This window comes from Bradyrhizobium stylosanthis, from assembly GCF_001641335.1.
GTDB classification, from domain to species: Bacteria; Pseudomonadota; Alphaproteobacteria; order Rhizobiales; family Xanthobacteraceae; genus Bradyrhizobium; species Bradyrhizobium stylosanthis.
Map to the genome: position 1 here is coordinate 400,306 of NZ_LVEM01000003.1, position 55,095 is coordinate 455,400.

59 protein-coding genes (2 of these 59 cut by a window edge) are annotated in these 55,095 nt (G+C 64.9%); 41 read left to right on the forward strand and 18 right to left on the reverse strand.

Going from position 1 to position 55,095, the window contains the following annotated elements:
* The 5 genes from A7X65_RS21640 to A7X65_RS21660 all read left to right on the forward strand — a co-directional run.
* Positions 1–184: the end of a YVTN family beta-propeller repeat protein gene (locus tag A7X65_RS21640; protein WP_063688455.1), read on the forward strand. Its footprint begins 785 nt before the window's first position; the window shows 184 of its 969 coding nt (coding positions 786–969); its start codon lies beyond the left edge, outside the window; it ends in the stop codon at positions 182–184.
* The gene (locus tag A7X65_RS21645) at positions 181–987 is read left to right on the forward strand and encodes an ABC transporter ATP-binding protein (RefSeq protein ID WP_063688458.1); all 807 of its coding nucleotides are present in this window, start codon (positions 181–183) and stop codon (positions 985–987) included. Before A7X65_RS21640 ends, A7X65_RS21645 begins: the two co-directional genes overlap by 4 nt.
* A complete protein-coding gene (locus A7X65_RS21650; protein WP_063688460.1) occupies positions 984–1,832 on the forward strand; it encodes an ABC transporter permease in 849 nt (282 codons plus the stop codon). Before A7X65_RS21645 ends, A7X65_RS21650 begins: the two co-directional genes overlap by 4 nt.
* A complete protein-coding gene (locus A7X65_RS21655) occupies positions 1,829–2,443 on the forward strand; it encodes a hypothetical protein (RefSeq protein ID WP_063688463.1) in 615 nt (204 codons plus the stop codon). Before A7X65_RS21650 ends, A7X65_RS21655 begins: the two co-directional genes overlap by 4 nt.
* A 137-nt stretch (positions 2,444–2,580) precedes the next feature.
* On the forward strand, positions 2,581–2,880 hold the full coding sequence (locus tag A7X65_RS21660) for a copper-binding protein (protein WP_063688466.1): 300 nt from the start codon (positions 2,581–2,583) through the stop codon (positions 2,878–2,880).
* A 120-nt stretch (positions 2,881–3,000) separates the two neighbouring features.
* On the opposite strand, the gene A7X65_RS21665 is transcribed toward A7X65_RS21660, so the two are convergent.
* Positions 3,001–3,558, reverse strand: coding sequence for a PQQ-dependent catabolism-associated CXXCW motif protein (locus A7X65_RS21665; RefSeq protein WP_063688469.1), 558 nt, complete (start codon positions 3,556–3,558; stop codon positions 3,001–3,003).
* Positions 3,555–4,436 (reverse strand): substrate-binding domain-containing protein, encoded by an 882-nt coding sequence (locus A7X65_RS21670; RefSeq protein ID WP_063688471.1) that lies wholly within the window; start codon positions 4,434–4,436, stop codon positions 3,555–3,557. The genes A7X65_RS21665 and A7X65_RS21670 overlap by 4 nt, the downstream gene beginning before the upstream one ends.
* A 124-nt stretch (positions 4,437–4,560) precedes the next feature.
* Here A7X65_RS21670 and A7X65_RS21675 point away from each other — a divergent pair, with 124 nt between their 5' ends.
* Both A7X65_RS21675 and A7X65_RS21680 read left to right on the forward strand, forming a co-directional pair.
* Entirely contained in the window at positions 4,561–5,484 is a 924-nt protein-coding gene (locus A7X65_RS21675; protein ID WP_063688474.1) for a quinoprotein relay system zinc metallohydrolase 2, read from the forward strand.
* Between the two features lie 50 nt (positions 5,485–5,534).
* Positions 5,535–6,353, forward strand: coding sequence for a quinoprotein dehydrogenase-associated SoxYZ-like carrier (locus A7X65_RS21680; RefSeq protein ID WP_063688477.1), 819 nt, complete (start codon positions 5,535–5,537; stop codon positions 6,351–6,353).
* A gap of 189 nt (positions 6,354–6,542) precedes the next feature.
* Here the strand turns inward: A7X65_RS21680 and A7X65_RS21685 are convergent, their stop codons facing one another.
* Positions 6,543–6,902 carry a hypothetical protein gene (locus A7X65_RS21685; protein WP_027562375.1) on the reverse strand — a complete coding sequence of 120 codons (360 nt, stop codon included), beginning with the start codon at positions 6,900–6,902 and terminating at the stop codon, positions 6,543–6,545.
* A gap of 87 nt (positions 6,903–6,989) precedes the next feature.
* Between A7X65_RS21685 and A7X65_RS21690 the strand changes: the two genes are divergently transcribed.
* The 5 genes from A7X65_RS21690 to A7X65_RS21710 are packed head-to-tail and all read left to right on the forward strand — an operon-like array spanning position 6,990 to position 10,610.
* Entirely contained in the window at positions 6,990–7,970 is a 981-nt protein-coding gene (locus A7X65_RS21690; protein WP_063688480.1) for an ABC transporter substrate-binding protein, read from the forward strand.
* 1 nt (position 7,971) lies between these two features.
* Positions 7,972–8,709 (forward strand): ABC transporter permease, encoded by a 738-nt coding sequence (locus A7X65_RS21695; protein ID WP_063688483.1) that lies wholly within the window; start codon positions 7,972–7,974, stop codon positions 8,707–8,709.
* Entirely contained in the window at positions 8,699–9,400 is a 702-nt protein-coding gene (locus tag A7X65_RS21700) for an ABC transporter ATP-binding protein (RefSeq protein WP_063688486.1), read from the forward strand. Before A7X65_RS21695 ends, A7X65_RS21700 begins: the two co-directional genes overlap by 11 nt.
* Before the next feature lie 46 nt (positions 9,401–9,446).
* Positions 9,447–10,241 carry a pentapeptide repeat-containing protein gene (locus A7X65_RS21705; RefSeq protein WP_063688489.1) on the forward strand — a complete coding sequence of 265 codons (795 nt, stop codon included), beginning with the start codon at positions 9,447–9,449 and terminating at the stop codon, positions 10,239–10,241.
* 21 nt (positions 10,242–10,262) lie between these two features.
* On the forward strand, positions 10,263–10,610 hold the full coding sequence (locus A7X65_RS21710) for a hypothetical protein (protein ID WP_063688491.1): 348 nt from the start codon (positions 10,263–10,265) through the stop codon (positions 10,608–10,610).
* 141 nt (positions 10,611–10,751) lie between these two features.
* On the opposite strand, the gene A7X65_RS21715 is transcribed toward A7X65_RS21710, so the two are convergent.
* On the reverse strand, positions 10,752–10,961 hold the full coding sequence (locus A7X65_RS21715; RefSeq protein WP_063688494.1) for a hypothetical protein: 210 nt from the start codon (positions 10,959–10,961) through the stop codon (positions 10,752–10,754).
* 212 nt (positions 10,962–11,173) lie between these two features.
* Here A7X65_RS21715 and A7X65_RS21720 point away from each other — a divergent pair, with 212 nt between their 5' ends.
* Both A7X65_RS21720 and A7X65_RS21725 read left to right on the forward strand, forming a co-directional pair.
* On the forward strand, positions 11,174–12,238 hold the full coding sequence (locus A7X65_RS21720) for an efflux RND transporter periplasmic adaptor subunit (RefSeq protein ID WP_063688497.1): 1,065 nt from the start codon (positions 11,174–11,176) through the stop codon (positions 12,236–12,238).
* Positions 12,228–15,410 carry an efflux RND transporter permease subunit gene (locus A7X65_RS21725; RefSeq protein WP_063688499.1) on the forward strand — a complete coding sequence of 1,061 codons (3,183 nt, stop codon included), beginning with the start codon at positions 12,228–12,230 and terminating at the stop codon, positions 15,408–15,410. The genes A7X65_RS21720 and A7X65_RS21725 overlap by 11 nt, the downstream gene beginning before the upstream one ends.
* Positions 15,411–15,596: 186 nt before the next feature.
* Here the strand turns inward: A7X65_RS21725 and pqqA are convergent, their stop codons facing one another.
* Both pqqA and lanM read right to left on the reverse strand, forming a co-directional pair.
* Complete coding sequence (gene pqqA, locus A7X65_RS21730) at positions 15,597–15,677, reverse strand: pyrroloquinoline quinone precursor peptide PqqA (RefSeq protein WP_012029362.1); 81 nt, start codon at positions 15,675–15,677, stop codon at positions 15,597–15,599.
* A gap of 173 nt (positions 15,678–15,850) precedes the next feature.
* Positions 15,851–16,237 carry a lanmodulin LanM gene (gene lanM / locus A7X65_RS21735; protein ID WP_063690681.1) on the reverse strand — a complete coding sequence of 129 codons (387 nt, stop codon included), beginning with the start codon at positions 16,235–16,237 and terminating at the stop codon, positions 15,851–15,853.
* 342 nt (positions 16,238–16,579) lie between these two features.
* On the opposite strand from lanM, the gene A7X65_RS21740 reads away from it, so the two are divergent.
* The 7 genes from A7X65_RS21740 (at position 16,580) to A7X65_RS21770 (ending at position 22,931) form a co-directional block, all read left to right on the forward strand.
* Entirely contained in the window at positions 16,580–18,244 is a 1,665-nt protein-coding gene (locus A7X65_RS21740; RefSeq protein ID WP_063688502.1) for a methanol/ethanol family PQQ-dependent dehydrogenase, read from the forward strand.
* 10 nt (positions 18,245–18,254) lie between these two features.
* Positions 18,255–18,611 (forward strand): c-type cytochrome, encoded by a 357-nt coding sequence (locus A7X65_RS21745; RefSeq protein WP_063688504.1) that lies wholly within the window; start codon positions 18,255–18,257, stop codon positions 18,609–18,611.
* Entirely contained in the window at positions 18,608–19,531 is a 924-nt protein-coding gene (locus tag A7X65_RS21750) for a substrate-binding periplasmic protein (protein WP_063688507.1), read from the forward strand. The genes A7X65_RS21745 and A7X65_RS21750 overlap by 4 nt, the downstream gene beginning before the upstream one ends.
* A gap of 256 nt (positions 19,532–19,787) precedes the next feature.
* Positions 19,788–20,807 (forward strand): FUSC family protein, encoded by a 1,020-nt coding sequence (locus A7X65_RS21755; protein WP_245323746.1) that lies wholly within the window; start codon positions 19,788–19,790, stop codon positions 20,805–20,807.
* Positions 20,808–20,915: 108 nt separating this feature from the next.
* Complete coding sequence (locus A7X65_RS21760) at positions 20,916–21,905, forward strand: Bug family tripartite tricarboxylate transporter substrate binding protein (RefSeq protein ID WP_063688512.1); 990 nt, start codon at positions 20,916–20,918, stop codon at positions 21,903–21,905.
* A 145-nt stretch (positions 21,906–22,050) separates the two neighbouring features.
* Positions 22,051–22,476 (forward strand): hypothetical protein, encoded by a 426-nt coding sequence (locus A7X65_RS21765; RefSeq protein ID WP_063688513.1) that lies wholly within the window; start codon positions 22,051–22,053, stop codon positions 22,474–22,476.
* Positions 22,477–22,658: 182 nt separating this feature from the next.
* A complete protein-coding gene (locus A7X65_RS21770; protein WP_063688515.1) occupies positions 22,659–22,931 on the forward strand; it encodes a hypothetical protein in 273 nt (90 codons plus the stop codon).
* A 118-nt stretch (positions 22,932–23,049) separates the two neighbouring features.
* Here the strand turns inward: A7X65_RS21770 and A7X65_RS21775 are convergent, their stop codons facing one another.
* Positions 23,050–24,018 carry a helix-turn-helix domain-containing protein gene (locus tag A7X65_RS21775; protein ID WP_025037738.1) on the reverse strand — a complete coding sequence of 323 codons (969 nt, stop codon included), beginning with the start codon at positions 24,016–24,018 and terminating at the stop codon, positions 23,050–23,052.
* Between the two features lie 515 nt (positions 24,019–24,533).
* Here A7X65_RS21775 and xoxF5 point away from each other — a divergent pair.
* The 7 genes from xoxF5 to A7X65_RS21810 all read left to right on the forward strand — a co-directional run bounded on the left by xoxF5 (position 24,534) and on the right by A7X65_RS21810 (position 32,431).
* Positions 24,534–26,342 carry a lanthanide-dependent methanol dehydrogenase XoxF5 gene (gene xoxF5, locus A7X65_RS21780; protein ID WP_063688520.1) on the forward strand — a complete coding sequence of 603 codons (1,809 nt, stop codon included), beginning with the start codon at positions 24,534–24,536 and terminating at the stop codon, positions 26,340–26,342.
* 80 nt (positions 26,343–26,422) lie between these two features.
* The gene (locus tag A7X65_RS21785) at positions 26,423–26,944 is read left to right on the forward strand and encodes a c-type cytochrome, methanol metabolism-related (protein ID WP_082885019.1); all 522 of its coding nucleotides are present in this window, start codon (positions 26,423–26,425) and stop codon (positions 26,942–26,944) included.
* A gap of 60 nt (positions 26,945–27,004) precedes the next feature.
* Complete coding sequence (locus tag A7X65_RS21790) at positions 27,005–28,114, forward strand: S-(hydroxymethyl)glutathione dehydrogenase/class III alcohol dehydrogenase (RefSeq protein WP_063688523.1); 1,110 nt, start codon at positions 27,005–27,007, stop codon at positions 28,112–28,114.
* 32 nt (positions 28,115–28,146) lie between these two features.
* The gene (gene gfa / locus A7X65_RS21795) at positions 28,147–28,710 is read left to right on the forward strand and encodes an S-(hydroxymethyl)glutathione synthase (protein ID WP_063688526.1); all 564 of its coding nucleotides are present in this window, start codon (positions 28,147–28,149) and stop codon (positions 28,708–28,710) included.
* Positions 28,711–29,346: 636 nt separating this feature from the next.
* Entirely contained in the window at positions 29,347–29,799 is a 453-nt protein-coding gene (locus A7X65_RS21800; RefSeq protein WP_063688529.1) for a (2Fe-2S)-binding protein, read from the forward strand.
* Between the two features lies 1 nt (position 29,800).
* Entirely contained in the window at positions 29,801–32,113 is a 2,313-nt protein-coding gene (locus A7X65_RS21805) for a xanthine dehydrogenase family protein molybdopterin-binding subunit (RefSeq protein ID WP_063688530.1), read from the forward strand.
* Between the two features lie 57 nt (positions 32,114–32,170).
* Complete coding sequence (locus tag A7X65_RS21810) at positions 32,171–32,431, forward strand: hypothetical protein (protein ID WP_063688533.1); 261 nt, start codon at positions 32,171–32,173, stop codon at positions 32,429–32,431.
* A gap of 226 nt (positions 32,432–32,657) precedes the next feature.
* On the opposite strand, the gene A7X65_RS21815 is transcribed toward A7X65_RS21810, so the two are convergent.
* From A7X65_RS21815 to A7X65_RS21835, 5 genes are all read right to left on the reverse strand, one after another.
* Positions 32,658–34,385, reverse strand: a complete 1,728-nt coding sequence (locus tag A7X65_RS21815) for a methanol/ethanol family PQQ-dependent dehydrogenase (protein WP_156528087.1) — start codon at positions 34,383–34,385, stop codon at positions 32,658–32,660.
* A gap of 130 nt (positions 34,386–34,515) precedes the next feature.
* Positions 34,516–35,169 carry a QcrA and Rieske domain-containing protein gene (locus A7X65_RS21820; RefSeq protein ID WP_063690684.1) on the reverse strand — a complete coding sequence of 218 codons (654 nt, stop codon included), beginning with the start codon at positions 35,167–35,169 and terminating at the stop codon, positions 34,516–34,518.
* 243 nt (positions 35,170–35,412) lie between these two features.
* Positions 35,413–35,877 (reverse strand): group III truncated hemoglobin, encoded by a 465-nt coding sequence (locus A7X65_RS21825; RefSeq protein WP_063688538.1) that lies wholly within the window; start codon positions 35,875–35,877, stop codon positions 35,413–35,415.
* Between the two features lie 262 nt (positions 35,878–36,139).
* The gene (locus tag A7X65_RS21830) at positions 36,140–36,991 is read right to left on the reverse strand and encodes a 3-hydroxybutyryl-CoA dehydrogenase (RefSeq protein ID WP_063688541.1); all 852 of its coding nucleotides are present in this window, start codon (positions 36,989–36,991) and stop codon (positions 36,140–36,142) included.
* A 262-nt stretch (positions 36,992–37,253) separates the two neighbouring features.
* Entirely contained in the window at positions 37,254–38,732 is a 1,479-nt protein-coding gene (locus tag A7X65_RS21835; protein WP_063688544.1) for an FAD-binding oxidoreductase, read from the reverse strand.
* Between the two features lie 232 nt (positions 38,733–38,964).
* On the opposite strand from A7X65_RS21835, the gene hisC reads away from it, so the two are divergent.
* The 8 genes from hisC (at position 38,965) to A7X65_RS21870 (ending at position 44,139) form a co-directional block, all read left to right on the forward strand.
* The gene (gene hisC / locus A7X65_RS21840; RefSeq protein WP_063690686.1) at positions 38,965–40,017 is read left to right on the forward strand and encodes a histidinol-phosphate transaminase; all 1,053 of its coding nucleotides are present in this window, start codon (positions 38,965–38,967) and stop codon (positions 40,015–40,017) included.
* Between the two features lie 145 nt (positions 40,018–40,162).
* Positions 40,163–40,387, forward strand: coding sequence for a DUF3551 domain-containing protein (locus tag A7X65_RS21845; protein WP_063688546.1), 225 nt, complete (start codon positions 40,163–40,165; stop codon positions 40,385–40,387).
* Positions 40,388–40,470: 83 nt separating this feature from the next.
* Positions 40,471–41,523, forward strand: coding sequence for a phosphate ABC transporter substrate-binding protein PstS (pstS, locus tag A7X65_RS21850; RefSeq protein ID WP_063688549.1), 1,053 nt, complete (start codon positions 40,471–40,473; stop codon positions 41,521–41,523).
* A 90-nt stretch (positions 41,524–41,613) separates the two neighbouring features.
* Positions 41,614–41,958 carry an ArsR/SmtB family transcription factor gene (locus A7X65_RS21855; protein WP_063688552.1) on the forward strand — a complete coding sequence of 115 codons (345 nt, stop codon included), beginning with the start codon at positions 41,614–41,616 and terminating at the stop codon, positions 41,956–41,958.
* Positions 41,959–41,969: 11 nt separating this feature from the next.
* A complete protein-coding gene (locus A7X65_RS40745) occupies positions 41,970–42,119 on the forward strand; it encodes a hypothetical protein (RefSeq protein ID WP_245323750.1) in 150 nt (49 codons plus the stop codon).
* 10 nt (positions 42,120–42,129) lie between these two features.
* Positions 42,130–42,540 (forward strand): arsenate reductase (glutaredoxin), encoded by a 411-nt coding sequence (gene arsC, locus A7X65_RS21860; protein ID WP_063688555.1) that lies wholly within the window; start codon positions 42,130–42,132, stop codon positions 42,538–42,540.
* Positions 42,540–43,232 (forward strand): aquaporin, encoded by a 693-nt coding sequence (locus A7X65_RS21865; RefSeq protein ID WP_063688558.1) that lies wholly within the window; start codon positions 42,540–42,542, stop codon positions 43,230–43,232. The genes arsC and A7X65_RS21865 overlap by 1 nt, the downstream gene beginning before the upstream one ends.
* Positions 43,233–43,440: 208 nt before the next feature.
* A complete protein-coding gene (locus A7X65_RS21870) occupies positions 43,441–44,139 on the forward strand; it encodes an ABC transporter permease (RefSeq protein WP_063688563.1) in 699 nt (232 codons plus the stop codon).
* Here the strand turns inward: A7X65_RS21870 and A7X65_RS21875 are convergent.
* Positions 44,113–44,922: an ABC transporter substrate-binding protein gene (locus A7X65_RS21875; protein ID WP_063688566.1), complete on the reverse strand. Its 810-nt coding sequence runs from the start codon at positions 44,920–44,922 to the stop codon at positions 44,113–44,115. The two genes, A7X65_RS21870 and A7X65_RS21875, sit on opposite strands and share 27 nt — an antisense overlap.
* Positions 44,923–45,098: 176 nt before the next feature.
* Between A7X65_RS21875 and A7X65_RS21880 the strand changes: the two genes are divergently transcribed.
* The 3 genes from A7X65_RS21880 to A7X65_RS21890 all read left to right on the forward strand — a co-directional run bounded on the left by A7X65_RS21880 (position 45,099) and on the right by A7X65_RS21890 (position 47,346).
* Positions 45,099–45,371, forward strand: coding sequence for a hypothetical protein (locus A7X65_RS21880; protein WP_063688570.1), 273 nt, complete (start codon positions 45,099–45,101; stop codon positions 45,369–45,371).
* A gap of 160 nt (positions 45,372–45,531) precedes the next feature.
* Positions 45,532–47,001: a hypothetical protein gene (locus A7X65_RS21885; RefSeq protein ID WP_245323753.1), complete on the forward strand. Its 1,470-nt coding sequence runs from the start codon at positions 45,532–45,534 to the stop codon at positions 46,999–47,001.
* 60 nt (positions 47,002–47,061) lie between these two features.
* Positions 47,062–47,346 (forward strand): TonB-dependent receptor plug domain-containing protein, encoded by a 285-nt coding sequence (locus tag A7X65_RS21890; RefSeq protein ID WP_208608623.1) that lies wholly within the window; start codon positions 47,062–47,064, stop codon positions 47,344–47,346.
* A 13-nt stretch (positions 47,347–47,359) separates the two neighbouring features.
* Here A7X65_RS21890 and A7X65_RS21895 read toward each other — a convergent pair whose 3' ends face one another.
* Entirely contained in the window at positions 47,360–48,673 is a 1,314-nt protein-coding gene (locus tag A7X65_RS21895) for an alpha/beta hydrolase (RefSeq protein WP_063688579.1), read from the reverse strand.
* Positions 48,674–48,940: 267 nt separating this feature from the next.
* Between A7X65_RS21895 and blaBJP the strand changes: the two genes are divergently transcribed.
* Together blaBJP and A7X65_RS21905 are read left to right on the forward strand one after the other, a co-directional pair.
* Positions 48,941–49,828, forward strand: coding sequence for a BJP family subclass B3 metallo-beta-lactamase (gene blaBJP, locus A7X65_RS21900; RefSeq protein ID WP_063688582.1), 888 nt, complete (start codon positions 48,941–48,943; stop codon positions 49,826–49,828).
* Between the two features lie 296 nt (positions 49,829–50,124).
* On the forward strand, positions 50,125–52,134 hold the full coding sequence (locus A7X65_RS21905; protein ID WP_063688586.1) for a putative bifunctional diguanylate cyclase/phosphodiesterase: 2,010 nt from the start codon (positions 50,125–50,127) through the stop codon (positions 52,132–52,134).
* A 7-nt stretch (positions 52,135–52,141) separates the two neighbouring features.
* Here the strand turns inward: A7X65_RS21905 and A7X65_RS21910 are convergent, their stop codons facing one another.
* The 4 genes in view from A7X65_RS21910 to A7X65_RS21925 are tightly spaced (each overlapping or abutting the next) and all read right to left on the reverse strand, a layout consistent with a single transcriptional unit that may run on beyond the window.
* Positions 52,142–52,861, reverse strand: coding sequence for an ABC transporter ATP-binding protein (locus A7X65_RS21910; RefSeq protein ID WP_063688590.1), 720 nt, complete (start codon positions 52,859–52,861; stop codon positions 52,142–52,144).
* On the reverse strand, positions 52,854–53,609 hold the full coding sequence (locus tag A7X65_RS21915) for an ABC transporter ATP-binding protein (RefSeq protein ID WP_063688593.1): 756 nt from the start codon (positions 53,607–53,609) through the stop codon (positions 52,854–52,856). The genes A7X65_RS21910 and A7X65_RS21915 overlap by 8 nt, the downstream gene beginning before the upstream one ends.
* A complete protein-coding gene (locus A7X65_RS21920; RefSeq protein ID WP_063688596.1) occupies positions 53,606–54,604 on the reverse strand; it encodes a branched-chain amino acid ABC transporter permease in 999 nt (332 codons plus the stop codon). Before A7X65_RS21920 ends, A7X65_RS21915 begins: the two co-directional genes overlap by 4 nt.
* A protein-coding gene (locus tag A7X65_RS21925) for a branched-chain amino acid ABC transporter permease (RefSeq protein ID WP_063688599.1) crosses the window boundary here: on the reverse strand, positions 54,601–55,095 show its 3' portion. The gene runs 381 nt beyond the window's last position; only the last 495 of its 876 coding nucleotides appear in the window; its start codon lies beyond the right edge, outside the window — the gene reads right to left on this strand; its stop codon occupies positions 54,601–54,603. The genes A7X65_RS21920 and A7X65_RS21925 overlap by 4 nt, the downstream gene beginning before the upstream one ends.

Consider the following 55,095-nt stretch of genomic DNA (forward strand, 5'->3'; position numbering starts at 1 on the left):
GGTCACGAAATACCTGCTGGTGGGACAGCGGGTCTGGCACATGGCCTTCACGCCGGATGAAAAATACCTGCTCACCACCAACGGCGTGTCGAACGACGTGTCCGTCATCGACGTCGCCGCGCAGAAGGTGATCAAGACCATTCAGGTGGGCGAGCTGCCCTGGGGCATCACGATCGCGCCATGACCAGCCCTGCCCCCGTCACCGAAGCACTGGAGACGCCACGGCCCGATCCGGCCGCGGTGCCGGCGCTGTCGATCGACGGCGTCAGCCATGCCTATGGGCCGCGCCGCGCGTTGATGGACGTGTCGTTCAAGGTGCAGGCTGCGAGCTTCACCGCGCTGCTGGGGCTCAACGGCGCCGGCAAGAGCACGCTGTTCTCACTCGTCACACGCCTGTTCGGCATCCAGTCGGGCCGCGTCTCTATCTTCGGCCATGACATCGGCAAAAGCTCCGGCGAGGCGCTGCGGCTGCTCGGCGTCGTGTTCCAGCCGCGTACGGTCGATCTCGATCTGTCCCTGACGCAGAACCTGCTCTATCACGCCGCCCTCCACGGCATCGGTCGCCGCGAGGCCACCGCGCGTAGCGTTGAGCTGCTCGGCCGCATCGGCCTTTCCGATCGTGCCGGGAGCAAGGTGCGCGACCTCTCGGGTGGACAGATGCGGCGGCTGGAGATAGCCCGCGCCCTGCTGCACCGGCCGCGCCTCCTGCTGCTCGACGAGCCGACCGTCGGCCTCGACGTCAAGGCGCGCGCCGACATCATCAGCCATGTGCGCCAGCTCGTGACCGAGCAAGGCATCGGCGTGCTCTGGGCCACGCACCTGTTCGACGAGATCATGCCCGGCGACGATCTCGTGGTGCTGCACCAGGGCAAGGTGCTGGCGCAGGGGCCGATGAGCCGCGTCGTCACAGAAGCCGGCGCGCAGGACGTCAACACCGCCTTCATGCGCCTGACCGGCGCGCAGACCATGCCGGGAGGCGGCGCATGAGCAGCATCACCACGCGCGAGGCGCCGCGCGGCTTCTCGGCCGCGGAGTACATGACCTGCCTCACCGGCATCGTCTGGCGCGAGGGGCTGCGCTTCCTGCATCAGCGCGAGCGCTTCGTCTCGGCGCTGGTGCGTCCCCTGGTGTGGCTGTTCATCTTCGCCGCCGGCTTCCGCCAGGTGCTCGGCATCTCCATCATCCCGCCCTACGAGACCTACATCCTCTACGAGGTCTATATCGCGCCCGGGCTGATGGCGATGATCCAGCTCTTCAACGGCATGCAGTCCTCGCTGTCGATGGTCTATGACCGCGAGATGGGCAACATGCGTACGCTGCTGGTGAGCCCGCTGCCGCGCGGCTTCCTGCTGTTCTGCAAGCTGCTCGCGGGCACGGCCGTATCGCTGCTCCAGGTCTACGCGTTCCTTTTGATCGCCTGGTTCTGGGACATCACCCCGCCGCCGTCGGGCTATCTCACGGTGCTGCCGGCGCTGATCCTGTCCGGGCTGATGCTGGGCTCGCTCGGCATGCTGATCTCGTCGGGCATCAAGCAGCTCGAGAATTTTGCCGGCGTCATGAACTTCGTGATCTTCCCGATGTTCTTCGCCTCCTCCGCGCTCTACCCGCTCTGGCGGGTGCAGGAGGGCAGCCCCTATCTCTACTATCTGTGCGAGGCCAATCCGTTCACCCACGCGGTCGAGCTGATACGTTTTGCACTCTACGGGCAAATCAACTGGATCTCGCTGGCGGTGGTCGCAGCCTGCACAATCGTCTTCATGATCGGTGCGATTTGGGCCTATGATCCCTCGCGCGGGCTGGCACGGCGGGGGCCCGCAGGAGGCGAAGGATGACGGTTCGGATTCTGGCGACGGCTGTTCTGGCGCTCGCTGTTGCGGGATCGGCCGCGCGCGCGGCCGATCCGCGCTATCCGGACTGGCCGTGCACGCAGGCAAAAGTCCCGGAGATCTCGCTCGCCGCCGTCTGGGCCGGTCCCGCGCTCGGTGATGCCGAGACCAAGTGGAAGGACGACGCCAAGGTCAGCGCGCTGGTCTCGAAATTGGCGGCGCGCAAGACGCCGCTCGACGAAGCCGAGAAGTCGGTGAAGGAGTTTCTGGCCGGCTCGGCCAGCGACAAGGCGGCGAATGCAAAGCTCCTGTTCGCCGGGCTGTTCGAGACCCTCAACGCCCAGCGCGCCCAGGTCATGATCGGGCTCGAGCGCGTCAGCCGCAAGCAGCGCGACGCCGCCGACAAGATCCGCGACGAGACGCTGGCGCTCCAGGCCGTGCAAGGGGCGACACCGCGCGACGAGGCCAAGGTCGAGGCGCTCAGCAACGAGCTGATCTGGAAAACCCGTATTTTCGAGGACCGCCACAAGGTGGTGCGCTTCGTCTGCGAGGTTCCAACCTCGATCGACCAGCGCCTGTTCGCGCTCGGACGCGTGATACAGCAGGAAATGGAATAGCGTCAGCCACGCTGACGGCTCACGAAAAGTTCCCGCGATCGCCCCGGGAACGTTAAGCTTTTGCCGCGCTATCTGCCGGAACCAAATCGATTTATGTTGGCTTGTCGAAGTGAACTCCAAGACGTCGGGAGGCCTCGATGGGAACCACAAAAATCATCCTCGCAGGCGCTGCGGTCATCACCATGCTCGCATCCAGCGCTTTTGCTGACGATCTGACCGGAATGGTCACGCGGATCGACCGGCTCAACGGCACCATTTCGATCCAGCAGATCCAGAAGGGCACGGTCGGCGGCAGCGCCGGTGGTGCCGGCGCGATGCAGGAATACAAGACCAAGGATGCCGCCATGCTGGACGCGGTTCATGCCGGCGACAGGGTGACGTATTCGGCCACCGACACCAACGGCACGGGCACGCTGACGAAGCTGCAGAAGCAATAGGCTTTGCTTCGCCTCTTCGTGCCTGCAACACGGCGTCATGGCCGGGCTTGTCCCGGCCATCCACGTTTACCACAAGCCAAGAACGTGGATGCCCGGGACAAGCCCGGGCATGACGATCCATTATTGCTCGGGCCGCGGCTCCGGCTGCGCATCTTCCGTGGGGAGCTTCGCGTGCTCCCAGCCGTCGGTGCCTTCGGGGTACCAGGCGATGTTGGAGTAGCCGTAGGCCTGCGCGCGCTTGGCGGCATTCCACGACATCCAGCAATCGGCGAGGCAATAGATCACCAGCAGCGCGGCCTTGTCGCCGCGTGAGGCACGCGCGAGGCCGCGCTGGAGATAATCGTCCATCGCCGGCGACAGACTGCCGTAGCCGGTATCGGGCAGCCAGATGCTGCCCGGAATGTTTTTGCGCGGCATGTCGCGCCAGACCGTGCCTTCGGGCAGGTTCTTCGGCTTCGGCGGACGCGGGAGCACGTCAACGAATGCACCGCTCTTCGCGCGCCAGATCGCTTCGGCCTCCTCTGTGGTCAGCACACGCGCGTTCGCCAGCGTCGCCGGCACCGGCGCGCGGTAATTGTCGGTGCGATACCCCTCGGGCTCGAACGGCTCCTGCTGCTGCGCGAATGCCGGCGCCGTCAGCATGACGGCGACGAGCGCAGCGGCAGAAGCCCGTCTCATGGCGTCTTCTTGGCCGTCTCCGCACCGAGCGGCCGGTCGCTCTCGTCCAGCAACGGCACACCGAAGTCGAGCAGGATCTTGTTGATCTCGCCCTGGTTCTCCTGGATCAGCCGGTTGAGCTGCCGCTTCCAGTTCTGGTCGGCGGGCCGTACGCCCATGCCGATGCGATAGACCAATTTCGGCCCCGTCGTTTCTTTCACCAGCGGCGTGACATGGAGCGAGCCGGCCTTCTTGGCGTAATAGCCGGCCATCGGTCCCCACAGCACGCCGGCGTCGATCTTGCCGGCGGCGAGATCGTCGATCATGGCCTGCGCCGAATTGTCGAAGCGCGTGTCGATCATCAAGGGATAAGGCTTTGCATCGCCCATCAAGCCTGCAAGGGCCATGTTGGTCGCCGGCGGAGTACCGGCGACGATGCCGACATGCTTGCCTTTCAGGCGCGCATCCTCGAGCGTATCGACCTCCTCGAGCCCGCTGCCCGTCTTGGCAACCAGCGCATAGGTCGTGCGGTAATAGGGATTGGTGCCCTGCACGAGGTCGTCGCCTTGCGGGAAGCCCATGATGACATCGCAGCGATGCGCGCCCAGCGTCATCCGCACGAAACCGGTGGCCTGCGGAAAGAACACGTAGTCGAGCTTCTTCTGCAGCTTGTCCGCCAGGAATTCGGCGAGCTTGTTCTCAAAGCCCTCGCCCTTCTCGTTGGAGAACGGCAGATTGCGCGGGTCGGCGCAGACGCGCAGAACCTTCGGATCGACCAGCTCGAACGAGAGGTCTCCGGTCTCGCTTGTCTGCGCCAGGGCGACGTCGCCCAGAGCGCAGGTTGCAGCCAGGCCCCACAGCAGGGCCAACCAGCGACGATGTCGTCCGGCCTCCGTCATCGCGCTTCCTCCTCATTTTGTTTGAATGTTATCAACGCATGACGCGCCATGTTTTGCCAAGCCTTGTGCCGGCTTCGCTTTGCTGCAGTGCAACGCGACAAACCCTTCGAACTGAGGCGGAAAAGTGTTTCGCATTGCTTTCGTGATTGCAGTCTTGTCCCTGGGAACGGCGACGCTAGCACGCGCCGGAGCAGCCGAATTGCCTGTGAGCGAAGTCGCGCCGGGAATCTTCCTACACTCCGGGACCATCGCCCTGATGAGCCGCGAGAACGAGGGCGGCATCGCCAATGTCGGCTTCATCGTGGGCGATGACGCGGTGGCCGTGATCGACACCGGCGGCAGTTTTCGCGAGGGCGAGGCGCTACTGGCGGCGGTGAAGGCACGCACCAAGAAGCCGATCCGCTACGTCATCAACACCCACGGCCATCCCGACCATGTCTTCGGCAACGCCGCCTTCGTTGCTGAGGGAACCAGCTTCGTCGGCCACAGCAAGCTGCCGCAGGCGCTGGCGAGCCGCGGCCCGTTTTATCTCGACAATTTCAGACGCATCATGGGCAGTGAGTTGATCGATCCTGTGAAGATCGTGCCGCCGACGATGCTCGTCACGGACACACTGACGCTCGATCTTGGCGCCCGCCGCCTGACCTTGCGCGCATGGCCGGCCGGGCACAGCGACAATGATCTGACCGTTTACGACGAAACCACCAAGACCCTGTTTGCCGGCGATCTTGTCTTTCTCCGCCACATTCCGGTGATGGACGGCAGCATTCGCGGCTGGCTCGCCACGCTCGGGGATCTGGAGACCATCCCGGCCGTGCGCGTCATTCCCGGTCACGGCCCTGTGAGCGCGTGGCCTGCGGCGCTGGCGGATGAACGGCGTTACCTGTCAAAGCTGTTGTCCGACGTCCGCACGCTGAACAAGAAAGGCGAGCCGATCCGGGCCGCCGCGGACAAGGCGGCCACTGAAGAGCGGTCGCACTGGCAGCTGTTCGAGGACTACAATGCCCGCAACGCAACCGCAGCATTTTCGGAAATTGAATGGGAGTAGCGGGCGCGCTACGCTAGGCCAGACACTGCTTCGCCTGCGGGATCACGACCATGATGGGATGCACTCGCCGCCTGCCCCTGATCGCCGCCTTGCTCGGCATCGCCCTCGCGATGCCGGCGCAGGCCGAGGATGCCTATGATCCCTGGCCGGGCCTGGTGCAGGACATCTTCAATAGCCGTCCGATGAATGACGGTGCTGATATCATCGGCATCGAGATGCCCTATCGCGCCGAGGACGCCGCCATCGTGCCGGTGACCCTGCGCAGCAAGCTGTCGCCGGCCGACAGCCGCCGCATCCGCTCGATCACGCTGGTGATCGACCGCAACCCCGCGCCGATGGCGGCGAAGTTCGAGCTTGGCGCGGATGCCAATGTCACCGAGATCTCCACCCGCGTGCGCGTCAACAACTATACCGACGTCCACGCCGTCGCAGAGCTGAGCGACGGTCAGCTCTACGTTTCCAAGGTCTATGTGAAGGCCTCAGGCGGCTGCTCGGCGCCGGCGGGAAAGAACGTCGAGGAAGCCAGGAACCGGCTCGGCCAGATGCGCTACCGCCAATTCGCGCGCGAGGAAGCACCGGCGAGCCGCGTCCGCGAAGCCCAGATCATGATCGGCCATCCCAACAATTCCGGCCTGCAGATGGACCAGGTCACGCAGCTCTATATTCCCGCTTTCTTCGTCAACCAGCTCAAGCTGACGCAGGACGACAGCCCCGTGCTCTCGATGGAAGGCGGCATCTCGATCTCCGAGGATCCCAATTTGCGCTTCACCTACGTCTCCAATGGCGCGAAGCGCTTCCGCGCCGAGGCAAAGGACACGGATGGGCACGTGTTCCGCAACGAGTGGGATGTGGAGAAGCCGGGGACGTGAGGCGACCTGCCTTCCCCTCTTCCCTTGTGGGAGAGGGTGGATCGCCGCGGAGCGGCGAGACGGGTGAGGGGTTGCCTCCGCGCGCACCTCTCTCACGCTAGAATACGCCGATAGAACCCCTCATCCGGCGCTTCGCGCCACCTTCTCCCACAAGGGGAGAAGGAGGAAAGCTCCGTCTGCGCCGCTATACTAGAAACACCTCACCTCAGCCTCGGCCTGCGCGCGGCGCAAATCGTTCACCGCCGAGTTCGCCTGCTCGGACGTGCGGAACTGGACGCCGAGATTGCCGCGCACCTGCGACATGCTGAGCGCGGTCTCTGCGGTGACGTAGCGTGCATAAGGCACGATCGAGGCGACCACGTCGATCGAGCAGGAACATTGCTCGATCGACTGACGGCTCTCGCCATTGGCCTTCATGCAGCCATAGACATATTCCGCGCGCGCGGAGGTCGGATAGTCGTTGGCCTCCTCGGCCCGGGCCACGCACGCGGTCGCCGCCAATACCGCCAATGCGGCGACAATCGGTCGTAGCTGTCCGGCCAGTTTCATGCGCGTCCTCCCGCTGGTTGCGAGCAAAGCTATGCTATGCGTATTGTCCTGAAAAGCACTCTGTCAGAGGAAACGGCTCACAAGGCGATGAGAGTTTTGGGACGAACATTGGCGCTCGCGGCGACGCTGGCTCTGACGCTGGCAGCTCCAGCCGACGCTGCTGATACCATCCGTCTCGCGGTGCAGAAGACCGGGACATTTTCCTGGGAGCTGGCCGCGATCCGCAGCGCCGGCCTCGACAAGGAGGCTGATCTGTCGCTGGAGGTCACCGAGCTCGCGAGCACCGAGGCCGGCAAGATCGCGATGCGCGCCGGCAGCGCCGACATCATTCTGTCCGACTGGCTGTGGGTGTCGCGCGAGCGCGGACTGGGCGCAAAGCTCACCTTCTATCCCTATTCCAGCGCGCTCGGCGCGGTGATGGTACCGGCCTCCTCGCCGATCAAGACGCTCGCCGACCTCAAGGGCCGCAAGCTCGCGGTCGCCGGCGGGCCGATCGACAAGAGCTGGCTGCTGCTCCAGGCGCGGATGAAGCAGGACGGCATCGACCTGAAGTCGGAAGCGACCATCGTCTACGGCGCCCCGCCGCTGATCGCCGCCAAGGCCCTCGACGGCGAGATGGAGGCGAGCCTCAACTTCTGGAATTTCTGTGCCCAGCTCGAGGCCAAGGGTTTCAGGCGCCTCGCCGGCATCGAGGAGATTTTGCCGAAGCTGGGCGCCAAGGGTGCGGTGTCCGCGGTCGGCTATGTCTTCGACGAGAGCTGGGCCGCGAGCCACAAGGATGCCGTCGCCCGCTTCATCGCGATGACCCGCAAGGCCAAGCAGCTGCTGGTCACATCCGATGCGGCCTGGGAGAAGATTGCGCCGCTCACCGGCACGAGTGACCCGGCCATGCTGAAGACCTACCGCGAGCGCTACCGCGACGGCATTCCGCGGCGGAGCATCGACGACGAGGAGAAGGATGCGCGCGTGCTCTACCGCGTGCTGGCCGAGATCGGCGGCCGCGATCTGGTCGGACCGGCATCCGAGCTCGATCCCGGCACTTTCTATCACGCAGTCCCCGGAGATTGAGGTGCTGCGTCTGCTGTCGTTCGCCCTTTTCCTCGTGATCTGGTGGGTTGCCGCGCTGGCCGTGGGCGGCGCCAAGCTGCCCTCCCCGCCTGCCGTGCTTCAGGTGATGATCGCGGAAGCGTCGAGCGGCGCGCTGTTCCTGCATCTCGGGGCGACGCTGGCCCGCGTCGCGCTCGCTTTCACCTTGGCGATGTCGCTCGGCAGCGCGATCGGATATTTGATGGGGCGGGTGAAGCTCGCCGACCGGCTCGGCGATCCCTGGCTGATCCTGCTGCTCAACTTGCCGGCGCTGGTCGTGATCGTGCTCGCTTACATCTGGGCCGGCCTGACCGAAGCCGCGGCCATCGCGGCGATCGCCATCAACAAGCTGCCGACGGCCATCGTTACCTTGCGCGAGGGCACGCGCGCGCTCGACCGGTCGCTGGACGAGATGGCAAGCGTGTTCGCGATGCCGCGCTGGCGTGCGTTCCGCCACGTCGTGCTGCCGCAGCTTGCGCCCTATATCGCGGCCTCGGCCCGCTCCGGCCTGTCGCTGGTGTGGAAGATCGTGCTGGTCGCCGAGCTGCTCGGGCGGCCGAACGGCGTCGGCTTCGAGATCGGCGTCGCCTTCCAGCTGTTCGACACGCCGCGGCTGCTGGCCTATTCGCTGACCTTCGCCGCCGTCGTGCTCGTCATCGAAACCTTGCTGGTGCAGCCGTTCGAAGCCCGCGCAAACAGGTGGCGGCCCCGTGCGGCTTGAGGTCGATATCACAGGCAAGACGTTCAGGAGCGCTGCGGGCGGAACGCACGAGGTGCTGGCGCCGATCAAGTTCGCGCTGCAATCCGGCGAGGTCGGCGTGCTGATCGGCCCCTCAGGCTGCGGCAAGAGCACGATGCTGCGCATCATCCTTGGACTTGACCACGATTTTGCGGGCCGCGTCGCGCGGCCGCCGGAGGCCCGGGTCGGCATGGTGTTCCAGGAGCCGCGGCTGCTGCCCTGGCGTTCGGTCGAGCAGAACGTGCGGCTGGCGGCGCCTGAGGTCACCGAGGCAAAACTGTCGGAGCTGTTCAGGATCCTGGAGCTGGACGCGCATCGCAGCCACTTCCCCGGCGAATTGTCGCTGGGTCTTGCCCGCCGCGTCGCGCTCGCCCGCGCGTTTGCGGTAGAGCCCGACCTGCTCGTGCTCGACGAGCCGCTGGCCTCGCTCGACGACGCGCTCGCCGGCCGCCTGCGCGACGAGATCGCGACGCTGGTGGCGAGCCGCCCGGTGATGACGCTGCTCGTCACCCACAGTCTCGACGATGCGATCCGCCTCGGCGACCGCCTGTTCTTCCTGTCGCCGCGGCCGGCGCGAATTCTGGCCGAGGTGCCCATCGGCATACCGCGCGAGGCGCGCGGTGAAGCCGAGATCGCGGCGATCAAGGCCGGGCTTGCGCGGGATGTCTCATAGGCAAATGCGCGAGGCGTGCTAGATTGGGCCGCAGCGGAGTCTGCTGATGAAGCGAACGATCGCCCTGACGGCGCTGGGCCTTGCTCTGCTCGCGACAACGGCGCGCGCGCAGGACATGTTGCGCGACCTCGACCTGACGTCACCCGCCATGGTCTCCGCCGAGATGAGCCGGCAGGAGGTCGAGGCCATGCTGGCCAATGCGAACGCCAGTACGCCCGCCGATTTCACCGGCAAGCGGTTATCGGGGCTCGATCTCAGTGGTCTCGACCTGACCAAGGCGGTTCTCCGGACGGCACGGCTCAACAAGACGAAACTCTCCGGCGCCCGGCTGGACGGAGCGATTCTCGATCAGGCATGGCTGTTGGATGCGGATCTCAGAGGCGCGAGCCTGAAGGGGGCCAATCTATTCGCATCACAGATGGCGCGCGCTCGCCTCGACGGCGCCGATCTGACCGGGGCGCGCATCGCCGCCGATCTCAGCGGCGCGAGCCTGGTCGGCGCGACGATCGCGGATGCGCATCTCGGTGCCGACATGCGCAACCAGTCGATGGGACTGATGCGCGCCGTGCTGCGATCCGCCAATCTGGCGCAGTTGAACGCGCGCAACGCCGATCTGTCCCGGGTCGATCTCGAATTTGCCTCGCTCAAGGGGGCCGACCTGACAGGCGCATCGCTCAGAAACGCTCAGCTCGGCGGCGCCGACCTGAGCGGGGCAACCGTCATCGACACCGATTTCGAGGGCGCCGATCTCACCTCCGCCAGGCTGATTGCGCCGATTGGTCTTGACCGCGCCAAGAATTTCGACAAGGCAAAGAACCGCGAGCGCCTGATCAAACAATAGCGGCGCCGCTTGGGAGGATCGATGCGTTGGTGTCTCGTTTTGATCGCAGTGTTGGTGTGTGCCGGTGAAGCCGCCGCGCAGACCAAGGGCAAAGGCATCCGGCTCTGGAACCTGACGACGGAGACGATCTCCGGCTTCCAGCTCTCGCCGGCCGGCAAGACCGACTGGGGACCGAACCAGTGCCTGAACGACAAGGACAAGGAGGTCGACCACGACGAGCGGCTGCGCATCACCGGCGTCGAGCCCGGCCGCTACGACGCCAAGGTCAGCTATCCCAGCGCGCGGCAGTGCATCGTTCGCGACATCGAGATCAAGGCCGATGCGGTGTTCTCGATCGCCGACAAGGACCTGAAGGACTGCACGAAGTAGCTGGCGGCTCTCCCTCATCCTGAGGAGCCTGCGCAGCAGGCGTCTCGAAGGATGAAGGGCCCGGCTTTGGCGGCGGGGCCTGCATGGTTCGAGACGCCGCTTCGCGGCTCCTCACCATGAGGGGATAGATTTCGTCAGGCCTCACGCCTTGTCGTTGGGATGCGGATATTCGCAGCGCCAGCGCACTGCCTGCCATTTCGGGTGCTCGCCGACCCATTGCGCGATATAGGGCGGCGCGGCCATCACGCACTGGCGGGGCGAGCCCGCATAGTTGAACACCAGATGCTGCTCCTCGCAGGTCGCAGGCGAGAGCACCGCACACACAGTCACCACCAGGTCGATCGGGTTCATGCCGGGATCCTCTCACGGGCGCGATTGAGACTAGCATGAAGGGCTACGTTTCGGGCAGCGGGAAGTTTCAGAGCCGGCCGATACGACGGCGGAACTTCACCCTCCGACCTCGCCTTCGGCGGCACCGACTTCATCCAGCCAGACGTGAAACCGGCGCCTTGCCGCCCGCTCATTTCGTCAATAAGCTGGTTCCCCACAACGCTAACAGGCTGATGGCTCTCACAGAAACCTCCTGGCGCGACGTCGCCGTCGCCGTGAATCTGCTGGCGTGCGTCGCCGGCATCACTGCCTTCACGGGCCACGTCCGGCAGGCAGTTGCGCAAACGCCGTCGGACAAATCGGACGCGGGCCGCCCCGAGCCATCCCGTAACGCAAACAATGACCAGCCCGCGGTCAAGCTTACGCCCAGCCAGCAGGGGCAGGTCGGACTCGAAACCGCGGTTGTCAAAGCCGCTCCGCATCCCGAGCAAATCCGTGCCTATGGAGCGGTGCTGGACATCTCCCGCATCACGGAGCTCACCAACAACTACGCCAATGCGCAGGCTCAACTGCAGACGGCGCAGGCCCGGCTTGAAGTCGCCAAGAGCGCATTCGACCGCACCAAGAATCTGGTCGACTCCGCCGCTCTCCCGAGAAAGGAAGCCGAGACTGCCGAGGGAACGTTGCGGGCCGACAGGGCGGCGCTGACCGCAGCGGAATCGCAGGTCCGAACTCTCGCGGCAACAGCGCAGCAGGAGTGGGGACCGGTCATCGGCCGGGGAATCCTCGAACGCGCCCCCACCGTTGTCAGGCTGATCGAGCGCGACCAATTCCTTGTTCAGGTGACGTTGCCGCCGGGCGCGGCTGTGACGGCGGCGCCGGGCGCGGCTCTCGCGCAGGCGCCGACGCGGAATGCGAATATCGATCTCCAATACCTCTCCCCGGCAACACGCACCGATCCCCGGATCCAGGGATTGAGCTATTTTTTCTCTGCCCCCGGCGACAGCGGGCTGCTGCCCGGCATGAACACCATCGTTTATGTGCCGTCGGGCAACACCTACGAGGGCGTGTTCATCGAGGACACCGCGATCGTGCGGTGGCAGGGACGAGCGTGGGTTTACCTGCGTGTGGGCCCCGATAGCTTCCGTCGGCAGCCTATCAGCATGGATCAGCCGGTCTCGGACGATGACTACGTCGTCCGGGACATTCCATCCGGGTCTGAAATCGTCATGCGGGGTGCACAGGTCCTGTTGTCCGAGGAAGCCAAGAGTGAGCTCCGGGGCGGCGATGACGACTGATGACATCGGCTCCGGCAGGTCAGGGCCACAAGCCGCTCTCATCACCTTCGCTATCCGCTTCCGTGGAATCGTCCTTGCACTGTCGTTCGCGCTGCTGGGCTACGGCCTCTTTGCGCTAGGTGAAGCCAAATACGGCGTCTTCCCCGAATTCGCCCCGCCCCAGGTCACCATCCAAACCGAAGCTCCCGGCCTTAGCCCGGAGCATGTCGAGATCCTGGTCACGCAACCGATCGAGACGTCGATCAACGGACTCGCGGGGGTCGAAAGTCTGCGCTCGTCATCGATCCAGGGCCTCTCGGTCGTGACAGTCGTCTTCCAACCCCACAGCGATATCTACCGCGCGCGCCAACTGGTAACGGAGCGTCTCGCGGTCGTCGCCGCGCGACTGCCGCAGGGTGTTCAACCGCCGTCGACGACGCCGTTGACCCCGTTGGCCGGCACCGTGCTGGTCATCGGCCTCACGTCCGACACGCGATCGCTCATGGAATTGCGCACCGTCGCGGACTGGACCGTGGCAAGACGACTGCTGGCAGTCCCGGGCGTGGCGCAAGTTTCCATATACGGCAAGGACGTCAGGTCTTTGCAGGTCCAGGTCCGTCCGGATGATTTGATCCGCTTTCGTGTCGGCCTGAACGATGTGCTCGCCGCCGCGCGCAAGGCATCCGGCGTGCGCGGTGCCGGTTTCATCGATACCGCCAATCAGCGCATCACGCTGCAAACCCAGGGCCAGTCACTGACGCCCGACCAGCTTGCCCGCACGGTTCTTCTGCACGAAGGCGGCGCCAGCGTGGTCCTCGGCGACGTCGCCACCGTCGTCACTGCTCCCGAGCCGCCGATTGGGGCCGCCCTCATCGACGGCGAGCCGGGCATCATGCTGATGATCAGCCAGCAATACGGCGCGAACACGCGAGAGGTCACCACACGCGCGGAAGCCGCGCTGCAGGAGCTGCGCCCCGGCCTCGAAGCCGACGGCGTCAAGCTACATGCGGACATATTTCGTCCCGCCAATTTCATCGACGCCGCAACAAAGAGCGTTCTCAACGCGCTGCTGATCGGCGGGGCGCTCGTGGTCGTCGTTCTCTTTCTATTTCTGTTCGACTGGCGAACCTCGATCATCAGCTGCACCGCGATCCCCCTGTCGCTGATCGCGGCTGTGCTCGCGCTGCAATGGATGGGCGAGACGCTCAACACGATGACGCTGGGCGGCCTCGCCATCGCGATCGGCGAAGTTGTCGATGACGCCGTCATCGGCGTCGAAAACGTCGTACGCCGGTTGCGGGAAAATCGCAGGGCGACGATACCGAGACCCGAGCCTCGCGTCGTGCTCGATGCCTTCCTCGAGGTCCGCACCGCCGTTGCCTATGCGACGTTTGCGGTGCTGCTGGTTTTCTTCCCGGTTCTGGCGCTTTCCGGCATCGCCGGCCGTCTGTTCGGCCCCCTTGCCATAGCTTACATCCTCGCCGTGATAGCCTCGCTCGCGGTCGCCCTCACGGTGACGCCGGCTCTCTCCATGATGCTCCTCGCGGGCAGAACCGGCAGCGAACGCCTGCATGAACCGCCCGCGGTGAGGTGGTCCCGCCGTCATTACCAGCGCTTGCTGCGTCGTATCGGCCGCTTCCCGAAGCTGGTGATGGCGGCAGCCGCGGCCGTCACGATCGCCGGCGCAGCGATGCTCCCCTTCTTCGGCGGAACATTCCTGCCGGATCTGCGCGAAGGCCATCTGATCCTGCATGTCTCCGCGATCCCCGGCACCTCGCTCGACGAATCCCTGCGCATCGGCAAATTGATGACGGATAAGCTGCGACAGATCCCCGGCGTCCGCAGGGTGGCGCAGCATGCCGGGCGCGCCGAGGCCGGCATCGACACGGTTGGTCCGCATTCCAGCGAATTCGAGATCGATCTGGAGCCGGGGCTCTCGGGTCGGGCCCAATCCGAAGCCGAGGCGCGCATCAGGGCAGCCTTGGCCGATTTTCCCGGAATCGTCTTCTCAACCAAGACCTATTTGACGGAGCGCGTGGAAGAGACGGTATCGGGCTTCACCGCCGCGGTTGTCATCAACATCTACGGGCCCGACCTCGACTCGCTCGATCGTGCTGCACGGGACGTTGCGCGCGAGCTCGACGAGGTTGGGGGCGCCACGGACGTGCAGCGACGATCTCCGCCGGGAATGCCGCAGGTCAATGTGACGCTTCGCCCGACCGATCTACAGCGTTGGGGCCTCGATGCCGTCGATGTGCTCGAGCTGGTGCGCACCGCCTATCAGGGCGACATCGTCGGCCAGGGCTATGAAGGCAATGTTGTCTTCAACATCATCGTGATTCTCGATGCGCATGTCCGGGCGCGCCTCACTCAGATCGGCGATTTGCCGGTGCGCACGCCGAGCGGTGCCTACATTCTGCTAAAGCAGATCGCGGACGTCTACGAAACCTCCGGGCGTTATCAGATCCAGCACCAGAATGCGCAGCGCGTGCAGACCGTCACGTCGAATGTCAGCGGACGCGACCTCGAATCCTTCGTGGCCGCCGCCAAGCGCAAGCTCGCGCGCGAGGTCACGCTCCCGCCCGGTGCTCATCTCGAATTTGCCGGGGCAGCCGAGGCGCAGGCCCGGTCGCGGCGCGACCTCCTCGTCAACTCTTTGCTGGCCGGAACGGGCATCATCGTTCTGCTTGCGATGGTGACCGGACATTGGCGCAATCTGTTGCTGGTCATGATCAACTTGCCGTTTGCCTTTGTCGGCGGCGTGTTCGCATTGGCGTTGACGGGCGGGCTGCTGTCGCTCGGATCGATGGTCGGCTTTGTCACGCTGTTCGGCATCACGCTGCGCAACTCGATTCTCATCATCTCGCACTACGAGCATCTTGTTCTGGTCGAGGGCCGCGTGTGGGGGCTTGATACCGCGATCGAGGGCGCGGCAGACCGCCTCGTTCCGATTCTGATGACGTCTCTCGTGACGGGCCTCGGATTGCTACCGCTTGCGATAGGCGCCGGAGAGCCGGGACGTGAAATCGAGGGCCCGATGGCGATCGTCATCCTCGGTGGGTTGACGACGTCGATGGCGCTCAGCCTGCTGGTCCTGCCGACGCTGGCGCTTCGATACGCCCGTTTCAACAGCCAGCCGAAGGACACGCCGGAGCGTGACGATCTGAAGCCTCAAATCATGCGGCAGCGCTGACCGAGCGTCAGCGCATGATGACGGGCGAAAAAACGAAGGCCGTTCTTGGCGGGAAGGACCGACCCGAGCGATCACGTTCCATGAACGTCTGGGCGCGGGGTGCCGAAGGATGGGGCGCGACGGCGCCCCGACACTACCACGGCTTCGATGGCATTCGCCACCGAAGCCGCGGCAGGTTCGTCAGTCTTACTTGCGCGCAGCGCAGGCGTACATGTTGATTTCCATGCCGACCGGCACTTCCACGATCTTCGGAGCTTTCCAAGCCATCCGGGGTCTCCCAAGGTATTGAGCGCGACAATCGCGCCGGGCAAAACCTAGGGCTGCCTCAGGTGTAGCGCAAGCTGGAATCGAACCACGGAGCACAGCGAACTGTCGCATAACGCTTGCGAATTTCGCTCTCGTGCAAGCCGCCTTCGCTCCCAGTCAAACGCTTGCCGCACTCACCGCAGCAAGCGCAGCAGCGCCCGGCCGGCACGCGAGTTGAGCTCCTTCGCGTCCAGCGTTCCGTCCTTGTCCGGATTGGCCGCATTGAAGCGCTGTTCGACCACGGCGAGATACTCGTCGAGCGTCAGCGTCCCATCGCGATCGGGATCGGCGGCCGCGAGCTCCTTCGCCGTTAACCGTCCGCGCAATTCGCGCGCGTCCAGCGTGCCGTCGTGATCGGGATCGAGCTTTGCGAACAGCGCGGTCGCGGCCTTCTTAACCTCGGCCAGATCGAGCGTGCCGTCATTGTCGGTGTCGAACATCTTGACGGCGGATGCCGACCAGGCCGGGCCGGACAGCACTGCAAGCGTGAGCGCAAGTGCAACAGAGCGACGCGATATCATCAAGACCTCCCAGATCAAGAGCCCCGATTCGGGCGGGATCGAGCAGATTAAGTCCGCAAGGCGAGCCCGGGTTCAAGCGGAATTGCAACCTGCATACGGTCACCTCGGGGGAACCCGCCCGTCCGCAACTCCGCCGCTTTCGTCCGGTGCTGCATCATGCGGCGGAATTTTTTCAGCGCCTGCGCACAAGTGCAACGTGTGTTGTCAGGTTTCCGTCAGGTCACCGGCATCAGGCGTCCATCATATCGGCATCGCGATTACGACTTTCGTATTGACGCGTTTTGCATTCGGGCGGAGTGTTGTGATCGCAGCGTCAAAAGGCGCGCATATTGGGAGGAACGGATGAAACGCTTTGCGATGGCCGCGAGCCTCGTCATGCTTGCATCAACTTGTGCGTACGCACAGACCAGCGAACAGCTGGTCAAGGGTGCGACCGACACGTCGAACGTTCTCAACTACGGGATGGGCTACAATCTGCAGCGCTTCTCGACGCTGAACCAGATCAACAGGGACACCGTCAAGAACCTCGTCCCGGTCTGGAACTACTCCTTCAACGACGATCGCAGCGAAGAATCGCAGCCGCTGGTGTACCAAGGCGTCATCTACGTGACCTCTCACAACGCGACCATGGCGGTCGACGCCAAGACCGGCAAGCAGATCTGGAAATCCAAGATCGAATATCCCGCCGAGACGCCGCGCATCGTCTGCTGCGGCATCATCAACCGCGGCGCGGCGCTCTATGACGGCAAGGTGTTCCGCACCACGCTGGATGCCAACGTGATCGCGCTCGACGCCAAGGACGGCAAGGAGCTGTGGCGGCAGAAGGCGGCCGACATCAAGGAAGGCTATTCGATGACGGTGGCCCCACTGGTGGCCGACGGCGTCGTCATCACCGGCATCTCCGGCGCCGAGTTCGGCACCCGCGGCTTCATCGATGGCTGGGATCCGGCCACCGGCAAGCATCTCTGGCGCACCCACTCGATCCCCTCGCCCGACGAGCCCGGCGGCGACACCTGGAAGGGCGATACCTGGAAGCTCGGCGGCGGCTCGACCTGGATCACCGGGTCCTACGATCCCGAATTGAACACGGTGTATTGGGGCATCGGCAATCCCGGCCCATTCAATTCAGCGGTGCGCCCCGGCGACAATCTCTACACCTGCTCCGTGCTGGCGATGGATCCCAAGACCGGCAAGATCAAGTGGCACTACCAGTTCTCGCCGAACAATCCGTTCGACTATGACTCGGTCGCCGAGATGGTGCTCGCCGACATGAATGTCGAGGGCAAGCCGACCAAGGTGCTGATGGACGCCAACCGCAACGGCTTCTTCTACGTGCTCGACCGCACCAACGGGAAGCTGCTCGCGGCTAACCCCTATGTGAAGGTGAACTGGGCGACCGGCATCGACATGAAGAGCGGCCGTCCGATCGAGACCGATGTTTCGAAGGACGCACGCGAGGGCAAGAAGGTTACGGTCTATCCGTCGATCCTTGGCGGCAAGAACTGGGAGCCGATGTCGTTCAACCCGCAGACCGGCCTCGCCTACGCCAACACCCTCGCCTTCGGCGGCCGGTACAAGACCGAGCCCGTCACCTTCAAGCAGGGTGAATGGTATCTCGGCATGGACCTCACCGACCTCTGGGAATGGGGTGACGGCCCGCGCGGCCATCTGAAGGCGATCGATCCCATGACCGGCAAGGCCAAGTGGGAAGCCCCCGCCGACATTCCGCGCTTCTCGGGCGTGCTCTCGACCGCGGGCGGCGTCGTGTTCACGGGAGCGCTGACCGGCGAGTTCGAGGCGTTCGATGCCGACACCGGCAAGAAGCTCTGGCAGTTCCAGACCGGCTCCGGCATCGAGGGACAGCCGGTGACCTGGCAGCAGGACGGCGTGCAATACGTCGCGGTCACGAGCGGCTATGGCGGCGTCTACTCGCTGTTCTCCGGCGACGAGCGGCTTGCCAAGGTGCCGCCCGGTGGCTCGCTGTGGGTTTTTGCAGTCAAGCAGTAACCACGGCACGATGCTGAAAGAGGCAGCTCACAGGACGGTGGCGATGATCGCCACCGTCGCGGCGCTGACGGTCGCGCTTGCGGCGACCGTTCGTGCCGCGGACGATGCAACCGGCAATCCGCTTCAGGCGCAGATCGACCATGGCAAGTCGACCTATGCTTCGAAATGCTCGCACTGCCACGGCCCCAACATGATGAACTCCGGCACCATCACGCCGGACCTGCGCGCCTTTCCCGACGACAAGACGCGCTTCGTCACAACCGTGAAGAACGGCAAGAACAACAAGATGCCGCCCTGGGGCGACATCCTCAGCGAGGACGAGATCGGCGATCTCTGGGTCTTCGTCTCGAGCCGGAGGAAGCCATGAGGACCTGGCTTGCCGCGTGGAGCGTTGCCGCGCTTCTCGCGGCGACGGCTGCGCATGCGGCCGACGATCCGCTGAAGATCTGCCTCGACGAGGACCGGCCGCCGCTTTCGGTGCATCACAAGGGCAAGCCGGAGGCAGGCTTCGACGTGCTGCTGGCGCAGGCCATTGCGGAGCGGATGGGGCGACCGCTGAAAATCCAGTGGTTCGAGAGCAAGCTGGACGAGGATTCCAGCCCGCAGCTCGAAGCCAATGCGCTGCTCTCCGACGGGCGCTGCGCGCTGGTCGGCGGCTATGCGCTGACGCAGGATTCCCTGGTCAAGCCCGGCATGAAGACCGCGCGCCTGCCGGATTTCGCCGGGGCGACGCGCGATGACCGGCGCCGCCGCGTCGCGCTCGGCGTGCTCGCGCCGAGCCAGCCCTACATCTATTCGCCGATGACGGTGGTGCTCGGGCCGAAGGCGAAAGGACGTGGGATCACCGACATCGGCGATCTCGCCGGCCTCCGTCTCGCGATCGAGAGCGGATCGCTGGGCGATGCCATCCTGATGACGTTCGACAAGGGACGCCTGATCGACAGCATCACCCATCTCGTCCCCGGCCGCGACGACCTCCTCGGCGCGCTCGCGCGCGGCGACCATGACGCAACGCTGATCGACCTCGGCCGCTTCGACGCCTACCGCGCCGCGCATCCCGATACAGCGATCACCGCGTCCGGTTATTACTATCCCATCGGCGCCAATCGCGGCTATGTCGGGCTCGCCAGCGATCCTGCCCTGATCGACGCGGTCAACAAGGCGCTGACGGATCTCGCCGCGGCGGGGAAGATCGCCGAGTTCGGCAAGCAGTCCGGCCTCACCTACCTGCCGCCGCGCGAGCCGGCCATCCTCGGCGATGTCTGGATGAAGATCATCCAGCGGTGAGGCTATCGTGTCCCGGACGCGCTATGCGTTGCTGCGCAGAGCCGGGACCCAGCAGGCACGCGACTGAGGTTTGGCACGCTGCTGCATCAACATCGTCATTGCGAGCGCAGCGAAACAATCCAGAGTCCCTCCGCGGAAAGATCCTGGATTGCTTCGCTGCGCTCGCAATGACGGAGTGTGGAGTTGCGGCATCGACTCGCCTAACGGCACCCCGAACCGTACGATGCCCGCATTCCATCCGCCCCTTGGGTGCCCCGTGAATTCCCCGACCATCACCGGCAACCTGCGCGATCTTCTCGGCCGCGAAATCAAGGCCGCCGAGCTGCTACGCGCGCTGATCGTCGTCGGGCCGATGGTCGCCGCCTATTTCATCGCGCGCGAGACGGCGCTGCTCAACCTCGGACTGGTGGCGGTCTCGCTGCTGATTCCGGCGCTGCGGCTGCAGCTTCCGCCAAAAGTCGTCGCGTGGCACTACCTTGCCATCCTTGTCACCTTCGCCGCGCTCTTTCTCGCCGCTCCGGTCAAGCCGCTGTTCGTGGTTCTGACCGCACTGGCCGGCTTTCTTGCGGTGGCCGGGACACGCTATGGCGAGCATTTCCGCACGCTCGGCAATTGGGTGTTCATCCCGGCCGTCTATCTCGCCTGCGAGGTGCGGGAGGGTGTCAGTCCGTCCGAAGCGCTGCGCCATGCCGGCGTGATCATCGCCTCCTCCCCGATTGCGCTGGCACTGGTCTGCGCCATCCAGGTCTACGACCAGCGGCAGCGCGCCGATGCCGTCGTCACCTCGTTCGGACCGCCCGCGGACGAATGGCTTCTGCCCGCGCTCGCAACCGCCATGGCGGTGTTCGCGGCGGCTGCGCTGGTCGAGATCCTCGACCTTGCGCAGGGACAATGGGTGATGTGGTCCGCCGCAAGCGTCGTGGTCGGCGATCTCACGGCCTCGACCGGCAAGCTGAAGCAGCGGGCCATCGGCGCCTTCGTTGGCGTGCCGCTCGGCTTCCTCGCCGGAATGGCGCTGCCGGCGAGCCGGGTCGGCTATGCGGTCGCGGTTCTCGCCGCCACCCTCACGCTGATCTCGTTCTCGCGCTATGTTCTCGGCTTCGGCCTGCGCTGCTTCTTCATCGCGCTGGCGGCCTCCTTTGCCGGCGGCGCCAGCGGCATCGCGGAGGAGCGTATCGTCAACGTGCTGATCGGCGGCACTTTCGGCCTGATTGCGGTGGCCGTGACCGACATCGTCTGGCAACGGATGGTCCGGAAGGACCGATTGTCCGGGTGACGGGAGAAGCGGCACGAACGCCCGCTTGAATGCGCTGATCTGTCTCGCCTGCCGACCATGGCAGCACCAGGTGGATGCAGTAGGTTCGGCCAAAATCAGGAGGGAATCATGACCGCCCAATTCGACCGCCGCCGCTTCATTGCCGCCGGTACCACAGTCCTCGCAATGCCCTTCGTCGCGCGCGGCGCCTCGGCACAAGGCGCTTGGCCGTCGCGGCAGATCCGCATGATCTGCAGCTACCCGGCCGGCGGACAGACCGACCTGCTGGCGCGCGCCTATGGCGAATTCATCTCCAAGCAGGTCGGCAAGACCGTCGTCGTCGAGAACAAGCCCGGCGCCTCCGGTGCGATCGGCACCGCCGAGGTCGCCCGCGCCGAGCCCGACGGCCACACCATCCTGTGCTCGATCTCGACCACCTACATCATGAACCGCGTGGTGATGAAGAACCCCGGCTACGACATGGACAAGGACCTGGCGCTTGTCAGCGTCATTCCGGGCGCCGGCCTGCTGCTCGTGGCGAACCCGAAAACCGGCGTCAAGACGCTGGAGGATTTCGTCGCCTTCGCGCGCAAGAGCGGCAAGGTGAATTTCGGCACCTACAGCGCGGGCTCCGCCCCGCACATGACGATCAACGAACTCAACAAGCAATACGGCCTCAACATCGAGCCGGTGCACTATCGCGGCGAAGCGCCGATGTGGACCGGTATGCTGGAAGGCACGCTCGATGCCGCGATGGGCAGCTACACGGCGGCGCAATCGGTCCTGCAAAGCGACCGCGGCACCGTCTTCGCGGTGCATTCAAAGAAGGTCGATGCGATCCCGAACGTGAAGACGCTGCCCGAACAGGGCGCAACGTCGAAATTCTTCACCGTGAGCGGCTTCTCGGGCTGGGCCGTCCCGAAGGCGACGCCGCAGCCGGTGGTCGACCGCCTCGCGGAGCTCTGCGTCGCCGCGAACAGCGATCCGAAGGTGAAGGAGGTGCTCGCGACCTTCGTGCTCGAGCCCGCGATCGGCTTCAAGGAGACCAACGAGCTGTACCAGCGCGAGCTGCCGATCTGGATCGAGAGCGCCAAGTCGCTCGGGCTCGAACCGGCCTGAAACCCCGAGCGGCGGCGCGGCTCCGGCTGCGCCCCCTCCCGGCCCGGCGTCCGACCAAAGCCTAGTGTCGGAGGCACATTTTCGCGCTATGATTGTGCGTCGCTGCCGTCAGGCCGCAATGGGGCGGACAAGAAGGGCCGATCGCATGACACCGGATGCAGTCGCCGTTGCCGTTATGGTCATCCTGCTCTTTCCGATGGGCTATTTCACGCTGGCATCGCCTGCCTTCCTGCTGGTGAAGCTCGACATCCAGCCGGTTGCCCAGTTGCTGCGCGGAATGTTCAACGCCCATTTCCTGGTGATGCGCATTGCCGGACTGATCGGAACGGTGATCCTCCTGCTCGATGGTCGCCTGCTTGCAGCGACGGGCGTCGCCATGATCGCTGCGCTGGCGATCTGGGGACGCCGCTGGTTCATGCAACGGATGGACGACCAGCTCAGCGCGAGGGACGCCGGCGATGCCGAGGCTCCGCGCCGGTTGCGCAAGCTGCACTGGAGCGGAATGCTGGGCAACGCGGTACTGCTGGTCGCTCTCGTCGCCAGCATTCCCTACATCGCGACGGCGGCGTGACAAGCAGCATCGCCGCGATTGCAGCCCTCGCGCCGCAATCCTTCCGTCCATGACGTCACGCCTGAAGCTGTCCAGATCAGCTCTTCACCGAGCGTAAGCCGGCACATTGTCGCAGGTTGCATTTTTTGATAGGATGCACTTGGGATAGCACAACGCTATCCTCCATTCAGGAGAAGAAGGCGATGAAAGCTCCAGTTTTTCTTGTTGCCGCCCTGACCATTCTGTCGATCGGCTCGGCCAACGCAGCGCCCAAAAGCACCGACGCCCCAACTTCCGCAGTGAAGGTCAGCTCGGTCGCATGCTCCACCTCGGGTGGCGGCTTCGGGTCCTACCCGTCGGGCTGCCGCAACGCAGCCAACTTCAAGACCTACAACGAATGCAAGGAATCGGGCGTCAAGCGCGGCTGGAGACACGAAGACATGGCCTGGTATTGCAGCGGCCTCGGATTGCAATAGCGATCAGCCGCGCAAGAGACGTCGCGCGTCGCGCGGCCCCCGCGAATTCTTCGATCGACCAAGTCTCAGCAAGATCAAAATGTCCGGCAAGCAAGGGAGGGCTCCGCGCCCTTCCTGCCTAATGCTCGCCCGAGCTCGCGGCGCCCTGCTGCGCCTTGTGGATCGAGGACGGCACCACGCCGAAATATTTCCGGAACACGCGGCTGAAATGCGATGAGCTGGAGAAGCCCCAGGAGAACGCCACGTCGGTGATGGTCTTGCCGGCGTGGGCCTCGAGCTCCTGGCGGCAGTTCTGCAGGCGGGCCTGCCAGATGTAGTCGCTCACCGTGGTGCCGCGCTCGGAGAACAGCATGTGCAGATAGCGCTTGGAGCAGCCGAGCTCGGCGGAGATCTGGTCGATGCACAGGTCGGGATCGCGCAGATGCTCGCGGATGAAGAACTGGGCGCGCACATACATCGCCTCGGGCCCGACACGGTCGAACATCGTGTCGGCTTCGCGCAGCGGCAGCAGCAACAGGTCGATCAACGAATCGGCAACGCCGACTGCGCTGTTCGCCGACAGTTTCGCGGCCTCGTCGAACGTGGCGTGGACGAAATCGTGGGCGATCCGCCCGGTCCCCGTCTTCGCCGTCAACTTGCAGGCCGGCATCCGCTGCGACGGGAATCCGCGATCGCGCAGGAGTGCCTTCGGCACGATCACCACGTCGTGGCGGGTGAAGGCCGGGCTGATGATCGAATGCGGGCAGGAGACGTCATAGGCGATGATGTCGCCGGGGTTGATCTCGATATGCCGGCCTTCCTGCTCGAAATAGGAGACGCCGTAGGTCTGGAAGTGGATCTTGATGTACGGGTGTTCATTGGCCTTGGCGCGCGCCAGCGTGTGCGCGATGCGATGCTGGCTCACCTCGATCTGACAGAGCTTCAGGCGCGAGACCGTGGTGTAATCGATGCGCCCTTCGAGGGAGGATGCCTCCAGCGGATCGACGTCGAAATGCCCGCACAGGCTCGTGAGCCCGTCGATCCAGCTCTGGATCTGGCGCTTCGGCGTCATTCCGGTCGTCGAGAGCGTGTGAATGGTGTCGGACATTAATCCAGCCACTGGTTTGATCCGGAGATTCGACGCGAATCGCGACCAGCGCCTGCTGGAGCCCTCAGCCGTGATTGCGTGACGTTTACCTCGAATTTGAGCGGTCTTGTGAAACGAGCGCCATCGTTCCATCGCCACTCTTGAAACTTAATCCTCCGCCTTAGTTGCACCGCCGTCAAGGGGAACCTGAGCGTAGAAGGCGGCCTCAAAGGCGCACCGAAGCCGCTGAATTCGCTACTGCAAAATCAAAATCTTCGGCTCCGTGCGCTATCGAGCAAACCGCCTTCTCTCTTGGGCAAGTTTCCCGGTGGCGAAGTGGTTAGGGATTGCGGCAGGAACAACAAGAACGGGCCGCTCCTGCACGTGGACCCGTGGCTCTCATCAGGAGGAGGAAACACCACAGCATCGTTTCTGGTCCCAATCGTGACCGCCCTGCACGAGCAGACGCCGGACGAGAAGCCCGGTGATTGAGCAATGCTTCGGAAACAATAAACGAGACCAACGGAGGAATAACTATGCGCAAGGTGCTACTGGCGACCTATCTTGGCTCCGCGGCGGCTCTCGCCGTCGGCAGCGCCTCAGCCAATGATGAGCTGATCAAGATGTCGCAGAACCCGAAAGACTGGGTGATGCCGGCGGGCGACTACGCCAATACCCGCTATTCCAAGCTGAACCAGATCAACGCACAAAACGTGGGCAAGCTCCAGGTCGCCTGGACCTTCTCGACCGGCGTGCTGCGCGGCCACGAGGGCGGCCCGCTGATCATCGGCAACATGATGTACGTCCACACGCCGTTCCCGAACAAGGTCTACGCCATTGACCTTTCCAACGAGAACAAGATCGTCTGGAAGTACGAGCCCAAGCAGGACCCGAACGTCATTCCGGTGATGTGCTGCGACACGGTTAATCGCGGCCTGTCCTATGGCGACGGCAAGATCATCCTGCATCAGGCCGACACCAACCTCGTCGCGCTCGATGCCAAGACGGGCCAGGTGGCCTGGAGTGCAACCAACGGCAACCCTGCGAAGGGCGAGACCGGCACCTCGGCGGCGCTCGTCGTCAAGGACAAGGTCCTGGTCGGCATCTCCGGCGGCGAGTTCGGCGTGCAGTGCCACGTCACCGCCTACGACCTCAAGACCGGCAAGCAGGCCTGGCGCGCCTTCTCCGAAGGTCCGGACGACCAGATCAAGTTCACCGCGGCGACCACCTCGCTCGGCAAGCCGGTCGGAGCCGACTCCTCGCTGAAGACCTGGCAGGGCGATCAGTGGAAGATCGGCGGCGGCTGCACCTGGGGCTGGATGTCCTACGATCCCGCTCTGAACCTCGTCTATTACGGATCGGGCAACCCCTCGACCTGGAATCCGAAGCAGCGTCCGGGCGACAACAAGTGGTCGATGACCATCTTCGCGCGAAACGCGGACACCGGCGAAGCCAAGTGGGTCTATCAGATGACGCCCCACGACGAGTGGGACTATGACGGCGTCAACGAGATGATCCTCTCGGATCAGCAGATCAACGGCCAGGCGCGCAAGCTCCTGACGCATTTCGACCGCAACGGTCTCGCCTACACCATGGACCGCGAGAGCGGCGAGCTGCTGGTCGCCGAGAAGTACGATCCGAAGGTGAACTGGACCTCCGGCGTCGACATGGACAAGAACTCGCCGACCTATGGCCGTCCGAAGGTGCTCGACGCAGCTTCGACCGACAAGGCCGGTGAGGACCACAACGTGAAGGGCATCTGCCCGGCCGCGCTCGGCACCAAGGACGAGCAGCCGGCGGCCTACTCGCCGGACACGCAGCTGTTCTACGTTCCGACCAACCACGTCTGCATGGACTACGAACCGTTCAAGGTGAGCTACACCGCGGGCCAGCCCTATGTGGGTGCGACGCTCTCGATGTATCCGCCGCAGGGTGAAAGCCACATGGGCAATTTCATCGCCTGGGACGGCAAGACCGGCAAGATCGTCTGGTCGAACAAGGAGCAGTTCTCGGTCTGGTCGGGTGCGCTCGCAACGGCCGGCGGCGTGGTGTTCTACGGCACGCTCGAAGGCTACCTGAAGGCGGTCGACGCCAAGTCCGGGAAGGAGCTCTACAAGTTCAAGACTCCCTCCGGCATCATCGGCAACGTCACGACCTATGAGAACGGCGGCAAGCAGTATGTCGCAGTGCTCTCCGGCGTCGGTGGCTGGGCCGGCATCGGTCTGGCCGCAGGCCTGACCGATCCGACCGCCGGTCTCGGCGCAGTCGGCGGCTACGCGGCCCTCAGCAACTACACGGCACTCGGCGGTACGCTGACCGTGTTCTCGCTGCCGGCGGCCAACTAGCCCACTGTTCGTGTCGCTCCGGCGCGTGGATCTGATCCACGCGCCGGCTCGTCTCACCTGACGCCTTCGAGGACAATCTCTTGCGTAAAATCTGCTCTGCTATTGCTGCGATCATCTTCGTTGCTTCGGGGGGAATTGCCGTTGCGGACGGTCCGGGCGACCCGACCGCCGTGAAGAAGGAAGACGACGGAAAGTGGCTCGATAAGGAAGGAAACCCGACCTACAAGATTTCGGCCGACGGCACCGTGGACTGGTTCACCTATTCCGGCTACCGCCGCTACCACTCCGACTGCCACGTCTGCCACGGCCCCGACGGCATGGGATCCACCTACGCACCGTCGCTGAAGGATTCCGTCAAGACCATGAGCTATGGCGACTTCCTTGGCGTGGTCGCCTCCGGCCGCAAGAACATCTCGACGGCGCAGGAGAATGTCATGCCGGCGTTCGGCGACAACCCGAACGTCGCCTGTTACATGGACGATCTCTACGTCTATCTCCGCGCGCGCTCCACCGAGGCGTGGGGTCGGCAGCGCCCGGCCAACAAGGAAGCTAAGACGGACGCCTACACCAAGGCCGAAGACGCCTGCATGGGCAAGAAATGAACGTTACGGAGACTGCCAAGACTACTTCCTGGCGTCTGCTAAGAATTTGAGGAGCTACCGATGAAGACACGTGCCGCCGTCGCTTTCGAAGCCAAGAAGCCACTCGAGATTGTCGAGCTCGATCTGGAAGGACCGAAGGCCGGCGAAGTCCTGGTCGAGATCAAGGCGACGGGCATCTGCCACACCGACGCCTACACGCTCGACGGCTTCGACAGCGAGGGAATCTTCCCGTCGATCCTCGGACACGAGGGTGCAGGCATCATCCGCGAGATCGGCCCCGGCGTGAGCTCGGTGAAACCGGGCGACCACGTCATCCCGCTCTACACGCCGGAATGCCGGCAGTGCAAAAGCTGCCTCAGCCAGAAGACCAATCTCTGCACCGCGATCCGCGCGACGCAGGGCAAGGGCGTGATGCCCGACGGCACCAGCCGCTTCTCCTACAAGGGCAAGCCGGTCTACCACTACATGGGCTGCTCGACCTTCTCGAACTTCACGGTGCTGCCCGAGATCGCGGTCGCCAAGATCCGCGAGGACGCGCCGTTCGACAAGAGCTGCTACATCGGCTGCGGCGTCACCACCGGCGTCGGCGCCGTCGTCAACACCGCGAAGGTCACCCCGGGCTCCAACGTGGTCGTGTTCGGCCTCGGCGGCATCGGCCTCAACGTGATCCAGGGCGCCAAGATGGCCGGCGCCGACAAGATCATCGGTGTCGACATCAATGACGCCAAGGAAGATTGGGGCCGCCGCTTCGGCATGACGGAGTTCGTCAACCCGAAGAAGGTCACCGGCGACATCGTCCAGCACCTCGTCGGCCTCACCGACGGCGGCGCCGACTACACCTTCGACTGCACCGGCAACACCACCGTAATGCGCCAGGCACTGGAAGCCTGCCATCGCGGCTGGGGCACCTCGATCATCATCGGCGTTGCCGAATCCGGTAAGGAGATCGCCACCCGCCCGTTCCAGCTCGTGACCGGTCGCAACTGGCGCGGCACCGCCTTCGGCGGCGCGCGCGGCCGCACCGACGTGCCGAAGATCGTGGACTGGTACATGAACGGAAAGATCCAGATCGATCCGATGATCACCCACGTGCTCAAGCTCGAAGAGATCAACAAGGGTTTTGACCTCATGCACGAGGGCAAATCCATCCGTTCCGTCGTCGTGTACTAGCCCTAAGACATCACACCCAGGAGGATCGACCCATGACTGTTGCACTGCATCCATCGATCGACAACGGCGTCAAACAGGGCAGCGGCAGCTTCGCCGGCGGCACCCTGGCCTGCAAATGCAAGGACCACCAGGTCAAGGTCGGCATCAAGGGCGACGTCGCCCACAATCACGCCTGCGGCTGCACCAAGTGCTGGAAGCCGCAGGGCGCGAACTTCTCGGTCGTCGCCGTGGTGCCGCGCCAGAACGTCACCGTGCTCGAGAACGGCGACAAGCTCCAGATCGTCGATCCCTCGGCGGTGATCCAGCGCTACGCCTGCAAGGCCTGCGGCACCCATATGTACGGCCGCATCGAGAACAAGAACCATCCGTTCTACGGCCTCGATTTCATCCACCCCGAACTGTTCCAGGAACAGGGTTCGCAGGCGCCGCAATTCGCCGCCTTCGTCTCCTCGATCATCGAATCCGGCGTCAAGCCGGAGCAGATGGGCGCCATCCGCGCACGCCTGAAGGAGATCGGGCTCGAGCCCTATGACTGCCTGTCGCCGCCGCTGATGGACGCGATCGCGACCCACGTGGCGAAAGCCAAAGCAGCTTGAGCAAGGCGGCCTGAAGCCAGGCAACACAACCCCGCCGCGCCCGTCCGACCGCTGGTCCCCCTTCCCCCACCCAGCGAACCGGACGGGCCCGGCCCCCGGACGATCGCGGCGATGCCGCCTCCTCGCCGTCGATGGACTGGCGAGACCGTCGGCTCCCTCAGTCCTGGTCTCTGAATGACTGCGCAGTGCCGCAAACCTTCTTCCTGACGTCAACGGCCCTGCGTTTCTCCCTCCCTCGACTGAGGCATCCTGCTTCGTCCGCGCAGTCATACTGACGGACGAAGCCTTTTTTTGTGCACCTCGCCTTCGCGGGCGCAATGGACGCGGCGTGATGCCGCGCCCTGCTTTTGACAAACCATCGATGCAATCTTTTCCCGCCGAGAACACTCGGCTGTGAACGCCGGGCCGGCGCGATCTCTGCTAGGCTCGCGCCGTCACGATGCCGCACGACGTTCAATCAATTAAGAACAACACGGGGAGGTATCGCGCACATCCAGACATCGCCATTGGCGTCTCTGCCTCCCTCCGGGATTTGCCCGCGCGGGATGACGGCAGACATGCGGCGAACCACGAACCATCGACGACCGACATCGGCGACTTTGAATTTGGCATGCTTATGAAGAGCGAGGGACGATCATGATCAAGGTGAAGATCAACGGCCAGGAACAGAGCTGGGACGGCGACCCGGATCTCCCGCTACTCTGGTTTCTGCGTGACGAGGCCGGGCTGACCGGCACCAAGTTCGGCTGCGGCCAGGCCCTGTGCGGCGCCTGCACCGTCATCGTGGACAAGGAGGCCGTACGGTCCTGCATCACGTCGATCAACGACGTCGCCGGACGCGAGATCACGACGATCGAAGGATTGCATCCGAACGGCGATCACCCGGTGCAGAAGGCCTGGCGCCAGGTCAACGTGCCCCAATGCGGCTTCTGTCAGGCCGGCCAGATCATGCAGGCCGCGGCGCTGCTGATGGAGAACCCGAAGCCGTCGCACGACCAGATCCGTGAGGCGATGGCCGGCAACATCTGCCGCTGTGGCTGCTATCAGCGCATCGAGAACGCGGTCCACCTCGCATCGACGGGAGTGTGACATGAATTTCATCGACAATCCCGGCAAGCTCCGTGGCTTCGAGAAGAACATCAAGGTCGAGAAGGTCTCCCGCCGCAGCATCCTGAAGGGGCTCGGCATCACCGGCGGCTTCGTGCTCGCCGCGCCCGTGATGACGCGTCAGGCTTTCGCCTATGAGACCGGCGCCGGCAAGATGCCGCACGGCATCGTGGTGGATCCGCGCGTGTTCGTTGCGGTCGCCGCCGACGGCACCGTCACCATCCTCGCCCATCGTTCCGAGATGGGCACCGGCGTGCGCACCAGCCTGCCGCTGATCGTGGCGGAGGAAATGGAGGCCGACTGGTCCAAGGTGAAGGTGCAGCAGGCCCATGGCGACGAGGTCAAGTTCGGCAACCAGGACACCGATGGTTCGCGCAGCACGCGGCACTATCTGATCCCGATGCGCCAGATCGGCGCCTCCGCGCGCACCATGCTGGAGCAGGCCGCGGCCAAGCGCTGGAAGGTGCCGGCGACCGAGGTCAAGGCCGTCAATCACGCGGTCGTCCACAGCGGCAGCGGACGCAAGCTCGGCTTCGGCGAGCTCGCCGCGGACGCCGCCAAGGAATCGGTACCCAGCATCGAAGGCCTCAAGCTGAAGGACCCCAAGGACTTCCGCTATCTCGGCAAGGGCCAGGTCAGCATCGTCGACCTGCACGACATCACCACCGGCAAGGCGCAGTACGGCGCCGACGTTCGCCTGCCCGGCATGAAGTACGCCGTGATCGCGCGGCCGCCGGTGACCGGCGGCAAGCTGGTCAAGTTCGAGCCGGAGGCCGCGCTGAAGGTGCCCGGCGTCGAGAAGGTGATGCAGGTGCGCGGCTGGCCGTGGCCGTCGAAGTTCCAGCCGCTCGGCGGCGTTGCCGTGATCGCCCGCAACACCGGCGCTGCGATCAAGGGCCGCGACGCGCTGAAGCTGACCTGGGACGACGGCGCCAACGGCAAATACGACTCTGTCGCCTACCGCAAGGAGCTCCAGGAGGCCGCGCGCAAGCCGGGCCTCGTCGTGCGCCAGGAGGGCGACGCCGACGCTGCGTTGAAGACCGCCGACAAGGTCATCGTCGGCGAATACTACCTGCCCCATCTCGCCCATGTCAGCATGGAGCCGCCGGTGGCGGTTGCCGACGTCAAGGGCGACAAGGCGGAGATCTGGGCCCCGGTGCAGAGCCCCGGCGGCACCCGCGAGGACGTCGCCAAGACGCTCGGCATCCCCGAGGGCAACGTCACCGTCAACGTCACGCTGCTCGGCGGCGGCTTCGGCCGCAAATCGAAATGCGACTTCGCGCTCGAGGCTGCACTGCTCTCGAAGGAGCTGGGCGCACCCGTGAAGGTGCAATGGACGCGTGAGGACGACGTCCGCCACGACTTCCTGCACACGGTCTCGGTCGAGCGCATCGAGGCTGGGCTCGACAAGAGCGGCAAGGTGATCGCCTGGCGCCACCGCAGCGTGGCGCCGACCATCGCCTCGACCTTCGCCGCAGGCGCCAACCATGCCGCTCCCTTCGAGCTCGGCATGGGCCTCGTCGACATGCCGTTCGAGATCGCCAACATCTCCTGCGAGAATCCGGAAGCCGCGGCGTTCACCCGTATCGGCTGGTTCCGCTCGGTCTCGAACATCCCGCGTGCCTTCGCGGTGCAGTCGATGGTTGGCGAGATCGCGGCTGCGACCGGGCGCGACCAGAAGGAGACGCTCCTCGCGCTGATCGGCAGCCCGCGCATCGTCAAGCCGGCCGTGAAGGATCTGTGGAACTACGGCGAGCCCTACGACAGCTATCCGATCGACACCGCGCGCCTGCGCAAGGTGGTCGAGCTGGTCGCCGAGAAGGGTGAATGGGGCCGCCAGGTGGCCAAGGGCCACGGCCTCGGCATCGCCGTGCACCGCAGCTTCGTCAGCTACATCGCGACCATCGTCGAGGTGGCCGTCGACGACAAGGGCAAGCTGACGGTGCCGCGGGTCGACACCGCGATCGACTGCGGCACCTATGTCAACCCCGAGCGCATCGCCTCGCAGATGGAAGGCGCGGCGATCATGGGACTGAGCGTCGCCAAATACGGCGAGATTTCCTTCAAGGACGGCAAGGTGGAGCAGAAGAACTTTGACGACTTCCAGGTCATCAGGATGGACGAGTCGCCCACGGTGACCAACGTCTACATCGTGCCGCCCGGACCCGACACGCCGCCGAGCGGCGTCGGCGAACCCGGCGTTCCACCGTTCGCGCCTGCGCTGATGAATGCGATCTTCGCGGCGACCGGCAAACGCATCCGAAACCTTCCGCTCGGCAAGCAATTGGAAGCGTAAGGGAACGGAACCGAGACGGCTTCGCGCCGTTTCCATCGATCTGACAGGAGCAGATCGATGACCAACATCTCAAGGGCGCTCGCAGTCTCCGTGCTGTCGGGCGCCTTTTCGTTGACCGCCGTGAGCGTCTACGCCCAGGGCAACACGACGCCCCCGACCACCGCGACACGCCCCACCGCGCCGGAGCAGAACTCGCTGCCCAACGCCAGCGCGCCGCCGCCTTCGACCAGCCAGACCACGGGGCAGACCAGCACCGACCCCAAGGTTCAGGAGATGAACCAGAAGGAAAAGGACAAGGTGGACAGGCAGGGGAAGTAGCGGCTTTCGCGGAGTGACCTACTCTCTCCGTCATGGCCGGGCTTATCCCGGCCATCCACGACCTTGGCTGCAGCACCGAGAACGTTGATGCCCGGGACAAGCCCGGGCATGACGAATGCGCAGCAACGGCAGAGATCCCACCGCCCACGCAAAATGCGGCGGACGTTGCCGTCCGCCGCATTCGCCACCCCCCTGCTGCTCCGCCTTCGTCGATCCGCCGCGGAGCTTACTTCTTCAGCGCGAACACCCAGATCACGCCGCCTTGTGGCACGTTGGACTCGATGCCGATATTGTTGGTCGCGAGCGCATCCTGGATGCGCTGCGCGTCCACGCCCCAGCCCGACTGGATCGCGATATACTGCGTGCCGTCGATCTCGTAGGACACCGGCATGCCCATGATGCCGGAGTTGGTCTTCTGCTCCCACAACAGTTCGCCGGTCTTGGCGTTGAAGGCGCGGAAGTTGCGGTCATTGGTGCCGCCGGCGAAGACGAGATCGCCTGCGGTCGCCGTCACCGAGCCGAACAGCTGCGACTTCGGGAAGTTGTGCTGCCACACCTTCTTGCCCGTCGCGGGATCCCAGGCCTGGAGCTCGCCGAAATGATCGGCGCCGGGCTTGGCCTTGAGGCCGATATCCTCGGGCTTGGTGCCGAGCCAGAGCTCGCCGGGCTTGAGCGGGATCTTCTCTCCGGTGAAGCCGCCGCAGAAATTTTCGTTGGCGGGCACGTAGACGAGTTTGGTCCGTTCACTATAGGCCGCCGACGGCCAGTCCTTGCCGCCCCACAGCGACGGGCAGAACTCGACGCGCTTGCCGACCACGGGCTTGTGCGCGGGATCGACGATCGGCTTGCCGGTCTCCGCATCGATGCCCTTCCAGACATCGGTGGAGACGAACGGCCAGCCGGCGACGTAGTTGATCTTGGTCGGCGTGCGCTCGAGCACCCAGAAGATTGCGTCACGGCCGGGATGGACCAGGCTCTTGATGTTGCGGCCGTCGCGCTGCAGGTCGATCAGGATCGGCGCCTCGACCTCGTCCCAGTCCCATGAATCGTTCTGATGGTACTGGTGATAGGTCTTGATCTTGCCGTTGTTCGGATCGAGCGCGAGCACCGACGAGGTGTAGAGATTGTCGCCGGGATGCATCTCGCCGGGCCAGGGCGCGGCGTTGCCGACGCCCCAATAGACCGTCTTGGTGTCCTTGTCGTAATTGCCGGTCATCCAGGCCGAGCCGCCGCCGTTCTTCCAGTCGTCGCCCTGCCAGGTGTCGTGACCGGGTTCGCCCTCGCCGGGAATCGTGTAGGTGCGCCACAGCTCCTTGCCGTCCTTGGCGTCGAAGGCGGCAACATAGCCGCGCACGCCGAACTCGCCGCCGGAGCCTCCGACGATGACCTTGCCGTCGACGACGAGCGGCATCAGGGTCATGTACTGCCCCTTCTTGTAGTCCTGCACCTTGGTGTCCCACACCACCTTGCCGGTCTTGGCATCGAGCGCGACGACATGGTCGTCGGTGGTGGCGAGATAGAGCTTGTCTTCCCAGAGGCCGACGCCGCGGCTGGTCGGATGCAGCTGGAACAGATCGTCAGGGAGCTGCCGCTTGTAGCGCCAATATTCGTCGCCGGTCTTCGCGTTCAGCGCGATCACCTGCCCCATCGGGGTCGCCACGAACATCACGCCGTTGTTGATGATGGGCGGCGCCTCGTGGCCTTCGACGACACCGGTGGCAAAGGTCCAGACCGGCGTGAGGTTCTTCACGTTCGAGGTGTTGATCTGGTCGAGCGGGCTATAGCCCTGCCCGTCATAAGTGCGCCGGTAGAGCATCCAGTTGGCGGGTTCCGGATTTTCCCGCCGCTGCGCAGTCACCGGTGAATAATTCTCGATCGGTCCGGCCATCGCGGCGGTCGCGGCAAGACAGGTGAAGGCGACAAAGCCGGACAGGTACCATTGCTTCCTGGTCATCGAGGTGTTCATGGACGTTCCCCTTTTTCATCCGTTTTGAATTCTTGTGTTGAATTCTTGTCGTTCGTCCCGTCGTCCGCCCCTCGGCGGATGCGGCCTCTCGTGACGCGGGCATACCCCGCACCGTCCATCATCCCGGCTGCACGCCACCTACCTTTCCGATGAAGCTGCCGGCGACGCTCAGCGAGCCGTCAGCGATCGCGAGCGGCAGCGCCGCGAGGCGCCGCGGCGCCGGCCCGAACACGACCTGCGCGCCCGCGCGAGGATCGTATTCGGAGTTGTGGCACATGCACTTGAACACATCCTTGTCGCCGACATCGCTCTTCACCCAGGCGGTGACGGGACAGCCGGCATGCGTGCAGATCGCCGAATATGCGAGAATGCCGTCGACGGCGCGCTCGCGGGTCTTCTCGTCGAGGTCGGCGGGATCGAGGCGGATGATCAGGATTTCGTTGAGCCGCGAGCCACTGCGCACCACTGATGTCTTGGGGTCCTTCGGCCAGGCATGCACCGGCGGACCGCCGGCTGGCAGGTCGGCTACCGTGATCGGCTTTCCTTCCTGATCGCCTTCGGAAAAGACCAGCACGTCGCCCTTCTGCGGCCGTTCGTCGGAGCCGGGCGCATCCTCGCCCGCGCGCGATTGCGTCGAACAGCCGAGGCATGCAGTGGTGGCGAGTGCGCCGAGCAGCAGCGTTCGCCGCGACTGCTCCATGCCCGCGTCGACAGCAGGTTCCGCAGAACTCTCGGAGGATGAAGATGTGGTGTTGAACGATGCGCGCGCCATGCCCGCTAGCAGGCGCTGGAACTCTGCCGAAAACAAGGCGAAGAATTGGCGCCGCAGTGCATCAATATGGCTTTGCTCGCGGTGATTGAGCAAGACTGAACGCATTCGAGCGCGTTTTCGCAAATTCTACGTCGCGTCGCGCGAGCGGCATGATGATTTTGCAGATCAGACCGATGATGTTGGAATTGGTGCAACGCGCTATCGCGATGCGAGCTGCACGTTTCTCAGGCAGGCATTTTGTATTCACGACCTCAGCACGTGACGCGGGGACGCGATGCGGCCCGCGACAGTTGCCGACGCCATTTCAAAACTGTCGGCGATGCGCCTTGCCTTGTCGATGAAGAGCGCGGCCGCCGGTGGCGGGCAGACTTCGCGCGCGGTCTGTTCGAACAGATCGAGCCAACGATCGAAATGATCGCCGACCAGACTCAGCGGCATATGCGCCCGCATCGGCGAGCCATGATAGCGGCCGCTCATCAGTACGACCGACGACCAGAAATCCCTGAGCTTGGCGAGATGCTCGTCCCAGTTCTGCACGATCGCGAACACCGGCCCCAGCAGTGCGTCCTCGCGCACGCGCCCGTAGAAGCGAGTGACGAGTTCCCCGATCATTTCGTCGGTGATCCCGGTGCGCTCGATCGCATCCTGGGTCAACAGGTTCCGCCGTGCGGCCGCAGCTTCGCGCTCGGCCTTCAATCGATCCGACATGTCCTTTATTATCCGTTCCTTGTTCCCGCGGGGCCGCCCGTTCGACATTGTCGGGCCAATTGCGCGCGGCGTCTTTGTCACAGCGCAAATTGCGGGATGGAGCGGCGGGCATTTCGAGCCCGCCCGCTTGCACCTTGATCAGTAACGCAGGGTAGCAAAGGCGCACTTGCGCCGTGCCCACCATCAGTCCAATGCGGCAACGGGAGGTGGGCACGCTTCGCTTTGCCCATCCTACGGCACCGTGTTTGTAGCGACACCCAGGTCAGGTGCCGTAAGTGTAAAAGCCCTGCCCGGTCTTGCGGCCGAGATGGCCGGCATCGACCATCTCCTTCAGCAGCGGCGCTGGCCGATATTTGGGATCGTTGAAGCCCTTGTAAAAGACCTCCATGACCGAAAGCATGGTGTCGAGGCCGACGAGATCGGCAAGCGCCAGCGGTCCGATCGGGTGGTTGCAGCCGAGCTTCATGCCGGCATCGATCTCTTCCGCCGTCGCGATCCCTTCCTGAAGCGCGAAGATCGCCTCGTTGATCATCGGGCAAAGGATGCGGTTGACGGCGAAGCCCGGGCTGTTCTTGGCCGTGATCGCCACCTTGCCGACGCGCTTGGCGAAATCGAGCGCCTTGGCGTGGGTGTCGTCGGAGGTCTGCAGGCCGCGGATGAGCTCCAGCAGCGCCATCACCGGAACCGGGTTGAAGAAGTGCATGCCGATGAAGCGGTCGGGACGGTCGGTCGCCGCGGCGAGCTTGGTGATCGAGATCGACGAGGTGTTGGTCGCCAGCAGCGTGCGCGGCGACAGAGTGGCGCAAAGATCCTTGAGGATCTTGACCTTGAGCTCCTCGTTCTCGGTGGCGGCCTCGATGACGAGATCACAATCCGACAGCTTCGCGCGGTCCGTCGTCGCGGTGATGCGCTTGAGCGTCGCATCGCGGTCGGCGGCCGACATCTTCTCCTTCTTGACCAGGCGCTCGAGGCTGCCGCCAACGGTCGCCAGGCCGCGGTTCACCGCCGCATCGGAGATGTCGACCATCACGACCGAGAGCCCGGCCGCCGCGCAGATCTGCGCGATGCCGTTCCCCATGGTCCCTGCCCCGATGATGCCAACGGTCTGGATCATTGCCTCATATCCTTCATCCTTGCGGGCCGACCGGCCAGCGGCCCCGGCCCCATTGTTCCTGCATCAGGGTCTAGCACCGCCAAGGGGCGCCTGCGACCTGATCCTGCCCCTTCCATAAAGCATCCATGGCGGGAATAAAGCCGCCCGTCCGCGGCGAAAGGGCGTGATCTGGCGCTCCAGCGGCCCGTTTTGCCGGGTTTGCAGGGGATACCGCCTCCGGCGGCGCCGGAGGACGGCTGGCCGGTCGGCGCCGGGTCCCCGGTCAGTCGAGACGGAGCACCTTGCCCGGGTTCATGATGTTCTTGGGGTCCAGCGCCCGCTTGATCGAGCGCATCACGTCGAGCTCGGTCCTGGAGCGGTAGTGCTGGAGCTCGTCGAGCTTCTCGATGCCGATGCCGTGCTCGGCCGAGATCGAGCCGCCCATGGACGTGATGAGATCGTTGACCGCGCGCGTGATCGCCGGGGAATACTGGCCGAGCGTTTCGCGATCCATGCCCTTCGGACCCATGAAGGAGAAGTGCACATTGCCGTCGCCGATGTGGCCGAGCGGATAGGGCCGGATCGTCGGCAGGATGTCGAGCGCGGCCTTCAGGCCCTTGCCGATGAATTCCGGAATCCGGGAGATCGCGACCGACACGTCGTAGCTGATGCCCGGCCCCTCGGCGCGGGAGGCCTCGGCGACGCTCTCGCGAATGCGCCACATGTTGCGCGATTGCGCTTCGGTCTGCGCGATCACCGCATCCAGCACCCGGCCCGCCTCGAGCTGATCGGCCAGGAATTGCTCCATCCTGTCCGACATGCCGGCGCCGCCGTCCTGTCGCGGGCGGGCCGACGACCATTCGAGCAGGAGATACCATTCGGTGTCCGCCTTGAGCGGATCCTGGGTGCCGGGAATATGACGCAGCACCATGTCGGTGCAGGCGCGGCTCATCAGCTCGCAGGAGCTGACATTGTCGTCGGAGGCCGCATGCGCCTCCGACAGAAGCTCGATTGCCGCGCTGGGATCGCGGATCGCGAGCCATGCCGTGCAGACGTCCTTCGGCGCCGGCCACAGCTTCAGCACCGCCTTGGTGATGATGCCGAGCGTGCCCTCCGCGCCCATGAACAGGTGCTTGAGATCGTAGCCGGTGTTGTCCTTCTTGAGCGCGCGCAGCCCGTCCCAGACATCGCCGTTGGCCAGAACGACCTCGAGACCCAAGACCAGATTGCGCGCATTGCCATAGCGCAGCACCTGCACGCCGCCGGCGTTGGTGGAGAGATTGCCGCCGATCATGCACGAGCCCTGCGCACCGAGGCTAAGCGGAAAGAAGCGGTCGTGGCGCGCCGCCGTGTCCTGAAGCGTCTGGAGAATGCAGCCCGCCTCGACCGTCATGGTGTAGCCGACGGGATCGACATGCAGCACATGGTTCATGCGGCCGAGCGAGAGCAGGATGCCGCGGTGCTTGGGCCAGGGCGTGGCACCGCCCATCAGGCCGGTGTTGCCGCCCTGCGGAACGATGGCAATGCCGTTGTCGTGGCACAGCTTGACGACAGCGGAGACTTCCGCGGTGCTGGCCGGACGCACGACCGCCGCGGCCTGGCCCAGCAGCTCGCCGCGCCAATCGCTCACGAACGGCCGCTTGTCGTGCTCCTCCAGCAGGAGACCCTTGTCGCCCACGATGGCGCGCAGGCCGTCGAGAACGGCCGGCGTCACGGGCGCGGTCGGAATGGAGGGAGCGGTGACAAGGGCGGCACCCGGCATGTGTTCCTCTCTTTGCGGCTCTTCTGCGCTGGCCACTGATGAATTTGGGCCGCGCCGGCCTTCGTTGCTGTTTTCAGCTCTTGCGTTTGCACGATGAGGCTAGCATGAAGGCCACGGTTCGGGGAACGTGCCATGAGGTCCATGCGGACCTGCCGGAGACGCCTAAGGCAGACGCACTTCCGCCGAGACCCCGCATCCCCTACTGTGCCGGGCCAAGTTCGGATTGGAGATCATGAGCCGTTTCTGGAGTCCCGTCGTCCACACGCTTTCGCCCTATGTGCCGGGCGAGCAGCCGAAGCAGGACGGCATCGTCAAGCTCAACACCAACGAGAACCCCTACGGCCCCTCGCCGCGCGTGCTGACGGCGATCGCAGCGGCCGCGGAGCGGTTGCGCCTCTATCCCGACCCGCACGCCACGCGCCTGCGCGAGGCGATCGCGGCCTATAGCGGCGTTGCGCCCGAGCAGGTGTTCGTCGGCAACGGATCGGACGAGGTTCTGGCCCACACCTTCCAGGCGCTTCTGAAACACGACGCGCCGCTTCTGTTTCCCGATGTCACCTACAGCTTCTACCCGGTCTATTGCGGTCTCTATGGCATAGCGCACGTAGAAGTGCCGCTCGATGCCGCGATGAGGATCGAGACCGCCGACTACAGGCGGCCATCGAGCGCGATCCTGCTCTGCAATCCCAATGCGCCGACCGGCATCGCCCTTCCGCGCGCGGCGATCGCCGCACTGCTCGCGGAGAACCCGGACCGGCTGGTGGTGGTGGACGAAGCCTATGTCGATTTCGGCGCCGAGAGCGCCGTGCCGCTCGTCGCGCAGCACGACAACCTGCTCGTCGTCCAGACCTTCTCGAAGTCGCGCTCGCTCGCGGGCTTGCGGGTCGGCTTTGCCATCGGCCAGCGGCCGCTGATCGAGGCGCTGGAGCGGGTCAAGGACAGCTTCAACTCCTATCCCCTCGATTGCCTCGCCATCGCCGGTGCGGTGGCCGCCATCGAGGACGAAGCGTGGTTCATCGAAACCCGCGACCGCATCACCAAGAGCCGCGACGTGCTGACGCGGGATCTCGAACAGCTCGGTTTCGAGGTGTTGCCGTCACTCGCCAACTTCGTGTTCGCGCGGCATCGCAGCCGGAGTGAAACCGACCTCGCCGGCGCCCTTCGCCAGCGCGGCGTTCTGGTCCGGCATTTCAGGAAGCCGCGCATCGAGGACTTCCTGCGCATCACGGTGGGAACCGACGCGCAGTGCAGCCGACTGATCGAGGAGCTGCGCGGGTTGATCTGATTCCCGCGATCACGTGCGCCCGTGATCTCCTTGATCTGGATCAATCATAGGATGCAAAGCCGCGCGAACATTGCGCGGCGAGCCATGCCGGATTTCGAGATCCGGTACAATCCAGCAAGTTGAATCAAATCGACTGGGAGGCTTCATGTCCCACCGCATGATCGGCGCCATCCTCTTCATCCTGTGCACCGTCGGAGCGAGCTCCGGCGCCCACGCCGCCCGCTATTGCCTGCAGGGCGATCGATGGGGCTATCCCGGCAATTGCGCCTTCTCGACACGCGACCAGTGCCGGGCATCCGCCTCGGGCACACGGGCTCATTGCGGTATCAATCCGCGCTATGCCAATCAGCCGCGCGGGCAGAGCCGCTGAGCGTTGCCGCCCACAAATGCCTGGCGACGTTTTTGTGACATAGGCCACACCGGCCGCGTGCCGGGCCTGTTAGCCTCGTGCACATGAACAAGCACATCAAGCTGCCGATCATCATCGCCGCGCTGCTTCTCGCCACCCAAAGCTTCGCCGCCGAGACCAGAGGTGCCGGCTCGACCTTCGTTGCGCCGGTGATGGCGAAATGGATCGACGCGTACAAGGCGACAACCGGCGATAGCGTCAGCTATCAGGCCGTCGGCTCCAGCAGCGGTCTCGCACTGGTCAAGAAGGACAGCATCGATTTCGGCACCAGCGACATGCCGCTCGCACCCGAGGAGCTGGACCGCCTCGGCCTGATGCAATTCCCGATCGTGATCGGCGGCGTCGTGCCTGTCGTCAACATCGACGGCGTCAAGCCCGGCCAGATCCGCTTCACCGGCCAGATGCTCGCGGACATCTATCTCGGCAAGCTCAAATCCTGGAACGATCCGGCCATCCGCGCGATCAATCCAGACATCAGGCTGCCGAATACTGCGATCACGGTGGTCTATCGCATCGACGGATCCGGGACCACGTTCAACTGGTCGAACTATCTCTCGAAGGTCAGTCCGCAATGGAAGGCGAGTGTCGGCGAAGGCACCTCGGTCGAATGGCCGCTTGGCCTCGGCGGCCGGGGCAATGACGGCGTCGCCTCGCTGGTCGCTCTCGTGCCCGGCGCGATCGGCTATCTCGAATACACCTATGCGCTGCAACGGCTGGATCGAATCTCGTTCGGCATGGTGCAGAACAGCGCCGGCAATTTCGTCGTCCCCGATGCGGCCTCGTTCCATGCGGCAGCCGCGAGCGCGGACTGGAAGGCGGCGAAGGACTTCCATCTCGTGCTTACCAACGCACCCGGCGAAGACGCCTACCCGATCACGGCAACCACTTTCGTGCTGATGCCGAAGGCGCCGAAATCGCGCGAACGATCGGCAGCCACCATCGACTTCGTCCGCTGGTCGCTGGAGAACGGCAAGACCCAGGCCGCAACGCTCAACTACGTTCCCCTTCCCTCGACCTTGATCGGCCTGATCGAACGCTACTGGCAGGAGAGCCTCGACGCCCCGACTGTTTCGGTGTCGGCGAGCGCCAAACGCTGAGGCTGTCCGCGACCGGGCAGCCACCGCGATCGAGAACTGAAAGCTCGATCCCGATTGACAGCGCGTCGTCATTTCAATAATCGTTGAAATATGGAAAAGATGGACGCTGTCGCGGCGCTCGCCGCGCTTGCCCAGGACAACCGCCTCGACGTGTTCCGCCTGCTGGTGCAGGCCGGTCCCGACGGCATGGCGGCGGGCGCGATCGCCGAGGCACTGGATCTCGCGCCCAACACGCTGACCTTCCACTTCGACCGGCTGCGGATGGCGGGCCTTGCCACCGTGCGGCGCGAGGGGCGCTCGATGATCTATGCGGCGCGGTTCGAAACCATGAACGCGCTCGTCGGCTTCCTGACCGAGAACTGCTGCGGCGGAACGGCTTGCGCGCCGGCTCCCGCCTGCAAGCCCGCGCGAAAGCGCAGTCGAGTGCCAGCCTGAAAGGACAGAGCATGAAGCGCCTGCACGTCCACATGTCCGTCGAGGATCTCTCCGGTACCGGCGAGAACGGCGCGCGGGTTGCGAATGCCAAGCCGGCCGCGCAGCAGTCGGCCTGCTGCTCGCCTCAGGCAGCGCCGAAGCCGTCGTCGGCCTGTTGCTGAAGGTCAGGCCATGGACGCCATCATCTACCACAACCCCGCTTGCGGTACCTCGCGCAACACGCTCGCGATGATCCGCCACGCCGGCATCGAGCCGCACGTGATCGAATATCTGAAGACACCGCCGTCGCGGGCGATGTTGCAGCAGCTCGCCTTGCGCATGGGACTTTCCGTGCGCGAGCTGCTCCGCGAAAAGGGCACGCCCTATGCCGAGCTCGGGCTCGGCGACCCCGCCCTGACCGACGACCAGCTTCTCGACGCGATGATGGCGCACCCGATCCTCATCAACAGGCCGATCGTGGTCACGCCGCAAGGCGCAAGACTCTGCCGGCCCTCCGAGCTGGTGCTGGACCTGCTGCCGGCGCAGCAGGGCGAGTTCGTCAAGGAAGACGGCGAGCGGGTTCGGCTGGAGCGCGGCGCCTGATGCCGGGGCTTGCGCGCCGCGCCTTCGCCGAATGGCTCGGGACGACGTTCCTGCTCGCCGCGGTGGTCGGCTCGGGGATCATGGCGCAGAAGCTTTCGGGTGGAAACGTCGCGCTGGCACTCCTGTGCAACACGATCGCCACCGGCGCAATCCTGGTCACGCTGATCCTCACCTTCGCTCCCGTGTCGGGCGCCCATTTCAATCCGGCGGTGACGCTGGCATTTGCCATGCGTGGCGAGACCGCCTGGAGGGACGCGGCGATCTATGTCGCGGCACAGATTTCAGGCGCGATCGTCGGCGTGTGGATCGCACATCTGATGTTCGAGCTTCCGCTGCTCCAGCTCTCCCTGACGCAGCGCAGCGGAGCCGGGCAATGGCTCGCCGAAGCCGCAGCGACCTTTGGCCTGCTGCTGACGATCTTCGGCGTCGCGTCGCGAACACCAGCCGCCGTGCCTTACGCGGTCGGCCTGTACATCACCTCGGCATACTGGTTCACGGCCTCGACCTCCTTCGCCAATCCGGCGGTCACCATCGCAAGGTCCCTGTCCGACACCTTTGCGGGCATCGCCCCGCAGGGCGTGCCGGCCTTCATCGCCGCGCAGCTCGCCGGCGCGCTACTTGCCGTCCCGCTTGCGAGCTGGCTTTGGGGCGGCGCTCCGGCGCGGCCAAACGCGGGGCTGCGCGCGTCCTAACGCCGGGACGGCTGCGGCATTCCTCGCCGGATGAACCGGGTTTTCAAAACGCTCCTGCCGGGTATTCTGTGAGCGGCTTCGATCGCGGGCTGCGGCCCGCAGCTTTGCTCCAGACCACGAACCGCAGGGACCCGCCCGTGACGCACTTGCGCAACCTCGACATCGATACCCCGCAGGCGCGCTGCCGAACCCCGAAGTTCAGGCGCGGATGAACGACTTCGCGCAATCCTTTGCCGCCGCCTTAACGCTGATCGGCGAGGCCGATGCCGAGCTGCTCGGCATCGTGGCCTTGTCGGTTCGCGTCAGCCTGACCGCCAGCATCGTTGCGCTGCTGATCGGCGCGCCGTTTGGCGCCTTCCTCGCAATCGCCCGCTTCCGCGGGCGGCAGGTCATCATCGTGCTGACCAATGCGCTGCTCGGCCTGCCGCCGGTCGTGGTCGGGCTCGCGCTCTATCTGCTGCTGTCGCGATCCGGCCCGCTGGGACCGGCTGGACTATTGTTCACGCCCACCGCGATGGTGATCGCGCAGACGCTGCTCGCCACCCCGATCGTGGTGGCGCTGGTGCACCGGCCGGCGAGCCTGCTCTGGGCGGAGTATGGCGATCTAGCGCGGATCGACGGGCTGTCAACCTTCCGCAGCATGGCGCTCCTGCTCGCACTGGGACGCACCTCGCTGCTGACGGCCTTCCTCGCGGCGTTCGGGCGCGCCATCGCGGAGGTCGGCGCCATCATCGTCGTCGGCGGCAACATCCGCGGCTTCACGCGCACCATGACGACTGCGATCGCGCTGGAAACCAGCAAGGGCGACCTGCCGCTGGCCCTCGGCCTCGGACTGATCCTGCTCGCACTCAGCGTCGCGGTATCGACCGTGGCCTTCCTGCTAGTTGGCCGCATTGGGGAAAAATAGCTGCTCGCCGCCGACCTTGTAGCCGGCGATCGCCTGCTGCCCTTTCGGTGACACCAGCCAGTCGATGAAGGCCTGCCCGTCCTTAGCCTTCACATTCGAATGCTTCGCCGGATTGACCAGCATGACGCCGTATTGGTTGAAGAGCCGCTTGTCGCCTTCGGTGAGGATGGCGAGCTCGCCGCGATTCTTGAACGACAGCCAGGTGCCGCGATCCGACAGCACATAGGCATTCGACGACGAGGCCATATTCAAGGCCGGCCCCATACCCTGGCCGATCTCGCGATACCAGCTGTCCTTGCCGGCACCGAGGTCGACGCCCGCCTCTTTCCACAATCTCAGTTCGGCTGCGTGCGTGCCGGACTTGTCGCCGCGCGAGATGAACGGGGCTTTTGCCGCGGCGATCCTGCGCAGCGCATCGGTCACGTCCTTGCTGCCGGAAATCTGCGCCGGATCGCTTTTCGGGCCGACGATGATGAAGTCGTTGTACATCACGTCAAAACGCTTCACGCCCTCCCCTTCGGACATGAACTTGTCTTCGGCGGGCCTGTCATGGACGAACACCACGTCGGCATCCCCGCGGCGCCCGATGTCGAGCGCCTGGCCGGTGCCGACGGCAACGACCTTGACGTTGATGCCCTCGGCCTTCGTGAACAGCGGCAGCAGATGGCCGAACAAACCCGACTGTTCGGTCGACGTCGTCGAGGCCACCGTGATGGTGCGATCCTGCGCGAACGCGATGGTGGACCAGAGCAGAGCTGCTCCGATGGCGACTATCCTATTCATGCATCGTCCTTCCCAGGTGCCGTGGAGTTCCAAAGTACCCTCGAAGGGAAGCGCAGGGAACCCCGACTTGCGACGCAACGGGCGTTGATATGACGCGCGCCAAGCTGGGCTGCACGCCGAGTTAGGAACGCCTTTTCCACGCAGAGGTTGTTCCGGAACGCAACAGGAGAAACGCGATGAAGAAGATCATTTTGACATCGGCGTGCATCATGGCGCTGGCAACCGGCAGCGCCTTCGCGCAGACACAACCCGCGCCGGGCGCATCGGGTCAAGGCGATGTCGGTCAATCCTCGCGAGGTCCCGCCACCAAGGGAATGACCACCGGCAAGTCGTCGAACATGCAGAACGAGGCCGCCGACAGCAAGGGCACGCAGACACCTTCAGCCGGCGGCAGCAACACCAACAACATGGGCAGCCAGGCCGGCGGCAGCGCAGGCTCCGGCAAGTAACCGCGCGAACTTTGGGAGGGGAACAGCTCTCCCCTCCCGCAGAAAGACAAGATCGAACGGCAGAATTACATCGCTGCCGCAGATTCGAATCCAGATCAGGCCTACCCGCGCGAGGGCGTGCGGATGTTCTGCAATTGGTCCCGCCTACATTGACATCGATGTGACGGACGGGGCAGTTTTTCATATTGCTGGCGAATCAGCGATTGCCTCACGCCGAGTATCTCTTGGACAACTCCCTGTGCTTTCGAGACTGATATCGTTGCTGAGCCGCATTCCTGCGGTGAAATGGGCGTTTTCCCGGCTTCGGCCCGTGCCGCACGGCGGCAGTGTCGCTGCTGTGCCGATCGCGGCAGACGATCCGCCCGCCATCGTCGCAGAGACCGCATCTTCCGATGTCAGCGTCGAGGCCGAGCCGCCAGCGAGCGAGGAAGCGGTCGCAGCGAACGACGCCGCGATTCCCGCCGTCGCAGAGGTCCTGTCGGCAGCGCCAGTCGAAGTCTGCGTCGCGGACGAAGCGCCCGCCGCCGCAGAGACCGCATCTTCCGACGTCAGCGTCGAGGCCGAGCCGCCGGCGAGCGAGGCGGTCGCCGCGAACGATGCCGCGATCCCCGCCGTCGCAGAGGTCCTGTCGGCAGCGCCAATTGAACTCTGCGTCGCTGACGAAGCGCCCGCGGAGACGGCGACAGAGGTCGAGCCGGTTGTCGTAGAGGAAGCTGCAGTCTCGCCCATCGATATCGTGGCCGAGCCAACGGTCATCCCCGAACTCATCATCGACAACGATGCGGAAGTTTCGGCCGAGGTCGAGGCCAGCAACACCGAGCAGGCCACGGTCGCATCGATCGACGTCGAAAGCGAACCCGTCGACATCGCGCCCGTCATCATCTCCAGCGATCCGATTGCCGGGTTCCCGAGTGAGGCCGAACCTGTCGTTGCTGAAGAGACAACCGTCTCGTCCGCCGATGTCGCGATCACGCCGGTTGACGTCATCGATCTGACCGGCGGCGATGCTCACTCTCCCGGCATCCCCGAGGATGCGGAGCCGGTCGCCATCGAGGAGGCCTGCGTCGCGCTGGCCGCCAATGACGTCTCGGACGAGGATGTCGCCGCCGGCGATATCGACAAGGCGCCGTCTGCCAGCGCCACCATCGAGATCGAGCCGGCTCCCGCAAACGAACCTGAGCCGGTCGTTGAGGCGGTCGTCGCTGAGACCTCGCCCACCATCGTCACGGAGATCGCGCCAGAACCGGTCACTGCATCTCCTGCACCGGCGGTCCGCAGTGCACCGAAGGTCCGTGCCAGACCTGCGGAGCCGGCCGATCGCGCCGCACTGATCCGGCAGCGCTGGGCCGAGACCGGAATCAGGATGTGGAACCCGCGGCTTCACGGCACCGGCGATGCGACGCTGAACATCCAGGGCAGCATCGGGCTGCTGCCGCCGGCGGACGGCGAAACCATGCCGCGCTACGACAAGCTGGAATTCAGGATGCTCGGCGGCCAGATCGTCTGCGAGGGCGTCATCGTCGAGGCCCCCGCGCAGGCAGCCCATCGCAGCTTCACCCGGCTTGCCGAGCCGCGTGCTCCGGACCGGGCCCGTGAACCCACGCGGGAACGCCAGGCCGCCCTCGCCTGATCCTTTTCCCTGCGAACGCTCTCCATGTGCTAGAGTAGCGCTCTGGACATGGGAGATCGCATGCCCGCGACATCCTTCCGACTGATCGTCATCGCCGCCCTCTGCATCCCGCAAGGCGCTTTTGCAGCTTCCGGCAAGCGGCCGCACCACGCGCATGCGACGGCGCCCGCCACCGTTTCCGCCGCCCCCTCCAGGGCCGACCGGCTGTCATCCTCGCGCGGCGAGAGCATCCTCGACACGCCCGGCCAGACCACCGTGCTGACGCGACAGGTCCTCGACGACATGAACGCACGGAGCCTGAGGGACGCCATGCGCTCGACGGCGGGCGTGACGATCGGGCGATAGGCGCGCCCCCCGTTCAGGGGATCGGATAGCCCTTCCACACCCACTCCAGCGCCGACGGCAGCGTTTGCGCGATCGTCGGACGATCGACGTGCTTGGCGTTGCGCACGAACAGGAACTGGTAGTGGTAGCCCTTCTCCGCCAACACCTTCGCCATCAGGGCGTTCGATAGCGTCCAATCGTGCATGCCGTCGGGAATGGTGGGGTTCGGATAGAACAGGTCCTGGTCGCCCCCGAAGTACCAGAAGCGGATCGGCTTCGTCGGTGCGGCCACGATCAGCGGCACGCCGGGCGGATCGGAAGGCGTCAGCACGCCGGCTTTCCAGATGAGATTGGGACCGGCCGGCCCCGCCCATGCACTGTGATACTCCCAGGCGCCGCCGCGCAGCGACGGATCGTGCGGCCATTGCTGGTTGACCATGGTCGGCGAGAACGCCAGCACGCGGTGATAGAGATCGGGATAGAACCACGCCATGGTGAAGGCGGCAGCGCCGCTCGAGCTCAGCCCCATGGTGGCGCGGCCGTCGGGGTTTCTGGTCAGCTTGACGTCGGCGTTCTTCTCGACCAGCGGCAGCACCTCGCGTTCGACGAATTGTGCGTAGACGCCTGACACCGCGTCATACTCGCGGCCGCGCTGGCTGCCCTGCGCGTCCTGGCCGCCATTGCCGATCTGGATCGCGATCATCGGCGGGACCCGGCGCTGCGCGATCAGATTGTCGAGCGTGGTGGCGAGATCCTTGTAGGCGTTGGAGCCACCGTCGCCGACCACGATGAACGGCGCCTCGCTGCCGCGTACATACTGCGCGGGCACGTAGACATCGATCGTGCGCGACCAGATTCCGGGATGGCTGGTGGTGACGATCATGTGCGACTTGTCGTCCGGCGCCGTCACGGTCGTCATGATCGAGGAATTGGTGCAGCCGGCGACGTCGTCGCGGATCAGGCCGGGATTGTAGATCGTGCTCTCCTTCGAGGTGAGCGTGAAGGATTTCGTCGTTCCGCGCGGCACGCCCTCCTTCGCGATGGTCTCCGGCGCGGGATTGTGGGTGGGACCGATGATGAAATTGCCTTCCGCGCCCGGCGGCGGCAGCGTTCCGTCCGGCAATTCGGTCGCGCGCGGGTAGTTGGCACTGAGGGGATCGCGCGTCGGCGGCGCCGTCTTGAAGTCGAGACCCGTCGTGTCGATGAAGAACGGCGCGGCCTTGTCGGTGGTGTTGGCGCCCGGCGGCACGGCCATGTTCTGGGTGACGCAGGCCGGCTGCGCCAAACTTGCCGAGACGGAAACGAAAGCAATCAGCGTCCCCGCAAGGACGGATAATGAACTTGTCATTTCAGCTCCCCGTGCTGACGGGTCTTTCCGGCCCGTCTTGACGCAAAGTATGGCGGCCTCCTTTCGCGCGGTCAAACGTCAACCGGCCGCGTTGCGGCAATCCCGCCATGCTCAAACCGGAGAGGCGCGCTTATTCCGCGCATGCGACCGCTTATTTGACGGCGCGAAGCGGTTGCTGCCGCAACGACCACGACGTAGGTTGACCGCCGGTCGAGCCGTACGAGAGTCGCGTCCGATCAAAATGAAGAACAATAAGGGAGGCAAACGATGAGAAAGCTCGCGGCCACGCTGTGCGCACTGGCCCTGCTCTCGACCGGCGCGCAAGCGCAGACCATCAAGGATTTCCTGGCGATCGCCATGAAGAAATGGACGGCGCCGTTCGAGCCGTTCCAGCTCATCGGCAACATCTACTATGTCGGCACCGACGGCATTGCCGTCTACGTCATCAAGACCTCGCAGGGCCTGATCCTGATGGACACGGCGATGCCCCAGTCGACCGGCATGATCAAGGACAACATCGCCAAGCTCGGCCTCAAGGTCGCCGACATCAAGATCATCCTCAACACCCACGCGCATCTTGATCACACCGGCGGCTTTGCCGAGATCAAGAAGGAGACCGGCGCGCAGCTCATCGCCGGCGAGCGCGACAAGCCGCTGCTCGAAGGCGGCTACTATCCGGGCGACGAGAAGAACGAGGACCTTACCTTCCCTCCGGTGAAGGTCGACCGCACCGTCAAGGAAGGCGACAAGGTCACGCTCGGCGACACCACGCTGATCGCGCATGCGACGCCCGGCCACTCGCCGGGCTGCACGAGCTGGGAGATGACCGTCAAGGACGGCAGCCAGGACCGCGAGGTGCTGTTCTTCTGCAGCGGCACGGTGGCGCTGAACCGGCTGGTCGGCCAGCCGACCCATGCCGGCATCGTCGATGACTATCGCGCGACCTACGCCAAGGTGAAGGCGATGAAGATCGACGTGCTGCTCGGACCGCATCCGGAAGTCTATGGCATGCAGGCCAAGCGCGCGCAGCAGATCAAGGACGCTTCGCCCAACCCGTTCGTCAAACCGGGCGAGAACGCAACCTACGTGGCGACCCTGTCGGAGGATTTCGACAAGCAACTCGCCAAGCAGACTGCGGCGCTGGAGAAGAAGTAGCGGAGACGTTCACCTCGCCCGGAGAGGTGAGCCGCTCGTCGTCCGGCGCCGCCGGGCGACAGCTGCGGCATGCGCATGGTTAGCAGGACGTGACCACGAACGGGCCGACGGGGCCGCAGCGCGGTCTCCTGGCGTCCTCTATGCTTAACGGGACCTCACCAATGCACGCGGCCGGAAATTTCCGCGGCCGCGTGCAACCTGCACTCGCCTTTTCGTAGGGAACCCGTCTAACGCGCTCTTTACCCCCGCCATGCAAGATCGCCTCCGTTTTGAAGGGATACGGGGCGCTTATTGCAATGCCGACCGCCAATTTGAAGTCTCATCTCGCCGCCGCGGTGCGGCTGTTTCGCGTGCCGGACGACAACCCGGACCTGATGCGCGCGCAGTTCGACGCCTTCTCCAAGCAGATCCCGCTGCTCTACTTCATCCTGATGAGCAACACGATCGCCGTCGCCTACACCTATGTGAACGTGGCGCCGGACTGGCTGACGCTGATCGTGCCGGGCGTGCTCACCGTGCTGGCGGCGCTGCGTACCTTCTGGTGGCTGCGGCAGCGCCATCTCGTACGCACCGACGCCGACATCCTGCGCAACCTGCGCGCCACCAACTGGATGACGCTGCCGATCGGCGCCGGCTTCACCGCCTGGTCGTTCGCGCTGTTCCCTTACGGCGATCCTTTCGCCAAGAGCCAGGTCGCCTTCTACATGGCCGTCACCGTGATCGGCTGCATCTTCTCGCTGATGCATCTGCGCTCGGCGGCGCTGATCGTGACGCTGGTCGTCGACGTTCCCTATGTGCTGTTCTTCTGGGCCACCGGCGAGCCGACGTTGAAGGCGATCGCCGTCAACAACCTCCTGGTCTCGGGCGCGATGGTGACGGTGCTGGTCATCTATTATCGCGACTTCGCCGATCTGGTCGCCAGCCGCAAGTCGCTGCTGGCACAGCAGGCGGCGACGCAGGCCCTGTCGGACGAGAACTTCCGCCTCGCCAATCTCGATTCCCTCACCGAGCTGCCGAACCGCCGCCGCTTCTTCGCCGAGCTGTCGAGCGCCTTCACCGACGCCGAACGCAGGAACGTTCGCGTCGCGGTCGGCATCATCGATCTCGACGGCTTCAAGCCGATCAACGACAATTACGGCCACTCGGTCGGCGACCGCGTCCTGATCGAGGCCGGCCGGCGCATCCGCGAGGTCTGCGAGGGCTTTGGCCCGCAACGGGTCGAATTCGCCCGGCTCGGCGGCGACGAGTTCGGCCTTGTCGTGTGCGGCGACCCCGATGATGCCGATCTGCTCCGGCTCGGCCAACGCATCGGCGACCAGGTCAAGCTGCCCTACCAGCTCGACACCGCCCATACGGGACTCTCCTGCTCGATCGGCTTTGCGCTGTTCCCGCAATCGGCAACGACCGCCGAAGCGCTCTATGAATGCGCCGACTATTCGCTCTATCACGCCAAGCGCCATCTGCGCGGCCGCACGGTGATCTTCTCGAGCGAGCTCGAGGCCGAGATCCGCAGCCGCGGCGTGATCGAGAACCTGCTGCGCACCGCCGATTTCAGCACCGAGATGGATCTGGTGTTCCAGCCGATCGTGGACGCCATGAGCGAGCACACCGCCGGCTTCGAGGTGCTCGCACGCTGGCGCAGCTCCCGCCTCGGCCTGGTGTCGCCGGCCGACTTCATCCCGGCCGCTGAACGCATCGGCCTGATCCGGCCGCTGACGCAGGCGCTGCTGGTTCGTGCGCTCGCGGCGGCCAGGACCTGGCCCGATCACATCCGCCTGTCGTTCAACCTGTCCGCCCACGACGTCTGCGCAGCCGAGGGCATCCTGCCCCTGATCTCGATCATCGAGAAAAGCGGTCTGCCGCCGCACCGGATCGATTTCGAGATCACCGAGACCGCCGTCACCTTCGACTTCGTGCGCGCGCAGCAGTCGATCGCGACGCTTAAGGCGATGGGCTGCGGCATCTCGCTGGACGATTTCGGCACCGGCTATTCCTCGCTGAGCCACGTGCACCGGCTGCCGCTCGACAAGATCAAGGTCGATCGCAGCTTCGTCGCCGACATCAACGAAAACCCGGTCAGCCACAAGATCATCAAGTCGCTCGCGGGCCTGTGCGACGACATGGAGATCGCCTGCGTCGTCGAGGGTGTCGAGACCCGCGCCCAGCTCGACAGCCTCCGCCGCCTCGGCTGCGACTACATCCAGGGGTACTATTTCGCAAAGCCGATGCCCGGCGATGCGATCGGCGACTACCTGGAGACGGAACGGCGACGCCTCGACGGTTCGGCGGCCAAGGTCGTGGCCTAAAGGCCGATCAGACCGCGCAGTAGCGTTCCTGGATGTCCTTGTCGGCCAGCAGTGCCGCGGCGCTGCTTTGATGCACCACCTCGCCTTGGTCGATGATGACGGCACGATCGGCCAGCCGCAGGGCCCATTCGACGTTCTGCTCGACCAGGAGCAGCGTCTTGCCCTCGTCGCGCAAGCGGCGGAACAGCACGCCCATCTCCTCGACCAGAACGGGCATGATGCCCTCCGACGGCTCGTCGAGCAGGATCATTTTGGGGTCCGCGATCAGCGCCCGGGCGATCGCCAGCATCTGCTGCTCGCCGCCCGAGAGGGTCACGCCCTCCTGATCGAGACGTTCCTTCAGGCGCGGAAACGTTTCCGCGATCTCGTCGATCGCGGCACGCTCCTCGATCTCCCTGCCGGACGCGACGAGGCCGAGCCGTAGATTCTCCCGCACGGAGAGGCCGGGGACGATACGGCGCTCCTCCGGCACGTAGGCAAGGCCGAGATGGAAGCGCTGGTGGGCGCGCAGTGGCAGCAGCTCCCGGCCCGCGAAGCGCACGCGGCCCGTCGCCTTCGGCATCAGCCCCATCATCGCCCGCAGGGTCGTGGTCTTACCGGCGCCGTTGCGGCCGACGAGCGCGACCACCTCGCCCGGGTTCACGTGCCACGAGATACCGTGAAGGATATGGCTGGTGCCATACCAGGCGTGGAGATCGTCGATTTCGAGCAGCGGGGTCTCAGCCATAGCCTTCACTCTGTCCGAGATAGACCCGGCGGACTTCCGGATTGCTCCTGATCTCGTCGGGCGCGCCGTCCGCCAGCAGGCGGCCGTGGTGCAGCACCACGACGCGCTTGGAGAGGCCCAGCACCATCTTCATCTTGTGCTCCACCAGCAGCACGGTGCGCTTCTCGGCGAGCCTTTCGAGGAGCGCAACCATCTCCTTGGTCTCCTCCGGCCCCATGCCGGCGGTCGGTTCGTCCAGCAGCAGCAGCTCCGGCTCGGAGACCAGCGCGATCGCGATCTCCAGCGCGCGTTGCTGGCCGTGCGAGAGGAATTTCGCCAGCTCGTTCCGCTTCGCGAGCAGTCCGACCGAGTCGAGTGCCGCGTCGGCACGCGCATGCAGCTCGGTCAGCCTGGCCCGATTGCGCCAGATATCGTAGCTGACCGTCAGCGCCTGCGCCGCCACGCGCACATTCTCGTGCACGGGGAGATCGGGGAAGATGTTGGTGATCTGGTAGGAGCGGGAGATGCCACGGTGCACGAAACGGTGCTGCGGCAGGCCATTCAGCTCGCTGCCTCTGAAGTGCAGCTTGCCCGAGCTCGGGGTCAGCGCACCCGAGAGGATGTTGAAGAACGTGCTCTTGCCGGCGCCGTTCGGCCCGATGATCGAGGTGAGCTGTCCGGCCGCAAAGGACACGGTGATGTCTTCGAGCGCGACGAAGCCGCCAAAGCGCTTGCCGATGCCCTCGACGCGGAGCAATTCGCCGTTCATGGTCGCGCCTTTCCGACACGCAGCGCGTCAAGCAGCGTGCCCCAGATGCCCTTGGGCAGGAACAGCACGAACAGCACGAAGATCGCGCCGACGAAAATCTGCCAGTGCGGCGTCCACAGCGAGATGACATCTTCCAGGATCAGGAAGCTGGCCGCGCCGACGAACGGGCCGAAGAAGCTGCGGGCGCCGCCGAGCAGCACCATCATCACGATCATGCCCGAGGTCTGGTAGTGCAGGATGTCCAGCGGCACGATCGACAGGTGCAGCGCCAGCATGCAGCCGCCGAGCGAGGAGATCGCGCCCGACAGCATGAACACGATCAGCTTGCTGCGCTCGACGTCGTAGCCGCAGGCGCGCGCCCGCTGCTCGTTCTCACGGATCGCCTCGATCACGGCGCCGAACGGCGAGTTCAGGATGCGCGACTGGAACCACATCGCCAGCGCTGCGAACGCCATCAGCACGTAATATTTGTTGATGGGGTCGAGGAAATTGAGCTGCAGGCCGAACAGGTTGATGCGGTCGACGGTGAAGCCGCGCAGGCCATTCTCGCCGCCAGTGAAGGACGAGGCCTGCAGCGCGACGTAGTAGACCAGCTGGGCCAGCGCCAGCGTCACCATGGAGAAGTAGATGCCGCGCGTGCGCGTCGAGACGATGCCGATCGCCGCGGCAAGGCAGGTGCTGAGCAGGACCGCGACCGGCACCGCGGCGAACCACGGCACGCCGTAGCGCCCGATCGCGATGCCGGTGAAATAGGCGCCGGCGCCGAAGAACGCCGCCTGCCCGAACGACAACAGCCCGGTGTAGCCGAACAGCAGATTGTAGCCCATCACCACGACGCCGTAGATCAGGACGTTGACGGCCAGCGCCTGCGACGGCAGCACCCAAGGCAGCACCGCCAGCACCGCGACCGACAGCAGCACGCGCTGCTCCAGAAGCCAACTGAAGCCGCCGGGCGAGGCTTTGGCGACCGCTTCGCCGCTCGATGGTCCGGTCACGCGGTCCTCCCTCTCACCCCGAACAGGCCTTGCGGGCGGATCAGCAGCACGATCGCCATCAGTGCGAACATCACGATGGTCGCCATTTCAGGTGCGAACAGCGCCACCATGCTGATGGAGATGCCGACCATCAGGCCAGCAACGACCGCGCCGACGATCGAGCCGAGGCCGCCGATCACGGTGACCACGAAGGCCTCCGCCAGCACCAGCGAGCCCATTTCCGGATTGACGCTGCGCATGGGGCCCGCCAGCACGCCGCCCAGCGCGGCGAGGCCGACGCCGAGGCCGAAGATCGCGAGCCAGACCCGGCCGATATCGACACCGAGTACCTGCATGATGGTGGGATCGCGCGCGCCGGCGCGCACGATCAGTCCGACCCGGGTCTTCTCCAGCGTCAGCCAGAGCACGAGCAGCACCACCGCCACCAGCGCGATGACGAACAGGCGGTAGCGCGGGAAGAAGCCGATGCCGAGATCGAGCACGCCGATCAG

Coding starts and splice junctions, on each gene's coding strand:
- A7X65_RS21665 (WP_063688469.1), bottom strand. CDS start 3,558: ATGAGACGGGCTTCTGCCGCTGCGCTCGTCGCCGTCATGCTGACGGCG.
- A7X65_RS21680 (WP_063688477.1), top strand. CDS start 5,535: ATGATGGGATGCACTCGCCGCCTGCCCCTGATCGCCGCCTTGCTCGGC.
- A7X65_RS21740 (WP_063688502.1), top strand. CDS start 16,580: ATGAAACGCTTTGCGATGGCCGCGAGCCTCGTCATGCTTGCATCAACT.
- A7X65_RS21765 (WP_063688513.1), top strand. CDS start 22,051: ATGACACCGGATGCAGTCGCCGTTGCCGTTATGGTCATCCTGCTCTTT.
- A7X65_RS21655 (WP_063688463.1), top strand. CDS start 1,829: ATGACGGTTCGGATTCTGGCGACGGCTGTTCTGGCGCTCGCTGTTGCG.
- A7X65_RS21750 (WP_063688507.1), top strand. CDS start 18,608: ATGAGGACCTGGCTTGCCGCGTGGAGCGTTGCCGCGCTTCTCGCGGCG.
- A7X65_RS21770 (WP_063688515.1), top strand. CDS start 22,659: ATGAAAGCTCCAGTTTTTCTTGTTGCCGCCCTGACCATTCTGTCGATC.
- A7X65_RS21670 (WP_063688471.1), bottom strand. CDS start 4,436: ATGACGGAGGCCGGACGACATCGTCGCTGGTTGGCCCTGCTGTGGGGC.
- A7X65_RS21810 (WP_063688533.1), top strand. CDS start 32,171: ATGACCAACATCTCAAGGGCGCTCGCAGTCTCCGTGCTGTCGGGCGCC.
- pstS (WP_063688549.1), top strand. CDS start 40,471: ATGAACAAGCACATCAAGCTGCCGATCATCATCGCCGCGCTGCTTCTC.
- A7X65_RS21720 (WP_063688497.1), top strand. CDS start 11,174: ATGGCTCTCACAGAAACCTCCTGGCGCGACGTCGCCGTCGCCGTGAAT.
- A7X65_RS21715 (WP_063688494.1), bottom strand. CDS start 10,961: ATGAACCCGATCGACCTGGTGGTGACTGTGTGTGCGGTGCTCTCGCCT.
- A7X65_RS21865 (WP_063688558.1), top strand. CDS start 42,540: ATGCCGGGGCTTGCGCGCCGCGCCTTCGCCGAATGGCTCGGGACGACG.
- lanM (WP_063690681.1), bottom strand. CDS start 16,237: ATGATATCGCGTCGCTCTGTTGCACTTGCGCTCACGCTTGCAGTGCTG.
- A7X65_RS21915 (WP_063688593.1), bottom strand. CDS start 53,609: ATGAACGGCGAATTGCTCCGCGTCGAGGGCATCGGCAAGCGCTTTGGC.
- arsC (WP_063688555.1), top strand. CDS start 42,130: ATGGACGCCATCATCTACCACAACCCCGCTTGCGGTACCTCGCGCAAC.
- A7X65_RS21895 (WP_063688579.1), bottom strand. CDS start 48,673: ATGACAAGTTCATTATCCGTCCTTGCGGGGACGCTGATTGCTTTCGTT.
- A7X65_RS21830 (WP_063688541.1), bottom strand. CDS start 36,991: ATGATCCAGACCGTTGGCATCATCGGGGCAGGGACCATGGGGAACGGC.
- A7X65_RS21760 (WP_063688512.1), top strand. CDS start 20,916: ATGACCGCCCAATTCGACCGCCGCCGCTTCATTGCCGCCGGTACCACA.
- A7X65_RS21790 (WP_063688523.1), top strand. CDS start 27,005: ATGAAGACACGTGCCGCCGTCGCTTTCGAAGCCAAGAAGCCACTCGAG.
- A7X65_RS21845 (WP_063688546.1), top strand. CDS start 40,163: ATGTCCCACCGCATGATCGGCGCCATCCTCTTCATCCTGTGCACCGTC.
- A7X65_RS21835 (WP_063688544.1), bottom strand. CDS start 38,732: ATGCCGGGTGCCGCCCTTGTCACCGCTCCCTCCATTCCGACCGCGCCC.
- hisC (WP_063690686.1), top strand. CDS start 38,965: ATGAGCCGTTTCTGGAGTCCCGTCGTCCACACGCTTTCGCCCTATGTG.
- A7X65_RS21645 (WP_063688458.1), top strand. CDS start 181: ATGACCAGCCCTGCCCCCGTCACCGAAGCACTGGAGACGCCACGGCCC.
- A7X65_RS21855 (WP_063688552.1), top strand. CDS start 41,614: ATGGAAAAGATGGACGCTGTCGCGGCGCTCGCCGCGCTTGCCCAGGAC.
- blaBJP (WP_063688582.1), top strand. CDS start 48,941: ATGAGAAAGCTCGCGGCCACGCTGTGCGCACTGGCCCTGCTCTCGACC.
- gfa (WP_063688526.1), top strand. CDS start 28,147: ATGACTGTTGCACTGCATCCATCGATCGACAACGGCGTCAAACAGGGC.
- A7X65_RS21880 (WP_063688570.1), top strand. CDS start 45,099: ATGAAGAAGATCATTTTGACATCGGCGTGCATCATGGCGCTGGCAACC.
- A7X65_RS40745 (WP_245323750.1), top strand. CDS start 41,970: ATGAAGCGCCTGCACGTCCACATGTCCGTCGAGGATCTCTCCGGTACC.
- A7X65_RS21905 (WP_063688586.1), top strand. CDS start 50,125: ATGCCGACCGCCAATTTGAAGTCTCATCTCGCCGCCGCGGTGCGGCTG.
- A7X65_RS21710 (WP_063688491.1), top strand. CDS start 10,263: ATGCGTTGGTGTCTCGTTTTGATCGCAGTGTTGGTGTGTGCCGGTGAA.
- A7X65_RS21910 (WP_063688590.1), bottom strand. CDS start 52,861: ATGGCTGAGACCCCGCTGCTCGAAATCGACGATCTCCACGCCTGGTAT.
- A7X65_RS21815 (WP_156528087.1), bottom strand. CDS start 34,385: ATGACCAGGAAGCAATGGTACCTGTCCGGCTTTGTCGCCTTCACCTGT.
- A7X65_RS21775 (WP_025037738.1), bottom strand. CDS start 24,018: ATGTCCGACACCATTCACACGCTCTCGACGACCGGAATGACGCCGAAG.
- A7X65_RS21890 (WP_208608623.1), top strand. CDS start 47,062: ATGCCCGCGACATCCTTCCGACTGATCGTCATCGCCGCCCTCTGCATC.
- A7X65_RS21745 (WP_063688504.1), top strand. CDS start 18,255: ATGCTGAAAGAGGCAGCTCACAGGACGGTGGCGATGATCGCCACCGTC.
- A7X65_RS21725 (WP_063688499.1), top strand. CDS start 12,228: ATGACGACTGATGACATCGGCTCCGGCAGGTCAGGGCCACAAGCCGCT.
- A7X65_RS21875 (WP_063688566.1), bottom strand. CDS start 44,922: ATGAATAGGATAGTCGCCATCGGAGCAGCTCTGCTCTGGTCCACCATC.
- A7X65_RS21660 (WP_063688466.1), top strand. CDS start 2,581: ATGGGAACCACAAAAATCATCCTCGCAGGCGCTGCGGTCATCACCATG.
- A7X65_RS21690 (WP_063688480.1), top strand. CDS start 6,990: ATGAGAGTTTTGGGACGAACATTGGCGCTCGCGGCGACGCTGGCTCTG.
- A7X65_RS21705 (WP_063688489.1), top strand. CDS start 9,447: ATGAAGCGAACGATCGCCCTGACGGCGCTGGGCCTTGCTCTGCTCGCG.
- A7X65_RS21800 (WP_063688529.1), top strand. CDS start 29,347: ATGATCAAGGTGAAGATCAACGGCCAGGAACAGAGCTGGGACGGCGAC.
- A7X65_RS21820 (WP_063690684.1), bottom strand. CDS start 35,169: ATGGCGCGCGCATCGTTCAACACCACATCTTCATCCTCCGAGAGTTCT.
- A7X65_RS21685 (WP_027562375.1), bottom strand. CDS start 6,902: ATGAAACTGGCCGGACAGCTACGACCGATTGTCGCCGCATTGGCGGTA.
- xoxF5 (WP_063688520.1), top strand. CDS start 24,534: ATGCGCAAGGTGCTACTGGCGACCTATCTTGGCTCCGCGGCGGCTCTC.
- A7X65_RS21650 (WP_063688460.1), top strand. CDS start 984: ATGAGCAGCATCACCACGCGCGAGGCGCCGCGCGGCTTCTCGGCCGCG.
- A7X65_RS21805 (WP_063688530.1), top strand. CDS start 29,801: ATGAATTTCATCGACAATCCCGGCAAGCTCCGTGGCTTCGAGAAGAAC.
- A7X65_RS21870 (WP_063688563.1), top strand. CDS start 43,441: ATGAACGACTTCGCGCAATCCTTTGCCGCCGCCTTAACGCTGATCGGC.
- pqqA (WP_012029362.1), bottom strand. CDS start 15,677: ATGGCTTGGAAAGCTCCGAAGATCGTGGAAGTGCCGGTCGGCATGGAA.
- A7X65_RS21825 (WP_063688538.1), bottom strand. CDS start 35,877: ATGTCGGATCGATTGAAGGCCGAGCGCGAAGCTGCGGCCGCACGGCGG.